The 49,234-nt window shown below is 62.9% G+C and carries 44 protein-coding genes and 1 tRNA gene; 34 read left to right on the top strand and 11 right to left on the bottom strand.

The window, feature by feature from the left end; genetic code table 11:
• Positions 1 to 220 precede the first annotated feature (220 nt).
• Entirely contained in the window at positions 221 to 1,096 is an 876-nt protein-coding gene (locus HMPREF3113_RS06185) for a DUF5677 domain-containing protein (RefSeq protein WP_139146303.1), read from the bottom strand.
• A 452-nt stretch (positions 1,097 to 1,548) separates the two neighbouring features.
• On the opposite strand from HMPREF3113_RS06185, the gene HMPREF3113_RS06180 reads away from it, so the two are divergent.
• The 28 genes from HMPREF3113_RS06180 (at position 1,549) to HMPREF3113_RS06050 (ending at position 31,077) form a co-directional block, all read left to right on the top strand.
• Positions 1,549 to 2,313, top strand: a complete 765-nt coding sequence (locus HMPREF3113_RS06180) for a DNA adenine methylase (RefSeq protein ID WP_070471469.1) — start codon at positions 1,549 to 1,551, stop codon at positions 2,311 to 2,313.
• Positions 2,314 to 2,422: 109 nt separating this feature from the next.
• Positions 2,423 to 2,851, top strand: a complete 429-nt coding sequence (locus tag HMPREF3113_RS06175) for a D-Ala-D-Ala carboxypeptidase family metallohydrolase (RefSeq protein WP_070471468.1) — start codon at positions 2,423 to 2,425, stop codon at positions 2,849 to 2,851.
• A gap of 8 nt (positions 2,852 to 2,859) precedes the next feature.
• Entirely contained in the window at positions 2,860 to 3,303 is a 444-nt protein-coding gene (locus HMPREF3113_RS06170; protein ID WP_254665248.1) for a hypothetical protein, read from the top strand.
• Entirely contained in the window at positions 3,300 to 3,782 is a 483-nt protein-coding gene (locus HMPREF3113_RS06165; protein WP_070471467.1) for a hypothetical protein, read from the top strand. Before HMPREF3113_RS06170 ends, HMPREF3113_RS06165 begins: the two co-directional genes overlap by 4 nt.
• 1 nt (position 3,783) lies before the next feature.
• Positions 3,784 to 4,065, top strand: a complete 282-nt coding sequence (locus tag HMPREF3113_RS06160) for a hypothetical protein (protein WP_070471466.1) — start codon at positions 3,784 to 3,786, stop codon at positions 4,063 to 4,065.
• A 312-nt stretch (positions 4,066 to 4,377) separates the two neighbouring features.
• On the top strand, positions 4,378 to 4,881 hold the full coding sequence (locus HMPREF3113_RS06155) for a DUF1441 family protein (protein WP_070471465.1): 504 nt from the start codon (positions 4,378 to 4,380) through the stop codon (positions 4,879 to 4,881).
• The gene (locus tag HMPREF3113_RS06150) at positions 4,856 to 6,943 is read left to right on the top strand and encodes a terminase gpA endonuclease subunit (RefSeq protein ID WP_254665247.1); all 2,088 of its coding nucleotides are present in this window, start codon (positions 4,856 to 4,858) and stop codon (positions 6,941 to 6,943) included. Before HMPREF3113_RS06155 ends, HMPREF3113_RS06150 begins: the two co-directional genes overlap by 26 nt.
• A gap of 1 nt (position 6,944) precedes the next feature.
• Positions 6,945 to 7,160, top strand: a complete 216-nt coding sequence (locus HMPREF3113_RS06145) for a phage head-tail joining protein (RefSeq protein ID WP_070471463.1) — start codon at positions 6,945 to 6,947, stop codon at positions 7,158 to 7,160.
• Complete coding sequence (locus tag HMPREF3113_RS06140) at positions 7,153 to 8,634, top strand: phage portal protein (RefSeq protein ID WP_070471462.1); 1,482 nt, start codon at positions 7,153 to 7,155, stop codon at positions 8,632 to 8,634. The genes HMPREF3113_RS06145 and HMPREF3113_RS06140 overlap by 8 nt, the downstream gene beginning before the upstream one ends.
• On the top strand, positions 8,609 to 9,985 hold the full coding sequence (locus HMPREF3113_RS06135) for a S49 family peptidase (RefSeq protein ID WP_254665246.1): 1,377 nt from the start codon (positions 8,609 to 8,611) through the stop codon (positions 9,983 to 9,985). Before HMPREF3113_RS06140 ends, HMPREF3113_RS06135 begins: the two co-directional genes overlap by 26 nt.
• Before the next feature lie 2 nt (positions 9,986 to 9,987).
• Positions 9,988 to 10,680, top strand: coding sequence for a head decoration protein (locus tag HMPREF3113_RS06130; protein ID WP_070471460.1), 693 nt, complete (start codon positions 9,988 to 9,990; stop codon positions 10,678 to 10,680).
• An 87-nt stretch (positions 10,681 to 10,767) separates the two neighbouring features.
• Positions 10,768 to 11,769: a major capsid protein gene (locus tag HMPREF3113_RS06125; protein ID WP_070471459.1), complete on the top strand. Its 1,002-nt coding sequence runs from the start codon at positions 10,768 to 10,770 to the stop codon at positions 11,767 to 11,769.
• Between the two features lie 45 nt (positions 11,770 to 11,814).
• The gene (locus HMPREF3113_RS06120; RefSeq protein WP_070471458.1) at positions 11,815 to 12,573 is read left to right on the top strand and encodes a hypothetical protein; all 759 of its coding nucleotides are present in this window, start codon (positions 11,815 to 11,817) and stop codon (positions 12,571 to 12,573) included.
• Between the two features lie 14 nt (positions 12,574 to 12,587).
• Complete coding sequence (locus HMPREF3113_RS06115) at positions 12,588 to 12,902, top strand: head-tail joining protein (protein WP_083298730.1); 315 nt, start codon at positions 12,588 to 12,590, stop codon at positions 12,900 to 12,902.
• On the top strand, positions 12,895 to 13,350 hold the full coding sequence (locus tag HMPREF3113_RS06110; protein ID WP_254665245.1) for a hypothetical protein: 456 nt from the start codon (positions 12,895 to 12,897) through the stop codon (positions 13,348 to 13,350). Before HMPREF3113_RS06115 ends, HMPREF3113_RS06110 begins: the two co-directional genes overlap by 8 nt.
• Positions 13,351 to 13,386: 36 nt before the next feature.
• Entirely contained in the window at positions 13,387 to 14,142 is a 756-nt protein-coding gene (locus tag HMPREF3113_RS06105) for a phage tail tube protein (protein WP_070471456.1), read from the top strand.
• A gap of 3 nt (positions 14,143 to 14,145) precedes the next feature.
• A complete protein-coding gene (locus HMPREF3113_RS06100; protein WP_070471455.1) occupies positions 14,146 to 14,568 on the top strand; it encodes a hypothetical protein in 423 nt (140 codons plus the stop codon).
• Positions 14,569 to 14,585: 17 nt separating this feature from the next.
• Positions 14,586 to 14,792, top strand: coding sequence for a hypothetical protein (locus HMPREF3113_RS06095; RefSeq protein WP_070471454.1), 207 nt, complete (start codon positions 14,586 to 14,588; stop codon positions 14,790 to 14,792).
• The gene (locus tag HMPREF3113_RS06090) at positions 14,785 to 17,553 is read left to right on the top strand and encodes a phage tail tape measure protein (protein WP_070471453.1); all 2,769 of its coding nucleotides are present in this window, start codon (positions 14,785 to 14,787) and stop codon (positions 17,551 to 17,553) included. The genes HMPREF3113_RS06095 and HMPREF3113_RS06090 overlap by 8 nt, the downstream gene beginning before the upstream one ends.
• Positions 17,553 to 17,909 (top strand): hypothetical protein, encoded by a 357-nt coding sequence (locus HMPREF3113_RS06085; RefSeq protein WP_070471452.1) that lies wholly within the window; start codon positions 17,553 to 17,555, stop codon positions 17,907 to 17,909. Before HMPREF3113_RS06090 ends, HMPREF3113_RS06085 begins: the two co-directional genes overlap by 1 nt.
• A complete protein-coding gene (locus tag HMPREF3113_RS06080) occupies positions 17,906 to 18,370 on the top strand; it encodes a DUF1833 family protein (RefSeq protein WP_070471451.1) in 465 nt (154 codons plus the stop codon). The genes HMPREF3113_RS06085 and HMPREF3113_RS06080 overlap by 4 nt, the downstream gene beginning before the upstream one ends.
• Positions 18,367 to 18,765 carry a hypothetical protein gene (locus tag HMPREF3113_RS06075; protein ID WP_070471449.1) on the top strand — a complete coding sequence of 133 codons (399 nt, stop codon included), beginning with the start codon at positions 18,367 to 18,369 and terminating at the stop codon, positions 18,763 to 18,765. Before HMPREF3113_RS06080 ends, HMPREF3113_RS06075 begins: the two co-directional genes overlap by 4 nt.
• Positions 18,753 to 26,516 (top strand): host specificity factor TipJ family phage tail protein, encoded by a 7,764-nt coding sequence (locus tag HMPREF3113_RS06070; protein WP_070471448.1) that lies wholly within the window; start codon positions 18,753 to 18,755, stop codon positions 26,514 to 26,516. Before HMPREF3113_RS06075 ends, HMPREF3113_RS06070 begins: the two co-directional genes overlap by 13 nt.
• A 75-nt stretch (positions 26,517 to 26,591) precedes the next feature.
• The gene (locus HMPREF3113_RS06065; protein ID WP_070471446.1) at positions 26,592 to 26,789 is read left to right on the top strand and encodes a hypothetical protein; all 198 of its coding nucleotides are present in this window, start codon (positions 26,592 to 26,594) and stop codon (positions 26,787 to 26,789) included.
• Between the two features lie 632 nt (positions 26,790 to 27,421).
• Positions 27,422 to 27,586 (top strand): hypothetical protein, encoded by a 165-nt coding sequence (locus HMPREF3113_RS18760; protein ID WP_157267183.1) that lies wholly within the window; start codon positions 27,422 to 27,424, stop codon positions 27,584 to 27,586.
• Between the two features lie 778 nt (positions 27,587 to 28,364).
• Entirely contained in the window at positions 28,365 to 29,297 is a 933-nt protein-coding gene (locus HMPREF3113_RS06060) for an SOS response-associated peptidase family protein (RefSeq protein ID WP_070471444.1), read from the top strand.
• A gap of 213 nt (positions 29,298 to 29,510) precedes the next feature.
• Positions 29,511 to 30,419 (top strand): DNA-processing protein DprA, encoded by a 909-nt coding sequence (locus HMPREF3113_RS06055; protein ID WP_070471473.1) that lies wholly within the window; start codon positions 29,511 to 29,513, stop codon positions 30,417 to 30,419.
• Complete coding sequence (locus tag HMPREF3113_RS06050; RefSeq protein WP_070471442.1) at positions 30,400 to 31,077, top strand: phosphoribosyltransferase; 678 nt, start codon at positions 30,400 to 30,402, stop codon at positions 31,075 to 31,077. Before HMPREF3113_RS06055 ends, HMPREF3113_RS06050 begins: the two co-directional genes overlap by 20 nt.
• A gap of 78 nt (positions 31,078 to 31,155) precedes the next feature.
• Here the strand turns inward: HMPREF3113_RS06050 and HMPREF3113_RS06045 are convergent, their stop codons facing one another.
• From HMPREF3113_RS06045 to HMPREF3113_RS06035, 3 genes are all read right to left on the bottom strand, one after another.
• Entirely contained in the window at positions 31,156 to 32,406 is a 1,251-nt protein-coding gene (locus HMPREF3113_RS06045; RefSeq protein WP_070471440.1) for a Y-family DNA polymerase, read from the bottom strand.
• On the bottom strand, positions 32,390 to 32,872 hold the full coding sequence (gene umuD, locus HMPREF3113_RS06040) for a LexA family protein (protein ID WP_070471438.1): 483 nt from the start codon (positions 32,870 to 32,872) through the stop codon (positions 32,390 to 32,392). The genes HMPREF3113_RS06045 and umuD overlap by 17 nt, the downstream gene beginning before the upstream one ends.
• A gap of 386 nt (positions 32,873 to 33,258) precedes the next feature.
• Positions 33,259 to 34,581, bottom strand: coding sequence for a site-specific integrase (locus HMPREF3113_RS06035; RefSeq protein WP_139146302.1), 1,323 nt, complete (start codon positions 34,579 to 34,581; stop codon positions 33,259 to 33,261).
• A 109-nt stretch (positions 34,582 to 34,690) separates the two neighbouring features.
• Here HMPREF3113_RS06035 and HMPREF3113_RS06030 point away from each other — a divergent pair.
• Together HMPREF3113_RS06030 and HMPREF3113_RS06025 are read left to right on the top strand one after the other, a co-directional pair.
• Positions 34,691 to 34,773 (top strand) — tRNA-Ile (locus tag HMPREF3113_RS06030).
• A 177-nt stretch (positions 34,774 to 34,950) separates the two neighbouring features.
• The gene (locus HMPREF3113_RS06025; protein WP_070471435.1) at positions 34,951 to 36,162 is read left to right on the top strand and encodes a tyrosine-type recombinase/integrase; all 1,212 of its coding nucleotides are present in this window, start codon (positions 34,951 to 34,953) and stop codon (positions 36,160 to 36,162) included.
• Between the two features lie 93 nt (positions 36,163 to 36,255).
• On the opposite strand, the gene HMPREF3113_RS06020 is transcribed toward HMPREF3113_RS06025, so the two are convergent.
• The 5 genes from HMPREF3113_RS06020 to HMPREF3113_RS18570 all read right to left on the bottom strand — a co-directional run bounded on the left by HMPREF3113_RS06020 (position 36,256) and on the right by HMPREF3113_RS18570 (position 44,139).
• On the bottom strand, positions 36,256 to 39,516 hold the full coding sequence (locus tag HMPREF3113_RS06020; RefSeq protein ID WP_070471432.1) for a type I restriction endonuclease subunit R: 3,261 nt from the start codon (positions 39,514 to 39,516) through the stop codon (positions 36,256 to 36,258).
• A gap of 8 nt (positions 39,517 to 39,524) precedes the next feature.
• Complete coding sequence (locus HMPREF3113_RS06015) at positions 39,525 to 39,938, bottom strand: hypothetical protein (protein WP_070471429.1); 414 nt, start codon at positions 39,936 to 39,938, stop codon at positions 39,525 to 39,527.
• Between the two features lie 213 nt (positions 39,939 to 40,151).
• Positions 40,152 to 41,426, bottom strand: a complete 1,275-nt coding sequence (locus tag HMPREF3113_RS06010; protein ID WP_139146301.1) for a restriction endonuclease subunit S — start codon at positions 41,424 to 41,426, stop codon at positions 40,152 to 40,154.
• Positions 41,423 to 43,480: a type I restriction-modification system subunit M gene (locus tag HMPREF3113_RS06005; RefSeq protein ID WP_083298727.1), complete on the bottom strand. Its 2,058-nt coding sequence runs from the start codon at positions 43,478 to 43,480 to the stop codon at positions 41,423 to 41,425. The genes HMPREF3113_RS06010 and HMPREF3113_RS06005 overlap by 4 nt, the downstream gene beginning before the upstream one ends.
• A gap of 179 nt (positions 43,481 to 43,659) precedes the next feature.
• Entirely contained in the window at positions 43,660 to 44,139 is a 480-nt protein-coding gene (locus HMPREF3113_RS18570; RefSeq protein ID WP_139146300.1) for a hypothetical protein, read from the bottom strand.
• Between the two features lie 178 nt (positions 44,140 to 44,317).
• On the opposite strand from HMPREF3113_RS18570, the gene HMPREF3113_RS19095 reads away from it, so the two are divergent.
• Together HMPREF3113_RS19095 and HMPREF3113_RS05995 are read left to right on the top strand one after the other, a co-directional pair.
• Positions 44,318 to 44,449 (top strand): hypothetical protein, encoded by a 132-nt coding sequence (locus tag HMPREF3113_RS19095; protein ID WP_261798215.1) that lies wholly within the window; start codon positions 44,318 to 44,320, stop codon positions 44,447 to 44,449.
• 85 nt (positions 44,450 to 44,534) lie between these two features.
• Complete coding sequence (locus HMPREF3113_RS05995) at positions 44,535 to 45,491, top strand: DUF932 domain-containing protein (protein ID WP_070471425.1); 957 nt, start codon at positions 44,535 to 44,537, stop codon at positions 45,489 to 45,491.
• A gap of 273 nt (positions 45,492 to 45,764) precedes the next feature.
• Here the strand turns inward: HMPREF3113_RS05995 and HMPREF3113_RS05990 are convergent, their stop codons facing one another.
• Positions 45,765 to 46,175, bottom strand: coding sequence for a helix-turn-helix domain-containing protein (locus tag HMPREF3113_RS05990; protein ID WP_070471424.1), 411 nt, complete (start codon positions 46,173 to 46,175; stop codon positions 45,765 to 45,767).
• Between the two features lie 158 nt (positions 46,176 to 46,333).
• On the opposite strand from HMPREF3113_RS05990, the gene HMPREF3113_RS05985 reads away from it, so the two are divergent.
• Both HMPREF3113_RS05985 and HMPREF3113_RS05980 read left to right on the top strand, forming a co-directional pair.
• Positions 46,334 to 47,290: a toxin-antitoxin system YwqK family antitoxin gene (locus HMPREF3113_RS05985; RefSeq protein ID WP_139146299.1), complete on the top strand. Its 957-nt coding sequence runs from the start codon at positions 46,334 to 46,336 to the stop codon at positions 47,288 to 47,290.
• A gap of 48 nt (positions 47,291 to 47,338) precedes the next feature.
• Positions 47,339 to 48,028, top strand: coding sequence for a hypothetical protein (locus tag HMPREF3113_RS05980; protein WP_070471421.1), 690 nt, complete (start codon positions 47,339 to 47,341; stop codon positions 48,026 to 48,028).
• Positions 48,029 to 48,422: 394 nt separating this feature from the next.
• Here the strand turns inward: HMPREF3113_RS05980 and HMPREF3113_RS18755 are convergent, their stop codons facing one another.
• Positions 48,423 to 48,731, bottom strand: a complete 309-nt coding sequence (locus HMPREF3113_RS18755) for a hypothetical protein (protein WP_175440332.1) — start codon at positions 48,729 to 48,731, stop codon at positions 48,423 to 48,425.
• Positions 48,732 to 49,234 lie beyond the last annotated feature (503 nt).

Here is a 49,234-nt window from a genome sequence, read left to right as displayed (position 1 = left end):
TATGGCTGCGGCTAACCTGCGGGGGGATTACCGAACGATCTGGTCTGGCCGGAAGGGAAGGTCGCTGCACAGGTTGCGGCCAAGGCCGCGAAGATGCGGAAGGGCGAGTACTTGCGCGTATATGGGATCGCTGCCGCGACGCTGCGCCAGGCGCTGGAAGATGGGCGGAAAGAGTTCAGCGGTAGAGTGTTCAATTGAGGCGCGGTGCTAGAACTAGTTGTTAAACCTCTGCTGTGTATTCAAAGTCATTTCCCACAACCTCCGTATTGATAATTTTGATCTCTTTTTCGATAGCATCGAACAGCCCGATCATCTCTTCGCTGTCTGCGGGATCGCTTAAAACAAATCTAACGAACGAGCGGAGCGCGTCCAATACAATCAGTGGGACGAACACGTACTGATTGACGTGAGTGCTGCAGTTATGGTCTCGTGGTGCCAAAACGCCATCGGCCTCTTCTAAGTAGTGAAGCCTGAGGCTTGGCCAAGTGCCATGGACATGATGAGAGCCTATCTTCTGACCAATAAGATAAAGCAACTTATGTCTTCTGATTGCATCGATCATTGACGCAAGGTCAGGCAACTTCGGGCTATCGTTAATTTTGGCGGCATCCAAGTCTGACGAATGAATGTGCTGCTCAATCGAGTGGAGCATTCGCGTTTCAATCGTGAGAGCATCGCCGCGTTCCGCTATGTTGCTTTCGATCTGAGCTTTGAATTTCAGCTCCGTCTTAAGGCCGTCAGCAATAAAGCGATCAAATCGACCAAGATTTTCTGTCTCGCATAGCCAGATGAGCTTGATCGACGATTCAAAAATACACCTGTCAATAATCGCTGTTGTTTCTCCAAACAAGCCCTCATGAGACAAGGCTACGTTGGAGAACATGAGCCTAGACATACGATTCAGCAATCCAATGAGGACGGCGTAATCACGAGGCGGTAGGGCTGTAACTGCGGGTGAATCACTCCGCAGGCATGCGTAGAAGTTGCATAATGAGCTTGTGAATTTGTACCACTCGAAAAGAACCGGGCGGAAGTCTCCATTTTCTCTGCAATGAGCCATTTGCTCATCAGTAATCTTTGGGGCGTTGGGGAGCATGGGTCTTCGAGCTCTATGGGTCCAATTAGGGATTAAGCGGATCCGTTGCCCGGATGGCTGCTGCAAGCAGTGAGTGATGCGATCCATCAAGGCCAACCGTTAAGCAACCTTACCGCAGTCGCGGCGAAACTTACCGCATTCAACCGACTGCGGTAAGGAACCTTACCGCAGTTGCAGTGGGAACCAGACTTAGGCCACAGTAGCTACCGTGGGCGATGTTCCAAATAACCCCACTCAACGGCCGCAGGCCTGGACTCGGGAGGTCCAGTGACCTGCGGTTCGTCGTTTCTGGGGTGCGAAGCCCAACATCAAACAGAGCGACGCCCCGATGCCTGCCAGCACCGGGGCGCCGCCGCAGTACACGCGTTTCAGCCGCGTGCCATTGGCCTGAGCCCTGCCGCTCTCCGGAGAGCGCGTGCAGTTTGCTTAACGAATGTCGCAATAGCTGAGACATGAACACAAGAACACTTTTCCCTTGGCCGGGCGGTAAAACGCGCTTGGTCAAACACCTGCTGCCGTTGATCAACGAGCGGTCACACTCCTGCTACGTTGAAGCCTTCGCCGGCAGCGCTGCAATGCTGTTCGAACGTTCGCCGGCGAAGATCGAGGTGCTCAACGACACCCATGGCGAACTGGTACGGCTGTACCGCGTCGTGGCGAACCACCTGGACGAGTTCGTTCGGCACTTCCGTTGGTCCCTGACCAGTCGTGAGATGTATCGATGGGCACAGCTGCAGCACGTCGATAGCCTCACCGACATCCAGCGTGCTGCCCGGTTCTACTACCTGCAGAAGCTCAGCTTTGGCGGGAAGGTGGAAGACCAGACACTCGGGGTGGGCCCGACTGGGGCGAAGCGTATCAATCTGCTCCGGTTGGAACAGGATCTCAGCGATGCCCACATGCGGTTGCATGGCGTGGTGATCGAGCAGTTGCCCTGGCAGCGATGCATTGAGAAGTACGATCGGCCCGAGACGCTGTTCTTCCTCGACCCTCCGTACTGGCAGACCACTGGCTACGGCCAAGATTTCCCGCTGGAAGAGTACGAGCAGCTCGCTGCGGTGATGAGCAAGTTGAAGGGTAAGGCGATCCTGACCATCAACGACCACCCGGCGATGCGCGGGCTGTTCGACCGATTCAGCCGCATCAGCGTCCCCATTCGGTACACGGTAGGCGGTGGTGCTGGCGTGGCACGCACTGAGTTGATCTACACCACCTAACCGGGCTGCCGCCCGGCATGTCTTTCGCCCGCCTCCAGACCGGATCAACGATCGCGCCTAGCCGGCAGCGGGGCGGGCACCTATCAGCGTCAATACCGTCGAGGTCACCATGCAACTCACTGCCAACTTCAGCCTGGCCGAGCTGACGGTCACCGACCGGAACATGCCGAACGTCCCGAACGAAGCGGAGGTCGCCAGCCTCCGTTCGTTGGCAGAGATGATCCTGCAGCCGCTCCGCGATACGCTCGGCAAGCCTGTGCGCGTCAACTCGGCGTTTCGTTCCGAAGCCGTGAACCGAGCGGTCGGCGGCACGGCCACGAGCCAGCACCGGCTGGGGCAGGCCGCTGACATTCACGTGCCGGGTATGACCTCGGTGGAAGTGGCTAAGAAGATCGTTGCGCTGGGACTGCCATTTGACCAGGTGATCGAGGAATTCGGCAGCTGGGTGCACGTTTCCTACGGGCCGCGGCGCCGCCGGCAGCAGCTCACGGCGGTCAAGCGCTCCGGCAAGACTGTTTACGTGCAGGGGATCCAGTGAGCGAGCCCGTGAGCACCTTCAAGACAATCGTCGGCACCTTCACCGCCGCTGTGGTGGCACCGGCGACGGCTGATGCGCTGCGCGCTGCCGAACGGATGATCCTGGGCGTACCCCAGTCCGTACTGCTTGTGGCGATCGCTGGCGCGCTGATCGGTGTGCTTCTGCTGCCGGAGAAGGACGCTGATCGGGTGGCCGCTGACGCCAGCCGTACCCGGGGACACCGTTGGTTCCAAACGGCTACGCGCCTGCTGGCGCTGGGTCTGGCCGTCATCTCCTACGCCATCGTGGCCGCCTGGCTCATTGCCGTGGCGGCGACCTGGTTCCCGTCGCTTGCCGGTGCGCCGCAGTTGCCGCTGGCAGGGCTGTCCGGCGTGGTCATCCGCCGAATGCTGCCGGGCTACCTGAAGGTGGTCGAGCGCATCACCGGCAACATCGGAGGCGAGAAGCCATGAGCGTACTGATTCGGTTGGCCACATCTCTGTGGGGCCTCATCGTCGGCGCTGTCGCCGATGCGGTGGAATGGCTGCGTAAGCCTGGCAGTAAGATCAAGGTGATCTCCGCGGTGCTGGCCTTTGGCTTCATGGTCGCCGGTCTTTCCGCGTACGAGAAGGAACAGCGGATCCAGGACCTGAGCGCACAGGTGGTCAAGGTACGCGAGGACTGGAAGGCCGATGCCGCTCGTCTGCAGTCGGATGTGGATCAGCGCGATGCCCGTCTGGCCGAGGTGGCGGAGACGCTCCGGGCTGAGGCGCAGAAGCTGGAAGTCATGAAGGCCGAGAGCGCCGCCGCGCTGAACGGTTTGGCCGGCAAGATTGAGGCGGCCGAGAAAGACGCCACCACGTGGCGCGAGCGATACCAGCAGCGGCCTGACACCTGCAAGGCCGCGCTCGAGCTGCTCGATTCGGCCTGCCCGGCTCTGAAGGGGTACTGACATGCGACTCATCGTGATCGCCGCATCCGCTCTCTTGACCGCCTGCCAATCGGCGGTGCCCAAACAAAACCCTCCGGCACCGGCCGTCTTGCAGGTGCCGGTAGCTACCTATGTCCCCATCGACGCCGCGCTGACCAAACGCTGCAGCTGGGTGCGCGACGACAGGCCTTCGGCCGTGTTCGACGTGAGCAACGGCCGCAAGCGATGCCTGGAACGCTACGAGGCACAGTTCGATGCCGTTGAGCAGGTGCAGGGCAAGCCCGTGCCCGACAAGGGCCCATGAGTGACTGTGCCACGCCTGGCGGCTTGACACTGCCTTTGCCCCTGCTCAGCACCTATGTTTCACGAAATAGTTTCACGACGGTCGCTGTGAAGATGAAACTGAACGGAAATCTTAGATATCCACAAGATATCCACAGAAAACTGAACGGGGCGGGGCCCCCGTGGTTATCCACAGCCACCGGGGGGAATTCGGACCCCGGTAAAAGACAGTATTTCGGCCTCTAGGGTGCTCCACCACAGGTCTCCTTTTTGGCGGATTTTCTCGGGAGAAACCGCATTTTCACGCCTGAATAGGCTGTGCATCGGGTAGGACATGGCTGACATCCACGAATTCACCAAAGGCTGGTCCGTGGCCCGGCTGGCTGATGAGTTCGGAATGGACCGCCGCACTGCCAGCAAGCGCCTGAAGGAGGCCGGCGTTCCCCCGCTGACCAAGCGGGCGGGGCACGACGTCTATCGCCTGGCCGATGCTGCCTCCGCGCTGGTGAATCCTGGCGCTGCGGCCTTCGGCGCTGAAGGTGTGGTGGATCCACGCGACCTGCCGCCGATGGAGCGGCGCGCCTTCTACCAGTCAGAGAACGAGCGCCTGAAGGTCGAATCGACCATCGGGCAATTGGTCCCGGCCGCAGAGGTCGAGGCCGACTACGCCGAGCTGGTGAAGAAGGTCGTGCAGTTCTTCGACACGCTCCCTGATGTTCTCGAGCGAAAGGCCGGGCTCACACCAGAGCAGGTAGTCAAGGTTCAGGACGAGTGCGATCGCGTCCGCCAATCCATGTACGAGGGCATCACCGATGACGACGTACGCGACAGCGCGTAGCGTGCGCCAAGGCGTTGCCGAGATGATCCGGCCGCCGCGCCGGATCAGGGTGAGCGAAGGTGCACGGGTGCTGCAGGTGGCCAATGCCGCCGGGGCCGCCGGTTCCTGGGATCCGGACACCACGCCCTACATGGTCGAGCCGCTGGATACGACCGGCAGCCGCCATTACGAAGCAGTGGTGTTCATAGGGCCGGCACGTTCGGGCAAGACCATCTCGCTGATCGATGCGCGTCTTGCCTACCTGATCACCTGCAACCCGGCTGACGCCATGGTTGTGCAGATGTCCAAGGATGCGGCCGAGGACTACAGCAAGACCCGAATCGCCCGCAGCATCGCCGCCAGTCCGGAACTACGCTCCCGGCTGAGCCCGCGCGCCCACGACGACAACATCCTGCTGAAGTTCTTTCGGTCGGGAATGTCGCTGCGCATGGGTTGGCCTTCGGTGTCGGTCCTGTCGGGCAAGGACATCCACGACGTCCTGATGACGGACGTGGATAACTACACCGGCGACCTGTCGATCGATGAGTGCTTCGGCCTGGGCCTGAAGCGCACGCAGACCTACATGTCGGCCGGCATGGTGGTGGCCGAGTCGAGCCCGGCAACGGACTACGCCGACGGGGCCTGGAAGCCACTGCACCCGCATCAAGGCCCACCGGCCGCCGGCATCGCCGCGCTGTATGCGCGCGGTGACCGGCGGCGCTGGTACTGGCCCTGCCCTGAGTGCGGAGAGCGGTTTCAGGCAGCGCCAGGCTATGACGGATTCGCCTTGCCACCGATGGAGGAACTGCTGGAGCGGGTCGTGCTGGATGACGTGCAGAAGATGGCGCGGCACTACTCGCTGTTGCACTGTCCGCACTGCGGCGTCGGCCTGCAGCACCGGTGGAAGGATGGGATGAACCGCAGCGGTGTGTGGGCTGCGGAGGGCCAGGTCGTGCACGCCGACGGAACGGTCACCGGTGACCGGCCGGAGGCGCGCATCGCCAGCTACTGGCTCGGCGGTGTCGCCGCGTCGTACCAGTCCTGGGAATCGCTGATAGAGCGCTACCTCCATGCGCTGCGTACCTTCGCCACCACCGGTGAAGAGCGCTCGCTGAAGACAACGCACAACGTGGACGGGGCGATCAACTACGTCCCGATGGCAGCGCGGTCCGCCAGTGATCCTAACGAGATGCAGGAGCGCGCCGAGGTATGGGCGGCTGGTGCTGTGCCCGCTGGGGTGCGCTTCCTGTTGGGAGAGGTCGACGTCCAGGCCAACCGATTCGTCGTGCTGGTGCTGGGCTTCGGCATCGGCGAATCCGGGCAGCTGGAGCGCTGGGTGGTGGATTCCTTCACCCTGCGCACGTCCAAGCGCGAGGACGGCTCGGGCGGCTTCCTGCCGCTGGATCCGCCTAAGTACCTGGAAGACTGGGAGCGGCTGGTCGAGAAGGTCATCAGCCGCCGCTACCCGCTGGACGATGGCACCGGCCGCAGCATGCCGGTCCACGCAGTGGGCGTCGACTGGGGTGGCAAATCCGGCACATCGGTGAGGGCGCTGGAGTTCTGGCGTTCGCTCAAGGCCCGGAAGCTGCACGCCCGGGTCAGGTTGATCAAGGGTGATGCGCGCCGCGAAGGCGGGCTGTTCCGAGAGACCTTCCCCGACAGCAGTAAGCGCCGGGACCGCAAATCAGGGTCGAAGGGCGATGTGCCGCAGCTGCTGCTCAACGTCGACCGCCTGAAGGACACCGTCGACGCCAACGTGAAGCGGGCCGAGCCGGGCCCGGGCTACTACCACTTCCCCGACTGGCTGCCAGAAGCGTTCTACGCCGAGCTGACGGCCGAGTCGCGGACGGCCAAGGGCTGGGAGAACCTGGCGAAACGACGCAATGAGGCGTTCGATCTGTGCGGCTATGCCGAGGGCATGGCGCTGTGGCTGAAGGTTCCAGCCATCAACTGGACTGCGCCGCCGGCATGGGCCGCGCCGTGGGACGACAACCCAGACGTGAGGGCAGACGACGTCGCGCCGGCGCCAATGCCGCGTGCGCGCACCCGCCGCGTCATCCGAAGCAAATACCTGGGACGCTGAAATGGCATTCACCAACAAGCAAGTCGAGCAACTGGAGGCCGCGATCGCGGCCGGCGTGCTGAGCGTCCGATATGCCGACCGCACCGTGACCTACCAGAGCCTGGTGGAAATGCGCCGCCTGCTGAAGCAGATGCGCGATGAGCTGGGCCAGGCCGCAGGTGCACCGCGGCGGCGCCGCATCGTGCGCCTCTACCAATCGGGGACCGGCAATGTCTGATACCGCCGAGAGCAGCTACCGCGCTGCGGGCAATGGCCGCCGCCTCCGCACTTTCCGGCCATCCTCGCTGGGGCCCAATGCTGCACTGCTGGGCCTGCCTACGCTGCTCGCCAGGGCACGTCACCTTGCCCGCAATGACCCGTGGATGGTCAGTGCGCTCAACAAGAGCGTGTCGAACGGCATCGCCACCGGCATCCAGGCCAAACCGATCTGGGGCACGAAGGAGCACAAGAAGAAGCTCACCAAGCTGTGGGAGCGCTGGGGAAAGTACGCCGATGCCGACGGCGTGCTCGGCTGGGGCGGGCTGCAGGCGCTGGCTTGGCGCGAGTGGAAGGAGGCTGGCGAGGTGTTCGCCCGCGTCCGGTACCGACGTCCAGAGGACGGCTTGCCTGTGCCGCTGCAGGTGCAGCTGATCGAATCGGAGCAGTGCCCGCAGCACTACAACGGCGTGGCCAGCAACGGCAACGTGATCAGGCAGGGCATTGAGGTCGATAGCATCGGCCGCCGCGTGGCCTACTGGATGTACCGGGAGCACCCCGGCGACCTGCAGCTGACGGTCAACGGCAACGAGCTGGTGCGCGTGCCGGCGGAGCAGGTGCTGCACCTGTACCGGCCGAACCGTGCGGGTGCGATGCGGGGCGTACCGGGCTCGGCGCCGGCTCTGCTGCGCATGTTCAATCTGGACCGCCTCGATGATGCGGTGCTGGAAAGGCAGGCGCTGGCCAACCTGTTCGCAGGCTTCATCACCACCGACGCCAATGCAGATGGTGAAGAGGGCGATGCCATCGGCGATCTGGTCACCGGCGAGGATGCTGACGGCACGGCCATCGGCGGGCTGGAGCCGGGCACGATGCAGGAGCTGCCACCCGGCCGAAAGATCACGTTCGCAGAGCCTCCCAGCGCTGGTTCGGACTACGCCGAGTTCCTGCGTGGGCACCTGCTGGCGATCTGCGCCAGCCAGGACGTGCCCTACGAGGTGCTTACCGGCGACCTGCGCAACGTCTCCGACCGCGCGCTGCGCCTGATCCTCAACGAGTTCCGCCGGGTGATTGAGCAGGACCAGTGGCTCTTCATGATCCCAATGTTCTGCCAGCGGGTGCGAGACGCCTTCATCGACCAGGCGGTGCTGTCGGGTCTGCTGAAGGTGCCGCGCTATGCCGCACTGCGCGACGACGTGACCGAAACCCTGTGGGTGCCGGAGGGCTGGCCCTGGAGCCATCCGGTGCAGGACGTCACCTCCGAACTCAAGGCGGTACGGGCAGGCTTCAAATCGCGCAGCAAGGTGGTACTGAGCGCCGGCGAGGATCCCGAACAGGTCGATGCCGAGCAGGCGCTGGACAACCAGCGTGCAGACGAGGCCGGGCTTCGCTACGACAGTGACCCAAGGCGAACCAATGCCTCCGGTGCCCGGCAGGACGACGAACCCGGCGCCCCTGGCGCCAACGACGATGAAAGGAAAGACGATGACGAGTAAGCCTGGCCTGTTGGCCCGAATGCTGGGGCGCGGCAGCCGTGCGCCCGTGGTGGCCTCGCTCGCTGCTGCGGTCCTCAATCAGCCCCTGCTGGTGCAGCCGGCCATCGGCGAAGCGCTGGTGGGCGGCTATCTGGAAGGGAAGGTCACCAGCGACGACAGCGTGCTGAAGGCCGACCGCTTCGAAGTGTCTGGACCCGATGGCCAGCCGGTAGGTGTTGCCCAGAGCCTGATCGGTGTGATCAATCTGTCCGGGGCAATGGTGAACCGGCCGATGCCCGGCGCCAGCGGCCCGGGGCCGGTGAGCTATGCCGCGGTGCGCGACACCTTCGACGAACTGCTGAACGACGATGCGGTGACGTCCATCATCCTGCGGCTGGATACGCCGGGCGGTATGGCGTCGGGCTGCTTCGACCTGGTCGACCACATCTTCGAAGCGCGTGGCCGAAAGCCGGTATATGCCTTAGTCGATGACAAGGCTTACTCCGCCGGCTTCGCCCTCGCTTCGGCGTGCGACGAGATCTGGGTTAGCCGTACCAGCGGCGTGGGATCGGTCGGCGTGGTCTGCTATCACCAGGACTGGAGCGGCAACAACGCCCAGATCGGTCTGAAGGTGACTCCGCTGTTCGCAGGTGCCCGCAAGGTCGACTTCGACCCCAACTTCCCGCTTAGCGAGGAAGCACACGCTGAGGCCATGGCCGATCTAGAGGACATGCGCACGATGTTCGTGGACACCGTGGCGCGGAATCTCGGCATGGAGGCTGAGGCTGTGCGCGCCACCGAGGCGGCCTGCTACCGCGGCCAGGCCGCCGTCGCGGTGGGATTTGCTACCCGTCTCGGCACCTGGCACGACCTGGTCGCGCACCTCGGTGCCGCCGAAGCTGCACGGCCGCCCGCGCCGGGCAATCCCGAGCCGGACGAAGAGCCGGAAGCAGCGGCAGCGCCTCCGGTGCCCGTGGCCGCCCCCGCACCGCCTGCAGCCGTGGTGGAGAACCCGGCTGCAGCGTTGGCAGCAGCAATCGCATCCAGTGAGCTTCCGCCGGCACTCGGGGTGGCCCTCCTGCGGCGCCCACTGCAGGAGGCCGAGCCGGCTGCCAGCGCCCTCGAATATGCGACCGCCGTGCAGGACGCCTGCGCTGCGGCGCTGCGTGGCGATGACACCCTCGCAGCCAGCTTCATCGAGAAGAACACCGACCTCGACACGGTGCGTGCACAGCTGCTGTCGATGAAGGCGGAGGAAGGCCGCAGCACCCAGGTCGTCACCGCACACCCGGCTTCCATGGCCGATCAACGCGCCGCCGACACCAAGGCGAAGCTGAATCCCAATCACATCTACAAGCAACGAGGTAACTGACGATGGAAATCTCCCTGGCCGGCACCCGTACCGGCGAATTCCTGCTGTCCGAAGCGGGCGGCGAGCGCAGCCGCGAACTGATCCGTCTGCCGGCCGGGCAGGGCATGCTGTCCGCTGGCACCCTGCTCAAGGCAGACAACACCGTCGCTGCCAACGGCACCGACGCAGTGAAGGTGCTGTACGGTCCGATCGACACCGGCACCGATTCCGCGGCGCTGGCCGTCAAGGGTGCGGCGATCGCGCGCGACGCCGAAGTGTTCGGCGAAAAGCTGGTGTGGGCAAGCGGTGTCACCGCTGACCAGAAGCTGCTGGCCGCGTTGAGCCTGGCCGAATCCGGCATCATCACCCGCTGGACCCAGCAGCCGATCGCGTCGAACGCCGCCGATCACCTGGTGTTCGTGTCCGCACCGCTGACCGGCACCGCCGGTGTTGCGCTGGGCCCGATCGTGGCGCACGTGAAGGACGTCTTCGGCGCCCTGGTCACCGGCAGCACCGTCAGCGCCACCCTGGCCAAGGCCACCGGCACCGGCAACCTGGCCGGCGGCGGCGCGAAGGCAGCCGTGGGCGGCGTCATCACCTGGGATGCCGCGACGCTGAGCGCCGCCGGTGACTACACCCTCAAGGTGACGGCCACCGACCTGGACGAAGCCGTCAGCGACACCATCACCATCGCCGCCGCCGCCGCCGGCGGCTGACCACAGAGCAGCGCCCCTTTCACCCGTTGACCCTTGGCCCCGCTTCGGCGGGGCCTTTTCGTATCCCCATTCGAGAGAGAAATCACCATGGATCTGCAGATTCTTCTGGCGCTGGGCGTGCTGAGCTTCGATGCCCTGAACGCCCACATCAACAACCTGCCGCGCATCTCCACCCGGCTGGCCGACATGGGCCTGTTCCAGGAACAGGGCCTTGTCGGCACCACCATCGTCAAGGTGGGTATCAACGGCACCAAGCTGGTGCTGGTCCCGAACGTCCCGCGCGGTGCTCCCGGCCAGCCCAAGGGCCTTGAGCGTGGCAAGGTGAAGCTGCTGGAAACCACCCACCTGCCGCAGAACTCGACGGTCATGGCTGACCAGCTGCTAGGTGTCTATGACCCGGCCGACCCGGAAGGCAACAACGTTGCCGCCGTGGTAAATGCGCTTCAGGTGGTGCACAAGCGCGACCTTGACTTCACCATCGAGTACCACCGCATGGGCGCGCTGCAGGGCAAGCTGCTCGACGCCGACGGCTCGATCATCATCGATTTCTACGATGAATTCGGTGTCGAGCAGACCGTTATCGCGATGGAGCTGAACAAGGACACCAGCAAGGTCCGCGCGAAATGCATGGCCGTAAAGCGCTCCATCGAGGAAAAGCTGGGCGGCATCCCGTACACCGGCATCCATGTGTTCTGCAGCGCTGGCTTCTTCGACGCACTGACCGACCACCCGGACGTGCAAAAGGCTTACGAGCGCTGGCAGGACGGTGCCGCGCTGCGCGATGACGTTCGGAAGGGCTTTGTCTTCGGCGATATCACCTTCGAAGAGCTGCAGGGCAACACCGGTGGTGAACTCGCCCTGGCGGAAGGCGAAGCAATCGCGTTCCCGCTGGGTGTGCCGGACATGTTCCTGACCCGCTTCGCCCCGGCGGACTACCTGGAAACGGTGCGCGGCATCGGCCTGCCGTACTACACCAAGACCGCCCCGATGCGCATGAACAAAGGCATCCAGCTGGAAAGCCAGTCCAACCCGCTGAACATCAACACCCGACCTGATGCGGTGATCCGCCTGAAGGCCGGCTCGAAGTAAACCAGTGGTGCCTGGCCCGCTTCGGCGGGCCGGGCAGGAGGTTGTATGGCCCAGATCAGGATCGGGGTCGATCCCGACAATGCCTTCGGGCGACAGCTGACCGAGCTGGAACAGTCCCAACTGCCCTACGCCGCATCGCAGGCCGCCAACAAGGTGGCTTACGAGATCCGCGAGCGCTGGAAGCGCCAGGCGCCGCGGGTATTCGACCGGCCGACGCCGCTAACGGTCAATGCGGCGATGTACCGCAAGGCAACCAGGGCGCAGCCTTACGCAGAAATCTTCATTCGGGACGAGGCATTCAAGGGCACGCCACCGGCGAAGTACCTTCTGGCCGAGGTGGATGGCGGCCAAAGGCGCCGGAAGGGCTTCGAGCGGCTGCTGCAAAGCCGAGGCCTGTTGTCGCCGACGCAGTTTGCGGTAATGGGGCGCGGCGCCCAGGAGAACCAGTTCGGCAACGTGCCGGCCGGCCAGGTCACCAAGATTCTGTCGCAGCTTGGCGCCCAGCGAGACCGATACCAGAACCAGACCACTGTCAGCCGGAAGCGGCGACGGGGCAGGGGCAACAACCGTGATGGCGAGTACTTCGTGATCACCAAGCGCCGCGGTTCATTGCGCCCGGGCATCTATGAGCGGATCGGGCGCGGATCCGGCGTCCGATCCATCTTCATCTTCACCAACACAGCCGCCTACACCCCGCGATACGACATCTTCGGCATGGCCGAGGACACCTGGAGGCGGTTGATGCCGTTCTTCCTGAAGCGCGAGCTGGAGAAGGCCATGGAAACCGCGAGGCCCTTGCCTTGAACCAGAGAGCTTTCATGCAGGCCCTCGACGCAATTGCGTTCGGAGCCTTCCGCGCAGCCGGCGTTGCCGATGCTGCCCACTACCACGAGCCCGGCACCTCCGCAGGGGTGCCGTGCACGGTGCTGCTGGACGAGGGCGTCGAGCAGTTCACAGCGGATGATGTGGCGCCGATCGCGACCACCATCGACCGGGTCACGCTGCAGCTGGCCGAGATCACTCCGCGCACCGGTGGCGTGGTACGAATCGACGGCACCGGCCGCCGGCTCAAGCTGGTGCAGAAGATCCGTGCCGACGAGTCGACGGCGGTGTGGGAGGTGGCCAGTGTCTGAGCCTATCCCCAGCCCTCGGCGCCAGCTGCTGGTCGCCATGGGCACAACGCTGCAGCTGATCAGCACCAAGAACGGCTACCTGACCGATGCCGGTGTCGGGTGGACGCTGGAACCGACACCGGGCGACCAGGACACCCAGGCAGTGCTGACGGCCGTGATCGAGAAGCAGCAGCGCCCGGAGGCCCCCTCCAAGGCCACCACACACCGTCTGACGACCGTGAGCGTCATCGCCAAGGTGCCAGCCAACACGGAGGGCTACCAACAGGCGCTGGACGACTTGGTGACCGATATCGAGGCGGCCATGGACAGCCGCGAAGTGGCCCGGAACTTCCCCGATGGCATCCAGGTGCCGGTGTACGTCGGCATGGAGCCGCTGATGCCGGAGAAGGCCAGCGCCGGCTGGGTGGGCGCACTGCTCACCTACCAATCCCACATCCCCAAGAAATAACCCGCCGCACAGCGGCAACCCATCTGGAGAGCCACCATGACCGAAGATTACAGCTACCTGGGCAGCGGCATCGTCCTGATCCGCGAGTGGAACAGCAAAGAGCCGTTCGTGGAAGTCGGGAATGTCTCTGCGTTCGCCATCGCGCCGCAGACCAACACCATCGAACTGGCTGACAACCAGAATCCAGGCGGCGGCACGGCCAATAGCGTCGACCGCGTGACCGGCTACAACCTCAACTACACCTTCCACGACTTCAACCCGGCAAACTTCGCCCGGGCAACTCGCGGCAAGGCGACCAGCATTGCTGCTGGCACCGTTACCGATGAGCTGGTGCTGGCCGTGCCGGGCAGCTTTGTGCCCCTGTCGCGTCTGGCGAGCGAGGTGACCACGGTTAAGGCCGCGACCGGCACCGCGACCTATGAGGCCGGCAAGGACTACCGCTTCGAGCGAGGCATGCTGTACATCCCGGCAGGCTCAACGATCGCAGCACCTTCCGCGGCCGGTACGCCGAACATCAAGGTCACCTTCAAGAACGCGGACCTGGGTCACGTTGAAGCGGCGGTCACCTCGCAGAAGTTCTACGAGATTCAGTTCTACGGCGCCAATGAAGCTCGTGGCGGAAAGATGGTCCGCGTGGCCGCGCACAAGGTCTCCGGCGGCGTCATCGAGAGCATGGGCCTGATTGGCAACGAGTTCGGTGCCGGTAGCGTGCCCGGCAAGCTGCTGAAGGACAACGCCAAGGCCACCGGCCAGGACATCTCGGCATACTTCTACTGGCAGCAGGAGAAGTAAGCCGTGTCGGAACTGGACGTGATCATCCCGCCGACTCGTACCGTGCGCTTTCGCGGCGAACTAGTGCAGGTAACCCCTCTTCGCCTGCTGCAGATCGGGCCCTTCATCACGGCCAGCCGCACCATCATCGCCCGGGTGGCGATGATGGCCGGCGCGGTCGATACGGCACCGGCCGCCGCCACCGGTGCCATCTTGCTGGACCTGCTCGAGCAGGACAGCGCAGAGCTTGCTGCTGCACTGGCCGTTGCTGTTGGCCGTGACGCGGAATGGATCGCCGGAGGCACCCTGGACGAAGTCGCCGACTTGCTCGAGGCAGTCGTCGGGCTCAATCGCGATTTTTTCGCCCATCGCCTGCGTCGTCTTCTGATGCAGGCCAAGCCGCAGGCGGAAGACAGTACGGACTCGGCGACGTCGTCCAGTACCTGATCGCCCGCGGTCACCGTTTGCCAGACGTAATCACATACACCCTGGCGCAGCTGCGCGGCTTCATGGAGGCCGCCGCTCGGGATGACCTCGATCGAGTCACCCAATTCGCCGTGGCCACTCGCATGGCGATGGGTGCGGAGCCGGCGGACTGGCAGAAGTACCTGGCCGCATTGAGCGGCCAGGCCACGGCGCAGCAGAAACAAGGAACCACCACTCATGGCTGACCCTTCAGCGAATCTGCGCGTCCGTATCAGTGCGGACCTGGCTGACATCAGGCAGGGGCTGGGTGTGCTCACCCGGCAGCTGCGCGAGGTGCGTACCGAGGCGGCCCGGCCGCTGCCGGCAAAGAACAACATCACCGACCTGGGCGTCTCCGCCGGCCAGACCGCGCAGGCGATGCGTCAGCTGCCTGCGCAGTTCACCGACATCTTCACCAGTTTGCAGGGCGGCATGCCGTTCTTCACGGTGCTGGTGCAGCAGGGTGGCCAGATCAAGGACAGCTTCGGCGGCGTCGAGCCGGCACTGAAGGGCGTGTCGTCCGCGCTGCTGGGCTTGGTCACTCCCTACACCGTGGCCGCCGCTGCCGTTGGCTTGGTGGTGGTGGCTTGGTACAGCGCAGAGAAGCAGACTGAGGCGTACACCAAAGCGCTGGTGCTGTCGCGCAACGAGGCGGCTGCAACGACGCTGACGTTGGTGAACATGGCGCAGAAGACCAGCGATGCGCTGAAGGTGTCTGCGGGCGCCGGTGCGGAGGCGGCGCAGGCCGTCGGATCGAACGGAAAGATCGCCACGCAGAACCTTCAGGCCGTTGCGAACGCCGCGGTGGCCATGAAGGAGATCACCGGACAGGCGCTGGAAGACACCGTCGCGCTGTATGCGAAGCTGGCCGAAGACCCGGTTAAGAATTCCCAGAAGCTTAACGATCAGGTCAACTTCATGACCGTGGCGCTCTATGAGCAGGTCAAGGCGCTGCAGGAGCAGGGGCGAAACCAGGATGCGGTGACCGTAATCACTCGCGCAGCCGCAGACGAAACCGTCACGGCGCTGGCAAAGGTTCGCGCCAGCCAAAACCCCGTGATCCGTGGCTTCAAGGACTTGTGGACGGAAGCCACAAAGGCCTGGAATGCGATGCAGGTGAATGCCGGCTTTGGTCCGCAGGCGGACCAAATGCAGAAGATGCTTGCCGACAACCGTCGTGACCTTGCCCGGCTGAATGCACTGGAAATATCTAAAGATCCCCTGGCCCGCAACCCGATGGTGATTTCGGCACTCGAAAAGGACGTGAAGGAACGGTCCGCCAAGATCAAGGCGCTGGCGACCGACCTCATTAAAGAGCGCAAGGATGCCGAGGTAGAGGCGGCAGAAGATGCGAGCGTTGATTATCTGCAACGTACCGACGCGATTATCGATTCGCAGGCCAGTAAAGAACAAAAGAAAAAAGACGAAATCGCTCGAATCAACGGTGAAGCGGAAAAGGTTAGACGCCAAGCTGAAGCTGCTGGACTGATCGAACAAGTGAAGGTGATCGAGGAACGGCGAGCGGCAGCCGTCGTTGCGATCGAGAAGAAGTACAAGGAGAAGCCGAAAGGCGGAAACGGCTCGGCGACGCGCGCTGCCAGCTTGCAAGGCTACAAGGATGACTTGGTCGCCGAGCAGGCCCAGATCACTGCTGGCACACAACTGCTGCGCGCGCAGTTCTCAGCGCGTGAGATAACTGCGGCTCAGTACTACGCCCGCATGCGTGAGTTGGTGCAGAGGAGCACAGACGTTCAGGCTAAGTCCCTGGAGCAGCAAGTCGCATACCTCCAGAGGCAGGTGGTGGCCGGAAAGGAAGCGATTGGCGTCAACCGCCAGATCGGTGAGCTGGAAGCACGTCTGACAAAGGTTCGAACGGATGGCGCCGGGGCGCTGCAGGTGCTTTCGACCGAAGAAGCTGCGGCGGTGCGGGCTAGAACTAACGTCATCGCCGCGTATGCCAATGCCCTTGATGCGAGCAACCAAGCTTTGGAGCGTCAGCTCTCCACCCAGGCCCAAAGAGTCGGCATGGGAGATCGCGAGTACGAGATTCAGCAGCGCATCAACGATGCGTATGCAGATCAAGCAGACAAGTTGCGTGAGCTCCAGCTTCAGCTCAACGCGGGGCAGGTTGACCAAGAGACGTTCGAGCAAGAGCGGGCGACTCTGGCGGCTAAGACCCTTGATCGTCTGCAGCTGATCAAAGATGGATACGCGGAACTGGAGCGTGCCGAGGGCAACTGGCTTGCCGGCGCCAGTGCGGCGTGGGCCAACTACCAGCAGGAAGCGAGCAACTACGCGCAGCAGATGGGCAGCGTGGTGGGGAACGTGGTCGGTGGATTCGAAGATGCTTGGGTGAAGTTCACGACCACTGGCAAGCTGAGTTTCTCCGACCTCACCAGATCGGTACTGGCCGACCTGGCTCGAATTGCCGCCCGGCAAGCCACTATGGGCATTGCCAATGCCTTCGCCAGCATGTGGGGCGGTGGTGTCACTGCCGCCGGAAATCAGGCCGTCACTTCCGGCACGAGCAGCATCAACAACGAGCTGTTCCAGAAGATGCGTCTGAGTGGCGGGTACTCCTCCGGCGGATACACCGGAAATGGTGGCGTGAACGAGCCTGCGGGCGTCGTGCACAAGGGCGAAGTGGTCTGGTCCCAGGCCGACGTCGCCCGCGCCGGCGGCGTTGGCATCGTTGAGGCCATGCGGCAGGGCCTGCGCGGCTATGCAGACGGCGGCCCTGTCGGCGGAGGTGCACCCTCCGGTTTCTCCGGCGGATCCATCAACGTTCGTGTGTTGAACGCGCCGGAGGGCACCACGGCATCGGCCAGCCGCAACGAGCAGGGTGGATTCGACATCGACGTTCTGCTTGGCCAGGTCGACAGCTTCATTGGTGGCCGCATCGCAGGTGGATCCGGTGCCACGTATTCGGGAATGAAAGGCCGATTCGGCCTGAAGGACAGTGTCTGATGGCTTCCCTTCCTGCAGTAGTCCGCGTGATGTTCGACGGACAAAAGCGCTCCTTCGACCCGTCCGTGCTGAGGACAGAGATGGAGCGGGGTGTGCCAAAGCAGCGCCTGCTGAACACGCAGGTGCTCGTAAAACAGGCCATGGTGCTGTACTTCAGCAGCATCGCGGATTGGGAGACGTTCGACACCTGGTACATGGGAGACATCAAGCGCATTGGCTGGTTCACGCTGATTCACCCGTTTACGGGCAAGCAGATCACGGCCCGGTTCGAGAACGGTGCACTGGGCGATCTGGTGCCGGATGAAAAGCTGCCCGGTGACTATCGGATGGACGCGGTTGTGGAGTACTTGCGATGACGACCTTTACCGAGCGCCGGCAGCGCGTGACCGATACATCCGGAATCCTGTTGTTCCTCGAGATCTCCGCGCCGTCTCTCCCGAACCCTCTCCGCATCGTCAACGACACCCAGGACTGGACCAGCAAGGGCGTTGTCTATCTCGGCGCCCCGTTCGACTTCAAATTGCCGAACGACACCAAGGGCCAGACCCCGCGCGCGCAGCTGGTGGTGGACAACGTCGGCCGCGGCATCTCCGAAGACCTCGAGTCCATCGGTCCCAACGAGGTGCTGATGGCCAGGCTGATGGTCTCTGATCGGGCAGACCCCAACACGATCGAGCGCGACTACTTCCTGCCGGTGAGCAGCGTGACCATCACCGGAGCGACGGCATCGGCGCAGTGCGGTGTCGACTACATCATGCGCCAGCAGGCGGTGAAACTCAGGGCAAACCAGTTCACGCTCCCGGGAATATTCACGTGAAGTTGGTAGATGTGGAGCGCTACGTCGGCCTGCCCTATAGCGCCGACGACTTCGACTGCGCCGACCTGGTGATGCTCATCCAGCGGGAGCTCTTCGGTCGTGAGGTGGTTGTGCCTGGCAGGCGCCCTCGGGGCGTGCAGGGCGCCGCCGAGCTGGGTGAGTTGTCCAAGCCCTTCGCCAAACCCCGGGAGGGTCCGCCGGTCGATGGCGACCTTGTGCTGATGATCGAAGTGCTGCAGAAACGCCCCGGCCATGCCGGGGTTTTCTTTTTCCTTGCCCATGAGGCGTGGGTGCTCCACGCCAACGAAAAGAACGGATGTGCCGTCCTGCACCGCGTCCGTGATCTGCCCGACTTTGGGCTGAGAATCGAGGGATTTTACGAATGGCTGAATTGAACGCGCTCTCTGCGTGCCCGCCGTCCCTGGTCGTCACGCCCCACCCGGTGACGCTGGAGGGCCAGCAGCGGATCGCCGCAGAGATGCTGCCGCGGGAGACGCTGGGGCATTTCCTGGCCAGGACGGTGCCCGATTACGGGAGCGATGCGTGGGAGGTACGGATCAACGGCGTCCGGGTGCCACACCAGATCATCGACAAGGTCAGGCCCAAGGGCGGCACCGTCATCGAAGTTCGAGGAACCGTCGGGCGTACGGCGCTGCTGATCGTCGCCATGGTCGCCCTGACCATCTTTACTGCAGGTGTAGGCACGGCCATGGTCGCTGCCGGTTACAGCGCTATGGCGGCCGGGATGGCGCAGGCCGCGATCTATGCGGTCGGGTCGCTGCTGATCAACAAGGTCTTGGGGCCGAAAAAGCCCAAGCAGTACGAAAGCGATGCAGCTACCGTTTACACGATCGGCTCGGCTCGCAACCAGGCGCGTCCGTATGAACCGCTGCCGCTGGTGCTAGGGAACATTCGCATTGCGCCGGACATCGCCAGCCAGCCTTATTCGTTCTACGAGGCCAACGACCAGTTCATGGCCATGGTGCTGACGCCTGGCATCAACGTGGCGCGCGTGGAGGCGATGTTCAATGGCGAGGCCCTTCTTTCGATCTTTGAAGGAGTGCAGGTCTGGCATAGCGGCTTCCCTCGCATGCCGGAAGAGAAGATCCCGCTCTACAGCAACGTCGATACCCTCGCGGGCGGAGCGCTGACGGCGGAAAAGGGCACGCCCAGCGCATGGGTTCAGCGCACCAGCTCGCCCAGCACCATCCGGTTGCAGCTCGACTTCGACTACATGCTGTTCGACACCACCAGCAAGGGAAAGCCGAAGGACAACCAGGAAACAATCCAAGTCCAGTACCGATCGGTTGGGGCTACCGACTGGCGTGTGTTCGGCAACTTCCCCCTGATCAGCCAGAGCCAGAAGCAGCAGCGGCGCACGTACGCCTTGGACGTTGAGCCCGGACAGTACGAGGTGCGGGCGCGCATTGCGGGTCGGAACACGGACGGCTCAGGAGCCACCAGCGACTTCACGTGGTCGACCCTGAAGAGCATCCAGACCGACACGGCGAGCTACGCGGGTATTCCCCGCATCGGCATCCGGATCAAGGCCACTGGCCAGCTAAACGGGGCTCCTGATGAGCTTCGCTGTGTGGCCTATGCCGCGCCGATCCCAGTGTGGAAGGGCAACCAGTGGATCACCGAAGAATCCAGCAACCCTGGCGCCCAGATCCTTGCGTACGCGCGCGGCATTCGCGATCCAGCCGGGAACCTGATCGCGGGGTTGGGCTTGCTGGACGCCCAGATCGATATCGCTGCGCTGCAGGCGTTCATGCTGCACTGCGCGGCCTCGAAGTACACCTACGACAATGTGATTCGTGACACGCGTAGCCATGACGACGTGCTGCAGGCGATTGCGCTCGCAGGCTTTGGCAACGTGACCTGGGCGGCCGGTCGACTGTCGGTCGTATGGGCGGCGGATGAGCAGCCGCTGTCGGGCGTGGTCAATATGGCCACGATCAAAAAGGGGCAGTTCCAGATCGATTACACGCTGGCCAATGCGGCCGATGGCATCGAGTTCACCTACGTGGACCGCTCGGACTGGTCGAGCAAGACGCTCAGAGTGACTGCGCCAGGCGTCCAGACCATGCTGAACCCGGCCCAGGTATCGGGCGAGGGCATCACCACCGAGGAACACGCGGCCAAGATGGCGCGGTATCACTTGGCGCAGTCCCTGTACCAGTACAAGGACATCTCCTTCAGCACCGATATCGAGCACCTGAGTTACCGGCGCATGTCGGTGCTGGCGCTGCAGCACGACCTCACGCAGTGGGGCTTCGGCGGCAGGCTTTTGTCGGCCACCCGGGATGGATCCACCGTGGTGTTGACGCTGGACGATCAGGTGCGCGCGCCAGCCACAGGCAACAGCTTTATCGGGCTGCGCATTCCTGGCGAGCTGGTTTATCGCGTTTTCAGGGTGGCCGCCTTCGCCGGAGAGACGGACCAGATCCGGCTGGCTGATACCTGGCCGGCTGACGCACCGCTGCCGGGCAACACTGCCGAGAACCCCGCCCACGACACCATCTGGATCTTCGATTTTAAGCAGACGCCGGGCTACCGCGTCCGTGTGGTGGGCATCGAGCCAGAGTCCGACCTCAAGGGCGCATCGGTTTCGGTTGTACCGGAAGGCCCGGAATTCTGGCGGTACGTCGAGTCAGGCCAGTACATCCCGGCACCCAATGGCTCTCTGCTGCAGACCCGGCCGGTGGCGAGCAATCTGCGCATCACCGAACAGCAGGTCGTGCAGGGCGACACCGTCTTCACTGAGCTCTCCGCGAGCTTCGATGTATCCGGCCCGGTGGGCGAGACTATCGTGCTGTCCGATTTGGATCGGAACAGCGAGCTTGAGCAGGTGGCCACCACCCGCACGCGCACCGCGACCTGGCGTATCCCTCAGGCAGGTGTCTACCCAATCACCGTTCGACCGTACAGCCCCGAAGGCAATGCCGGTGTCGCTGTTACCGCGATGTACGCAACGCGCGGTGCAGATGTGCCGCCGGTCCTGGTTGACGTCTTCGACGTGGCCGAAATCAGCGGCGGCGTTCGGCGGTACACCTGGGGCTTCCTGAACGAAACCGTGCAGTCGGCGGACTTCGCAGGTGTCGAGATCCGCTACAGCCCGGGCAAAGTGGCCGCTCCCGCTTGGGATCAGATGACGCCGCTGGGGGACGATGGCTACCACGTCGCAGCCTTCGAGGCGGTCCTTCCGCCGGCGGGCGAGTGGACCTTTGCGTGCCGGTCGCGGAACACCTCCGGCGCGCTCTCCGAGACGAGTCGTGTCGTCCAGAAGACACTGCGCGCCAACCTCGGCGAGGTGATCGGTGATCTCGTGGAGGATCTGGATGACCAGACCCGCAAGCTGGTGGAGCAGCAGCGCCAGCTGGACAAAGAGACTGTCGACCGAATCTTGGCCGACGCCAGCGAGGCAGCGGCGCGGGCGCGCGAGCTTGGCGTGGTCAATGCCAAGCTGGTATCGGAGGCCCAGACCCGTGCCAATCAGATTGGCCAGGCCATGGACGCGGTTGCTGCCGAGGGTCAGGCACGAGCGACTGGGCTGCTGAACGAGAAGCTGGAGCGTCAAGCCGCCGTCACCGCGGAATCCGATGCACGCCAAAGCGACGTTGAATCGCTCTCTCGTGCACTGTCCGAGGTCGCCGCCGGCAGCGGCACGCAGTTCGACAGCAAGACGATCTGGCACTTCACGACCACGGTGGAAGGGTGGGGCAGCAACGGCGGAGCTCCGGCGCTCAATGATGGCTGGCTCCGCCCGACCAACAACAGCGCATCCTACGCACAATCGCCTGCAGCCCTGGGAATCGACGGCAACGCCTATCGCTTCATCAAGCTGCGTATGCGCAGGACCGGCAATCCGGTCTGGCTTGGCTTGGTCCGCTGGACGACTGAGGCTGATCAGGCTTGGAACGACGGGAAGTCGACAACGATCGCGCCGCCGGCGTTCGACGCCGCTGGCGTAGCCACCGTGGACATCAGCGATATTCCATGGTCTGGCCCGTCGCCGATACGGCAGGTGCGTATTGCGCTCACCCGCGGTCAGACCATCAACGACTATGTCGAGTACGACTACATCGCCATCGGCCGGCCGGCCCCAGGCGCCAGCGTGGCGCTGGTTCAGGAGGAACGCCAAGCCCGAGTGACGGCGCTTGCAGCTGAAGCCAGCGAGCGCAACACGCTCGCCGTGCAGATGCGCGGCAGCTACACAGGCAGCGAGCTCAGCCAAGCGCAAGGCTTCGTGGGTGACGAGCGCACCGCGCGAGTGGCGGCCGACAGTGCACAGGTTCAGCGCATCAGCACGATGGAGGCGCGGTTGCCTGCAGGAACAGGCCAGCTCGCAACCACCGCGGCGGTCACCCAGCTGCAAGAGGCGATGGTTGCCGCAGACCAGGCCAACTCCCAGGCAACAACGACCGTCAACAGCAAGCTGACCGGGCTGCGTATGACTGGGGACAACATTGTCCCCAACAGCAACTTCGCCACCGGTATGGAGTGGTGGACCCGGACCGTTGGACCTGCCGGCAACAGTATCGAGTGGGGCGCGGCCAGCGGTGACGGTGGGCCAGGCGTGGTGATTGGTCGGGGATCGACCGCATCCTCTCCCTGGATTGCAGCCAATGAGGCTGCCTGGCAGCCTGTGAAGGCACCTCGCCGGTTCAGGGCCATCTTCAAGGCTCGGGCGGTGGGCACGGGCGGCAATGTGCTGATGCGCCAGCATGTGCGGGACGCTGCGCTGGTGGAAGGCGTATCGGACGTGACTGTGGCGGTGACCAATACGGCATGGCAGCGCTACACCGTTGACTGGTCTGAGGTCGGGCCCACCCGCATTGAGGCGCGCTTCACCGCCTACGTGACCACGGTTGGCGCCACGGTTGCTTTCGACCGAATCGAGATCTACGACGTCACCGACCTGGTGGCAAACGAGCTGACGGCATCTGGTCTTCAGGCGCTGACGACGCGAACCAGCAGCATCGAAGGGATCCAGACTGCGCAAGCAACGTTGATCGGCCAAGTCCAGTCCGGCCTTGCTCAGACCAACGGCAACGTCACCGCCGCCCACCAGGCCGCGCAGGCTGCAGCCGATGCCGCCGGAGCTAAAGGGAGGGTCATCTATGGAGCGGCGGCGCCGGCGGTCGCCGATCGCTTGCCGCAGAACCTGTGGATCGATTCCACTGGCAATGCCAATACGCCCAAGCGGTGGAACGGGACGGCGTGGGCTGCCGTCAGCGACAAGGTGGCTACGGATGCTGCCGCGGCTGCAGCGGCAGCGCAGCAGACCGCCAATGCGGCGCAGAGCCAGGCAACCGCCAATGCTGGTGCGCTCAGCACGCTCGACACAAAGGTCACACAGCAGGGTGCTGCACTGACGGCGCAGGGCGAAGCTATTACTGCCGTGAACATTCGTGCAGACGGGCTGGCAGCGGGTTTGGCCAACATCGGCGGAGACAACCTGCTGATCGACAGCAGTTTCGAGACCAGCACGAACGCGAACACGCCTGCGCCCAACTGGGCATCGTCATCATCCGGCAGCGCGGTAGCAAGGTATGGGGTCAGCGACCTTCCGGGGTCTTCGCGCTTCCTCAGCATCAGCAGCACGCTAACCGGGGCGAGCTCCTACGTGGGTATCGAACCTGCGGTGGCAATGCGGCCCAAGGTAAAGGTGGGTGAATCCTATGTGTGGTCGATCTGGGCAAAGGGTACGCCTGGTGCCCTGTTCCGCATGTACACCCAGTATGTGAACGCAGCAGGCAGCCCGGTCAATACGGTCCAACAGGACTTCGTGCTGACCGACGCTTTTACGCGCTTCGTTATCAATCCCAGCCTCGCCGGAGAGAGCGCCGTCGCCGCCAGGGCCATCTGCAGGGTCTTCGGCTCAGCTGCAGGGAGCGCCCTTTACCAGTTGGACGTGGACAACGCCCAGTTCCAACAGGGCAGCGTCGCCACGCAGTGGCAGCCCAGTGCTGCGGAGGCTGCCGCAGCGCTCGCCGCCAACGTGGGGTTGGCCACGACGCTCAGCGGCAAGGTGACAACGCTGGAGGGCACGACGACTGCTCAGGGCCAAGCGATTACCACGGTTAGCGCAGGGCTCGCACAGGCGAACAGGTCAGGCAGCAACATGGTGGTCGACGGCAGCTTTGAGGGCCGCGCCTCCGGCACTGCGCTGGCTGCCTGGGCGGTAGTCGGCCCAGGTGGGCGCACAGGCACCAACGCTCTGGCGGTGAGCGGTGATGGCGTGGCGCGCGGCACCGTTATTCAAACCTTCGACGTGACACCTGGCCGTACGTACTACGCGGAGGCTTGGGTCAAGCGCGTGGGTAGCGCAACGGGCGGCACCATCCAGCTGCGTGGCAACTTGTCCCTCAATGGGGCTTCGGCCACCTACCCGTACTTCCAGCAGCTCAACGTTTCGCAGTTGAACACTGAGGACTGGGTAAAGATCAGCGGCAAGCTGACCATTCCGGAAGGGAAGAACCAGCTGCACTTCCAGGAATATCACACTGGCAATCTGGTTTCTGGTCAGCAAATCCTATGGGATGACTTTGTGCTGCTGGATGTGACCGAGGCCGCGGCGGCCCAAGGCGTCGCTGACGCGGCGGCCACCGGGCTCAGCGCGCTGACCACGACCGTAACCCAGCAGGGTGGGCAGATCACTGCGCTTGGGCAGCAGGTCAACCAAGTCGGTGCCAGCGTTGCGGGCAAGGCCGACACCCAGGTGGTGCAGACACTCACGGCCATGGTGAAAGACACCATGAGCGGTGGCGGCAACCTGCTCTCCAATACGCTGTTCAAGGACGGGAGCCGCGGTTGGGGATGGTGGAACTCTGGTAACGGCGTTTGGAACGGACTGGGCCTGGTCGCAGGGCCAGAGTGGGCTCCGCCTGGCTTGGCCCATTTTGGTGGGTTTGCGCCCTCGAATCTTGCCTTGAACACTCAGTTCTGGGCCGGTGACGAACAGCCTGTGCCCGTTGTAGCAGGTAAGCGCTACTGCTTTTCCGCCTACATCAACTGCCACCGGGTGGGCTTGGCTCTCCTGATTTCCTTCAGGGATGCCAACGGCAACACGGTTGGTGAGCAGTATTCCGGCCCAGCGGACGTCACGAACGTACGCCCGCCCATCACGCTGGAAAGGCTGAAGCGCTTGAGCGCGTCCATGGTTGCGCCGGCCAGCGCCGTCTATGCGCGGGTCGGGTACTACCTCAGGGGCCTGGGCCTCAGCAACAACGAGGGCAACTACTTCTGGATCTTCCAGCCGATGCTGGAAGAGATGCGTGAGGGGCAGACTGGCCCGTCCCCGTACTCAGCGGGCGGCGGCGAGACTCTGGCAGGCTACAGCCTCTACGTCACCGCCGATGGGTTGACCGGCGGGATGGTCACGAAGAACGACGGCAAAGTCGTCGACATGAAGATCTTGGCCAACGTCCTCCAGATCCTCAGCCCGAACCAGCCGGAAGGCATCGAGATGCGCGATGGCTACATCCGCGTGTGGAAGGGGAACTCGCAGCGGATCATCGGCACCGGCTTTGGCGGCGGTGACCTGATGGACTACTTCGGGCCGAACGTGGGTGCCGGCGCCGCCAACAAGCTGAATGCCACGATGTGGATGGATGTAAACGGCAACGCCTACTGGGGCGGCTCGCTGTCGGCAGGCATCTGGAAGAACGCCAATCGCACCAGCAGCACCGCCGCCAATCCGTACGTCGAGGTCGGTCCTTTCGCAGCGCACGGTAAACAGCGGGTGGTGGTGGCATCGTTCAGCACGTTCTCTCCGACCTACACCACCTGGTATGACGGAAGATCCTCGAGCAACGAGCCGCCGCCGCCAGCAATCGCTTCCAGCACCGTTTTACGTCTGCGTCGAAACGTGGGTGCTGGTCTGGAGTTGGTTTCCCAGCAAGCTTTCCCCGCGTCCGCCGTATTGGTCAACCTCACCTATCACGATCGTGACGCTGGTATCCGGGAATTGCCCAACGGTGGGTGGCAGCAGGAGTACTACTTCGCCTGCAGCGGTTCCTTCACCGCTACCGAGCCGGGATCTACCTTCCAGAACTTCATCTACGAGGGCGCGATCACCACGCAGGCGATCCCGCAGATCGTGAGCCAGACCATCGCAGTGGTCAGTACCGAAGAGCCATAGACGGCACCGCTGCCTCGTACCAATCGCTGACGCGGCGGCCAGCGTTCCTAGCCGCCGCACTACCAGGAGAGAACTATGAAATTTCGTGCAAAGCTGCAGATGGAAATGAAGACGGCAGACCAGCGCGGCGTCGTTACGCTGAGCTTCGTTCCGCTCGATGCGGGTGTGCCGCAGATGACGCTATCGGTGTCGCCAGCGGCTGCGGCCGGCATGGAGGTCGGTCGGATCTACAGCTTCACCGCGGAGGTCGAGCCCGAAGACGAGGTCGCCTGACGCGTCAGGCAACCTGGTCCAACAGGGCCGGTTGGTTGTTGCGCGGCATGTTCACAACCCGCCTGACGCCTTATGCCTCCATGGAAGGAGGCTAGCTGGCCAGCAGCATCGCTATCGCACGGCTTTCGCCACCTGTTGCCAAGACCGGCAGGAGGATCGGATGCCGCGTCAAATTGTTGACGGAAGTTAGCTCCGATACATCAATATGCGTCGAAGCTCGCCTATTCTCGACCGGTGCTTAACGAAAGAATGGACGAGATGCGGATGCATGTTGCGCGTTACAAATATGCCTACGACAAGATTCGGACTTGGCACGTCGGTAAGGGGAAAGCCGCATTTCTTGCTGTGAGGTACGCAGTCACCGGAGACAGCGGTCGTTTTAGGTCGCATGGAGGATGGCGTGTTTCACACCTCCGAATCGCGGCACCCGGCGAAAGCCTTGGAAGTTCATCCTGTTATGAGACCAACGACGATCCCTGAGTCGAAACTTTGACGTCCAGTCGTATTGCAGGTGAGAAATGGTGATGTAGGTCTCGGTTTTCCAATTGACCCGGGACTTACATTTTCACTCGTGTGCAGGGGGCACAGCCATTTCGTTTTTTGAAGCGTAGTTGCCGCCACGAGGCGCCCCCATGAACTTGCTGATCAATTTGCTGGAACTTGCATTGCTGTTTGCTTGCTTTTTGGGTCTTGCCGGCTTGGCCGAGCGCGCTTGGAGGCGACACAGGAAAAGGACGACGACACGCCTTTCGGATCGCGACATCGCGAAGGAGACCGATGGCAACTCGATCAAATGATGCATGCTTCACGGTAGAGCTCGCCGTTGATGGATATAGCTATTCCGCAGAGCTCTGGCGCAGCAGCCAAGCTGATTGGACGCTGCTTTCACTCAAGGTCGGGGACGTTGTGGCTGAGCAAGTCAATTGGCGGGCGTCGTCATGCCTAGATGCATTGACCGCCGCAGAAGCTCTGGCCAAGCAGATCGTCGCCACCAATAGGGCGACGTCGAAAGCTCCCGCGTAGCCCGCTCTGTGAACAGCTCGTCTCGTTGCTCGGCGTCACACGCTGCTCTGGACACTTTTGGCCCAAGTAGCCGGGGTGGCAATTCCGGGAGGATGGAGACCACAGCTCGCTGGCCAGCAGCATTGCCACGGTATCAGCGCCCTAGTGGCTCAGGTGGTCGGCGTCCGTGGGTGCCGGACGAGACCCGCTGCCAACGCGGTCAATGAACTCAGAAAATCTAGCCAGGCTGACGGCCTGACGATTCTCACAATGCGGGCAGGCGAGAACGGCTCCTCCCGCAATGGCAATCAGGCCCTGGCCAGGCAAGGCATCAAACGACCAGCCGCACGGCAGGCATCGGCACTGAACGCTCGTTACTTCAAGGAGCCGCCCAGCCTCGTCTGCCTGGCCAGCGACGTCAACGAGATAGAACTGTCCGGTGTTGGGCATGGGCCTCTGTGGTTGGCGACGGGGCCGGGATGCCTCGAACGTGAATCATAGCCGTCCGCTTGTTAAGGTTCGGCAGATTTCGTCGCTCACGGATCCTTGAGCGGGCCGTGGTGTAATCCGGCCATGTGCTATTCCGCTCAGATCAAGGCCGATTACCACAAGCTCGTGCGCGAGTTCGGCGCAGTCGTGTCTATGGACGAGTTCGCGGCGCTGTATGCCCACGATCCCGGCAAGAAGCGGCCAAAGACGCCGAAGGCCATGGATGATGCGTTTGCCGTGGGCAAGACCCCTGCCGAGCGTTCGGTGTGGGCGGCGATCCAGGGCTGGTACTCCCGGGATGCCACTGCCTTCGAGCAGGAGCTGTTCACCCAGAAGACCCGCTTGGTCAACGCCGAGCGCGCGCTACAGACCAAGGTCACGAAGAAGGCCGAGAACGACGTGCGGGTGGCTACCAACAAGATCGCCCGGGCCCAGGGCAAGCTGGCCGACCTTCGGCGCACCGACCACGTGGCAAGAGACTCGCGGATTTTTCCCGGCGTGTACGGCACCGTGATCGTGTCGGAAGGCGGCAAGCGAGTGGTGAAGCCCATGCGCTACCAGTGCCGGCTGGCCGGCAAGCCAGCGAGCTACGACCAGCGCTACCCCGGCACCTACAACGCCAGGCGCGACAGCCTGGAGGGCTTCTGGCGGCCGGCCTTCGGGTACACGCACGCGCTCATGGTGGTGGACACCTTCTACGAGAACGTGGAGGGGCCGGACGGCGGCAATCAGGTAGTGCAGTTCACGCCCAGCACGGGTGAACCGATGCTGGTCGCCTGCCTGTGGTCGCACTGGGTGGACCCGGCCGGTAAGGAGCCCGATCTGCTGTCCTTCGCGGCCATCACCGATGACCCCGAGCCCGAGGTTGCCGAGGCTGGCCATGACCGGACGATCATCAACATCAAGCCTGAGCACGCGGACGCCTGGCTAAATCCGGACCCGGCCAACCTTGCCGCGCTCTACGCGATCTTCGACGACAAGCGGCACCCGTTCTACGAGCATCGGATCGCCGCGTGACCGGCCGCCAGCCCTTGATCGATTGGCTCTTGCCATGGCTCATTGATCCGTGGCATACCATCCATTACTTGCCGGCAGTTGCCGGCTGCCTTCAGGTCGGGGGCGACTGAACCGGGTATCATAGTAGGTCGGCCGGGTAGGCCCCTGTTCCCCCTGCACAACGGACGTTTGGGTGAGGAATCTATGTTTGTAGAGTGCTCACAGCAGCCCGAGATGAATCAAGTCTCCGACTATTCCATGTTTTCGGCACCACCGATTGAGCTCCGTCGAGAGATGGCAGCTTATGAGTCGCTGTGGCTGGGGCAAGGCGCTTGGTTCAAGAATATTGCTCAACTCTTTGCCGAGAATCCTGGCCGTGTCCCGTCTGAGCTCGTGTCGAAGCTCGAGGTGCGGGACACGTGGAAGCGCCTGCTTGAAGAGGTGGGCGCCGACCGTCTCAAGGAGGTCGGAGTCCGCATCCATGGCGCGGGGGAGTATCCCGCGAAGTTGCGAGAGGCAGACCATCCCATCGAGCTCCTGTATTACAGAGGGGATTGGGAGCTTGTTGATACGCGCGGCGTTGCAGTAGTAGGTACGCGAAACCCGTCACCCGAAGGCGCCGCCAATGCGCGCCGAATCGCGCAGGCGCTGGTGAAGCACGGATTCACGGTGGTGTCCGGTTTGGCGCGTGGAATTGACTCGTCCGCGCACGCGGGCGCGTTGGAAGCTGGTGGCCGAACGATCGCTGTGATTGGGACGCCGCTGTTTGACTATTACCCCCGCGAAAACGCCGCTCTGCAGGAGAGCCTGGCTAAGGATCACCTGGTTGTTTCGCAGGTGCCTTTCTTGCGGTACAAGCAGCAGCACTACAAGGCAAACAGCCTCTTCTTCCCTGCCAGGAACGTAACAATGTCTGCCCTGACAGAGGCGACCATCATCGTGGAAGCTGGCAACACTTCCGGGACGTTGGTCCAAGCGAGAGCTGCATTGGCGCAGGGAAGAAAGCTGTTCATCTTGGACAACTGCTTCCGCCGAGACGACTTGAGTTGGCCGAAGAAGTATCAGGCGCAAGGCGCCATTCGCGTTCGCAACGTCACCGAGATCATGGAAGCTCTGGGTAGTTATGCGCCTGCAGATTCTTGAGACCAGGTACTACACGCACCTCGCCACAGGGGACAAGTGCTGGCACTACGGTGAATACACCAGCGAGGGTGGCTATCAGGCGAGCGACACCAATCAGAAGATCCTGAACCTGAAGAAGAAGCCGACGGTCAGCGAGGGTCAGCTTTACTACAAGAATCAGGCCATCGACTATTGGGGCCGCACGCTGGCTAGCGTAATCAACCTAGATCAAACCGTTGGGCTACGCACATTCGTGCCAATGCCGGGATCTAAGCCGGCGGGTCACGCTGACTACGATGATCGTATGCTCAGGGTCTTGAAGCGTATGGCCTTGGGTGCCCCTAACGTCGATATCAGGCCGTTGCTTGTCCAGACTGCGGAGCGTGACGCACAACATCATGGTCACCGGCTGACGCCGGATGAACTGCGCGAGACATTGGCCGTAGACAACAGTCTTTTGCAGCCACCATTGGCCCGATCCGTGGTGGTGGTTGATGATGTGATCACCATGGGTGCTTCATTTGCCGCCGCTAAGCAATTGTTGATCGGGCTGCCCAATGTCAGCGAAGTCGTGGGTATTTTCCTGGCAAAGACGGTGTGGCCTGCTCCTTCGTTCCCCGTTTTGACGGCGGAGCAGATCCAGCAGCTTCTATCGTCAGGCGGAACTTCAGCCGTCTGATTGACTGCGCAAGGGTGGAGTGCGGACACTGCGAAACACTCGCGGGTTCCAACACGTATTGCATCGGAAAGTTGTCGATCAGCACCGAGCCGGGGGGATCTCGCCGACGGAGGTCGTGTAGTTTGGCGAGAGCAGATGCTGCCGCATGCCCCACGCTGGCCGCGCCTGCCAACCCGATGCGCCAAGGCCGGTGGTGCCGCGCCCAAACTTCTGGTTGATCCGGTCCATGGTGGCCATCAGCCTCTCGTTGCCGACCACCGTCGGCCCGAACAGATCCGCCTGCAGCTCGTCAGGTCGGGCCAGGTCGAGCAGCGCCACCCCGGCCTTCTTGTAGCCGATTCCTTCGCGGAGCAGGCCGCGCAGCAGCTTGCGGACAAAACCCAGCACCACCGTGGTGTCTGCGGTCGAAGCGGGCAGGCCCATGGTCCTACTGGCGCTGTGCTGCCGCAGCTCCGGCCGAAACACATCCGAATGGGCGAACACCCACACGCCGGCGGTGACCAGGCCCCGAGCTCGCAGCTTCTCGCAGGCGCGCACAGCGAAGGTGGCCAACGCCTGGGCAACGGCTTCGTGGTCCTCGACACGGTCAGCGAACGATCGGCTGACCATGATCTGCTGGCGGTCCGGCTCCACTTCTTCCAGCTCCATGCAGGGGTGCCCCTGCAGCTCGCGCTGGGTGCGCGCCAGCGTCACCCCGAAGGCAGCCAAGATGTCGTCCGCCGGCGCGTCGCGCAGAGCAGCCGCGGTGCTGATGCCCATGGCTTCCAGCCGCGGCGCAAGCCGGCGGCCAACGCCCCACAGGTCCCCCACGGGGAAGGTCCGTAGCACCGAGTCCCGGTAGGCCGCCTCCCCGAGGTCGATCACGCCGTCGGCGCTCTTTGCCACCTTATTGGCCAGCTTGGCCAGCGTCTTCGTGGGCCCGATGCCGATGCAGTTGGGAATGCCGGTCCATCGGTGCACACGCTGCCGCAGATCCCGGGCGAACCGCTCGCGGTCCCGAACGCCGTCCAGATCGATGAAGCTCTCATCGATGCTGTAGACCTCCATCCGCGGCGCGGCTTCTCGCAAGATGGTCACGACTCGAGCGCTCATGTCGCCGTACAGGCCGAAGTTGGCTGAGCGCATCTGCAAACCGTGGCGACGCATCAGGTGTTTCAGCTCGTGGGCCGGCTGGCCCATCTTGATGCCCAGGGCCTTGGCCTCTGCCGAGCGCGCGATCGCGCAGCCATCGTTGTTGCTCAGCACCACCAGCGGCACGCCACGCAGCGCGGGCTGGAACACGCGCTCGCAGCTGGCGTAGAAGTTGTTGCCGTCAACGAGGCCGAACATGGCTGCTCCGACGCTTGATCTGGCGGACGACCCCCACGACGGCGAACACCTCAACCTCAGTGGGTTGCTCGAGCACGATCGGAGGAAAATCGGGGTTGGCAGAATGCAGCTCCATGTGTTCCTCGAAGAGCTGCAGCACCTTGCATGCGGGCTGGTTCCCGTCCCAGATGGCAATGACCAGATCACCGGCCTGCGGCGTCACCGACCGGTCCACCACCAGGATATCCCCGTCGCTGACGCCGGCGCCGCTCATGGACCAGCCGTCGGCTCGGTAGAGAAAGGTGGCGGCCGGGTTGCGCACCAGCAGGCGGTGGAGGTCGATGGCCTCGTCCATGAAGTCGTCGGCCGGCGACGGGAAGCCCAATCGGACGCGCGCTGCTGCCAGAGGCACGAACTGGGCCGGGCCATCTATCAGGGCCGGGCCGACGGGCAGGGCCAGGGTATGGGGGTAGGGGAGGGACTGCATGGGCGTACTCTGCGACCGGCATGTCTCACAATTCGAGACGGCCCGCATGTTAGTACAATTACTAACTGTCCATCGTGAATCGTAGCGGCCCTGTTCCTGAACGCATTGCGCTGTGGGTCCACCCCCGCGAGGCCAGTCGCGGGTTGCGCGACGGCGGTTCTTCATCCTGTTGCCATGGCGAACTGGATGAAGGATCGAGCCCTACTGGAGGCTAAGGCTGCGGCTCAGTTGCAGCAGGCGACAGACCTCGAACGAGACACGACAGGCAGCTGGCGTGCCCGTGCTCGCCGCCGGCAGAGCGCGCAACGTCTCCGGGCGACGGCCAGTGGGCATCAGCGTGCTGCGCACCGGCTGGCGGGACTGGATCTGCCGGATGACCTGCCGTTCTAACGGCCCAGTCCGTTTCGCATCGGCACCACCGTTGCACCTGCACCGGTGAGCAGTTCGAACAACGCCTCCACAGCAGCGCGCTTCTCTGCGGCGTACTCGAAGAAGTTGTAATGCCTCTTCTGGACGCCGCTCAGGCCGTGGGATTGGAGGTGGCCGCGGACTTCTTCGGACATTCCCAGCGCGGCGAGCCGCGTCTCTACCGTGCGGCGCAGGTCGCCCGGCGTGCACGGCGATGCCAGCTCACCTGCGGTCACCATGCTTGCCACGACCGGGTCCATGATTCCTCGCAACTCGTCATAGGTGGCGGGCGTCTTCCCCGCTGTGAGCGAGAAGAGGTGTGGCCCGTCACCATCGCCGCGCAAGGTTGCGAGATCGATTGCCATCCTTGGGAGCAAGGGCACCAGGTGCACTCGGGGGAGCCGGCGCCGACCTTTGATGTCGAGCAGGCGTACGGAGCCGGTACCGGTATCGGCGTCGTGAGCGTGATCTGACCACTGCAACCGGATCAGCTGTGCGATGCGCTGGCCACCGGTCAGCAGGTGAAAGCGCAGGAGCGCGCCCTGCCGTCCGTGTATGGACTCGATCCTGCGCCAGTACGCGCGAAGCTCCGCCACCGAAAGCACCCGGTCGCGCGGCTGCCCGCTGTCCAGGGTCGCAAGGTCGCGCGCAGGATTCCTGGACACGTTGAGCGCGCGCAGTGCGTCAGGGGCGGCGGCATCCTGCTTTGCCGCGATCGCGGCCGCATAGGCCGCTCGTAGGTACGAACGGATCTTGCCGCCCTCGCGCATCTTCTTGCCGCGCACCATGCGGGACAGGATGGGGAGCAGATCATCCAACTCGAGCTCAGACGCGGGACGCGCCCACAGAGCCGGCCACGGTTCTTCGATGTGGCGCCTGATGGCTGCGCGGGTTGCTGCGGCGGAGACCTTGCCGGCATCCTCCAAGCTCTGGGCGTAGGCCATCATCAGCGCGCCCAGGGTTGCTCCGGAGCGGCGCGTCGACTCGGCCAAGGCGTCGGCCTTCGCGCGTTCTGTTGCAGCTGCCTCGGCCTCGATCGCGTCGCGCAGATTGCGTTCGCCGGCTTGATAACGGCGGGACAACGCCGCCGCTGACTCGCGTGCCGCGGTCAGTGCCAGACCGGTGCCGATCAGCAGGCGGTCCCGCTGGCCGTTGGCCTTGGTGTATCGGTAGTAGAACCGCAGCTGGCCACCTGCCAGCTTGCGTACGTCCAGGCAGCCCGCTCCGCGCGGCGCCGGATCGGAGGCCCATTCGCCCGCCGGCAGAGCGGCGAGCCCCTTCGCTGTAAGCATTCCCTTCATTGCGCCCATTGGTGACCGCTCGGTGACCGTTTGTCCGTGGAAAGAGGTGGACGATGATGGGCGCAGGTGGTCGCATAGCCTGAGAAAATCAACCACTTAGCTTAAAGCGGGGCCATTCATGGAAGGTCGTGGAAGCCCTTTAGAGGCCTCATAATCCTTTGGTTCCAGGTTCGAATCCTGGTGGGCCCACCACCGAGTAGTCCAAGGCAGTCCGGATTGGTCCGGTGATTCCCCGAAAACCCCGCTAGATGCGGGGTTCTTTGTGCGCCATAGTCCAGGTTGATCAGCTTGAATCCGGGGCGGAAGTGAGTCAGGATGTGAGTCAGAGGGCATGGCTCATGCCCGCTGACTCACAACCGTCTGACTCATATGCTGACCGACACGAAGCTGCGCTCCCTGAAACCACGCGAAGACGCCTACCGTGTGGCCGATACGAATGGCCTGTGCATTGAAGTGCGGCCGTCCGGGGCGAAGGTATGGCGCTATCGCTATCGCCACTCGGGCAAGGCCAGCATGATCACGCTGGCCAACTATCCGATCATGTCGCTCGGCGAGGCGCGGGCCGAGCGGGATCGGTTGCGGGCGTTGGTTAAGAGGGGAGCCAACCCCGCCCAGGTGGCCCGCATCGAGCGAGCTGTGCAGACCGAGCGCGCCGAATCCACCTTCAGCGCGATCGCCATCGAACTCCTGGAGAAGCGAACCAAGGAGGGGCTGACTCCCGGGTCGGTAAAGCGTGAGCGTCGCCTGATCGAAAAGGACCTGGCGAGCATCGGCGATATCCCGGTCACGGACGTGACGGCGCCGGTCCTGCTGGCAGCGTTGCGCAAGTTAGAGAAGCGCGGCGTTGCCGAGACCGCGCACCGGACGCGCTCGCTTGCCAGTCGTGTATTTCGCTATGCGATTGCCACTGGACGCGCGACATCGAACCCTGCTGAAAGCTTGATCGGAGCACTGGAGCAACCCCAGACCAAGCACTTCGCTAGCGTGACCGATCCTGCCCAGATCAGCGATCTGTTGCGGGCAATGTATTCCTATCGAGGGTCGCCGGTGACCTTGGCGGCATTGAAGCTGGGGCCGATGCTCTTCGTGCGACCTGGTGAGTTGCGAACGGCTCGATGGGAGGATGTCGATCTTAAAAATGCAGAGTGGCGTTTTGTTGCCAGCAAGACCGGAACCCCCCACATCGTGCCCTTATCGTCCCAGGCGAAAGAGGTCTTTGAGGACCTGAAGCCTCTCACCCGTCGGAGCGAATTTGTCTTTCCTGGGGTTAGAAGTTCGAAGCGACCGATGAGTGAGAACACGATCAATGCGGCGTTGCGGAATCTTGGCTTCGATGGCGACACCATTACCGGCCACGGCTTTAGGGCCATGGCGAGAACAGTCCTGGACGAGGTCTTGGGGTTCCGACCGGATTACATCGAACATCAATTGGCGCATGCGGTCAGGGACCCGCTTGGGCGTGCCTACAACCGCACGGCGCACCTTGCTGAGCGGAAGAAGATGATGCAGGCGTGGGCCGACTACCTGGACGGACTGCGGCTCAATTCCAGGGTTGTTCCGCTACATCGCCTTGCTGGGTGACAGCTATCACCCAGCCTTCGGTGGGCAGGCTATTCCACGCACGATGCCAAAGTGATTCGCTTTCCCATCACTGATCACAGTTGCTGGTTCAGGTCAGGCCCCGAACTCCGAACGGTCGATATTCTGACCCGCCTTGACCATCTCGTAGAGCAAGCCAACGAGCGGGTTTAGTGCTTGCTTGTCGTTCTTCAGCACCTGGGTCACCAGGTCGGTGTGTGATCCCAGAGCTCGGACCAGTGCCGACTGGACAGTGCCCTTGATGTTGCCGTTCATCGCCACGTCTCGGGGATTGTTCTTGATCTGGGCCACCGTGTTGGCGTCCTCGCGCACGATGTCGGCCAAGTGGTTCACCAGAGCCACCTTGTCGGTCAGCGGGGTGGCCTCACCGAAGATCGAGTTCAGGCGCGCGATCACCTGTCGCAGATAGACCGGGAGCCCAGCCTGGCCACCGCCACCGGGGCCAACGGGTTTCAGGATGACGGCCTCTTCCTTGGGCGGTTCCTCGCCACCGGGCATGTCCTCGGGCTTGATGTCGAAGCCCGTCAGTACCAGAGCCGACACGTCCACTTGCTCGGGAGGCACGCCGTTGAGACGCTTGAACAACAGGCGGGCGAAGCTGGCAAACGCTTCAAGTCCTGGGTCGCCAAGATCGATGGTCTGGGCGATGTAGGTGTACAGCGATCCGAACCGGGTCAGACCGGACTTGAAGTCCAGCAACCGCTGCAAAGCTTCAGCGTGGGCCGTCCGGGTGGCGTCCGCTTGCTTCATGCCGGCTTCGTTACCTTGTGACTTGGCCGCCTCGTAGGCGGCCTCAGCCGCCTGGATGGCGGCGCGCCGCTGCTGGACCTGGTCGTTGAAGCGTTCTGTGGGCTCGCTGGTAGCGTCGTACAGCTCCTTGTGCTGAGCCTGCTCGCCGGCAGCAAAGGCGGCAGCGGACTTGAAGCGCACGGCTGCGTAGGCGGCTACCTCGCCTTGCTTGTAGATCCCGGCCTTGTCCAGTTCGGCCTGCAGGTCGTAGATCACGTTGGGGTTCTGGACATCGACAATACGAGCGCCCTTGTCGTACTTGGCGAACGCACCCAGGATGACTTGCGGCTCGTTGACGAAGTCCACCACGAAAGTGGTGTCCTTGCCTGGCGCAGTACGGTTGAGGCGGGACAGCGTCTGAACGATCTCCACGGGGTTGGCGATCTTCTTGTCCAGGTACATCGCGCACAGCTTGGGCTGGTCGAAGCCGGTCTGGAACTTGTTGGCCACGATCATGACCCGGAATTCAGGACGGTCGAACACCTTGCGCAGATCCGAACCGTACTGCTTGGGGTTCATGTTGCTTTCGGTGAACTGCTCGTCGTCTGCTGCTGCGAACGGATCGTCCTTCAACTGCTCGTCGGAGCTATGGACAACTTCCTTGCCGGTCAGTGTGCCGGAGAACGCCACCAGGGCCTGGAAAGCCTTGTGCTGCGGGTGAGTCTCGATGTACACGTCGAAGGCGCGCTTGTAGCGAACGGCTGAGGCGCGCGAGGAGGTCACGATCATCGCCTTGGCCGTACCACCCAGGAGCGGGGCGACGTTGGCAGCGAAGTGCTCGACGATGAACTCGACCTTCTGGGTAACGTTGGTCGCGTGCAGGTTGAGCCATTTGGCCAAGGCACGCTTGGCCGCCTTCTGGGAGACCCGCTTGCCGTCCTTGACGGGCTCGGCCAGGTTGAAGGCCGTCTTGTAGGGCAGGTAGCCCTTCATGACATCGAGGATGAATCCCTCGTCGATGGCCTGGCGCATGGGGTACTTGTGGAAGGACTGCGGCTTGTTTTCCTTGCAGGGCGGCTTGCTCGGATCGGTAAGGCGCCCGAACAGGGTCAGGGTGGCGTGCTTGGGCGTGGCAGTGAAGGCGAAGTAGGAGACGTTCTTCGGGCGCACGCGCGAGGACTGGATCTTCTCCAGCAGCTCCTCGACCGTCAGGCCTTCCATCTCCTTGGCATCGCGCAGGGCCAGGGTGGCCTGCAGCTTGGAGGCGGCCGAGCCGGTCTGGCTGGTATGGGCTTCGTCGATGATGACGGCGAAGCTGCGGTCTTTCAGCTTGCCGTTGGTCAGCACCTGCTCCATGGCATAGGGGAAGGTCTGGAGCGTGACCACGATGATGGGCGTGCCTCGCTCCATGGCCCTGGCCAGTTCTTTGGACTTGCTCTCGCCCGTGTCCCGGTCACCGATGGCGGCGATCAGCTCATCCTGATGGTCGATCTGCTGGACGGCGTCCTGGAGCTGCTTGTCGAGCACCGTGCGATCGGTGACCACGATTACCGAGTGGAAGTAGGGCACGCCTGCATCGGTGCGCAGGCGGATCAGGTCATGCGCCGTCCAGGCGATGGTGCTGGTCTTGCCGGAGCCCGCCGAGTGCTCGCACAGGTAGGTCATACCAGGGCCGTTGGTCTTGGCATCGGCGATCATCTTGGTGACGGCATCCCACTGGTGGAAGCGCGGGAAGATCTGTGTTTCCTTGCGGGAGTGGTTGCCGGCCAGGTCGACCACATCTTTCCTTTCGGTGTACACGAAGCTGTGGAAAATCCGCAGCCAATTGTCGCGCTGGCAGACCTGCTCCCAGAAGAACGCCACCGGGTACTCGCCATCCGCTCGGATGGGGTTGCCTGTCCAGACGCCATTGCTGCCGTCCCGGCCCTGGTTGAAGGGCAGGAAGTAGCTGTTCTTGCCGTCCAGCTTCGTGCACATCTGGATGTCGCTGTCAGACATGGCGAAGTGAACAACCGCGCCACGCTGGAATGTCAGCAAGGGCTCCACACGCCCTGTTGCCTTGTCCTTTGGCTGGCGGTCGTTCTTGAACTGCTCGACGGCGGCTTCCGCAGACTGCGTGAAGTCAGTCTTGATCTCCACGGTGGCCACGGCCAATCCGTTGATGAAGAACACCAGGTCGATGGCCAACGTGCTGCCTGTGCGATACTTGAGCTGGGGCACGACGCGCAGGATGTTGGCGTTGTAGCGCTCCCAAGCGGAAGGGTCGCGCTCGTCCTCCGGCAAGCCCTCGCTAAGCGCAATCTCGCCTGCGCCGGCCACCTTGATCCCCTTACGCAGCACGTTGACCGTGCCCTCGCGTTCCAGGGCCTGGCTCAAGCGATCCATGAGGGTGGCGGATGCCTTGTCGCCATTGCCCGCCTCCAACTTCTCCCACTTCTTGGGCTGGGTCGCTTTCACCCACTCGACCAGATCTTCTGGGTACAGGGCATGGTTCTGGTCGTAGCCGGAAGTGGCGCCCACTTTCCAGCCGCGTGCTTCCAATTGCTTGACGACGTACTGCTCGAAGTACTTCTCGCGGTGGGCGGTGTCGGTGAAGACGGGATGCATGGCTGTCCTTAGGCGGTGGCGCTCAGATGACTGAAGAGGAAGGCGGCAATACAGGCATAGGCAGAGATGATCAGCGCCAGTTTCGACCAGTAGAAGACGATACCGGGCCAGTTGAACCATCGGCTGGCGGCGACATTCGCGTCAGCTGTGATCGACCTGGCAGCCAGCTCCTTCTCCTTGATACGGTGAAAGTAGCCCCAGATTGCGGACGAGGACGCATACTGAAGGAGATCACAGGCCAAGGAAAAGCAGAGCAGGATCATCGCCCAGGTCAGGACCTGTGGAAGTGCTATCCCGGGCTGATCCTGAGGCTGGTTGAAGACCCACACGGCCGCAATGCCAGCGAACGCCAGTTGCCTCGCCGCGGCGCTTGCCGCAGCAGAGTGGCAGTAGTAGTTCTCCCTCGCCACAGACAGCTTCATTTGGACTTCTGGCCGCCCGACGGGTTACGTGGGCCACCGCTGTTCGTGTTGCTGCTGCGATTCCCGCCACCGGTAGGCGTACTAGTGCCAGGGCCAGTTCCCTTGTTGCCCGAACCACCGGTACCCGGGGAAGAGGGCTTGTTGTTGCCGCTAGATGATCCACTGCGGTTAGGTGAGGTCATTGTCGTTAGGAGGTTCGGGTTGAGGGATTGGTTAGATGCTCAGGTCGACCTTGCCGGTGACGGCAGCGGTAATCAGGGCGGTGCGGTGTTCGCGCAGCAGTTCGATGGAGCGCTCAGTTTTGGCGATCAAGGTGTCGATACGGGTGGTGGCGCTGTCGAGGTCGGCGACGATTGCCTTCGCCTCACGTTCCGTCGGGCGCGGCACTTGGATTGAGAGGAATGGGCCAGGACGAATGGTCTTGCGCAGGCCCTTGTAGAAGGGCCTGAGGCGCTTGTATTCGTCTACATGCAGGAAGAAGTAGTAGAGATATCGCGCCCACAATTCGCCCTGCGGCCGGAACACCGTGTAGGCGCCGGTCAACATTCCGTCCTGAGGTGCTACGCCTACCGTCCTTGGGGTCTCGTCCATATCGAAGAGGCAGAAGACCATTTCACCAGCGGATATCCGCTGATAGCCATCGAATGAGGCGGGCATCTTGCCCCTGGGATTTTCCAGGTCGCGCTCAATCACGCCTTGCAGGGTGAGCGACAGCAACTTGGTGTTGCTACTTTCGCTGCCAACGATGTCTCGGCGTAGCTGCAAGAACGACTTCAGTGGAGCGGTATCCCAGGTTTCCGGCACTTCCCCAAGCCACTCCACGCCGCTGTCCTTCATCTGCACATTCGGATCGAGCCCCTTGGTCACGGCATGTGTGATCAGGGCTTGGCGCTTCTCGCGCAGCAGTTCGATGAAGCGGGTCTTCTTGGCGACCATGGCGTCGATACGAGAGGTGGCGCGGTCGAGGTGGGCTACGATGGCGTCTTGCTCGGCTTTAGGCGGGTGGGGCAGCAGCTGTTCCGCAAAAGTTGCCCACCTGAAATCCGTTGAGCGCTCACGGATGCCTTTTGCCAAGCTCTCAACATAACCTGTTGTAGCCATGGTTCGCACACATCTGGCATAAAATTCTGCCGATGCGTCGTGGCTTGGTACGCAACATGAATAAACAGGGGTGCACTTCCCGTCCGAGTCGCTCACTCCGATTGCACCGGCAAAGGCATCCATGGCGTGAATGACCAGATCGCCCTTTTCTACACGCTGGTAGCCAGCTTCCTTCAGCGCGTTCGTGAAGCCGTCTGTCCTGCGATTTGATCGCAGCGTGACCTGGCCGTCTCTGAACGCCGTTACGATGCCGTCTTCGGGATGGGGTGGACGTTGGGCCAAGGAAAAAAGAAACTTGGTTCGCCTCATGTCCCACGTCTTGGGAATGGGTCCCACCCAAGAAACTCCGGAATCTTTCATCTCGACTTTCGCCACGGATGGAGTCATCCCGCCACCTCATTCAACAGCGCAGCAATATCCGCTTCCACGGCTTTCAGCTCGGCATCGATCTCATGCAGGTCACGCGGCGGGACGTACTTGTAGAAGTAGCGGTTGAAGTTGATCTCATAGCCAACCTTGCCGATTTGGCCGTCGCGGTCATCGGTGTAGCTGGCGTCCACCCAGGCACCGGGTACATGGGGCAGGACTTCGGTGTCCATGTAGTCGCCGATGTTCTGGTCGAGCGGAACGCTCTCGAAATCTTCCAGTTCCTTGTCGGGTACCGGATTGCGTTCCTCATCGAGGACTTCGGGTGCGTCGGGATCGCGCACTCCCAGGGCGCCTTCCAAGGCGTTGGCCAGCGGCTTGCTGATCTTCGGGAGGCCCGCTTTCTTGGCGGCCGTTGCCAGCGTGGTGAACCACTCGTAAGGATGGGTCTGGCCTAGGTGCTTGCGCAGCAGAGTCAGCCATTTCTCCTGGTCGGCTTCGGCCAGCTTGGCGAAGGCCTTGCTGGTTGCCATATCAGACAGGCCATGCTCGGTGATCTTGGCCACCAGTCGCAGGGGGCGCTGGACCTTGATCCGGCGGTAGCCGAAGTCGCGGTAGTCCACGATCCGCACCTTCTCGCTGGGCGCGAAATCGGCATAGAGACGCGCGATGTCTTGGGCCTGCTCACCGCTGACATAGCGGCGCTTGTTACCTTCAGACTTACGCATGGGGCTGTGCATGCCCGTGGCGTCGATCAGTTGGACCTTGCCCTTCCGCTCTTCGGGCTTGTTGTTGTCCAGCAGCCAGATGTACGTGCCGATGCCCGTGCGGAAGAAGATGTCGGTGGGCAGGGCCACGATCGCGTCAATCAGGTCGTTTTCCAGCAGCCAGCGCCGGATCTCGGTTTCGCCCTGGCCGGCGTTGCCGGTGAACAGAGGCGAGCCGGACAGGATGATGGCCGCACGGCCTCCGCCGTTCTCCGGGCGTTCCAGCTTGGAGACGAGATGCTGGATGAAGAGCATGGAGCCGTCGGATACTCGGGGTGTGCCCGCACCGAAGCGTCCAGCGAACCCCATTTCCTTGGCCTCGCGTTCGACGAAGGCCTGGTCCTTCTCCCACTTCTTACCGAAGGGCGGGTTGGACAGGCAGTAGTGGAAGCGCTGGCCGGCGAAGGCGTCCTGGGAGAGCGTGGACTTGGGGCCAGCGATGTTGGCCGACAGGTCTCGGGCGGGCTCGGTTTCCAGGCGGCGCAGCAGCATGTTGGCCAAGGCCACCGCGTGGGTTTCTGGTTCCAGCTCCTGACCGAAGGGGATCAGCACGGGCGGGGCCTTACCTTGCGCTGCGAAGCCATCGACGTGTTTCATGGCGTCGGTGAGAAAGCCGCCGGTGCCACAGGTGGGGTCGTAGAGCGTGCGGATCAGGCCGGGGTTGTCACGGAACAGGGCGTCATCCGGATCGAGCAACAGCGTCGTGGCCAGGTGGACCACGTCACGCGGCGTCATGAAGTCCTCTGCCGCTTCGTTGACCTCCGAGCCGAAGCGGCGGATCAGGTGCTCGTAGATGTTGGACATGACCCGGTCGGGCACGACATCCGGGTGCAGGTCGGTGTTGGCGAAGTTCTGGCAGATCTTGAACAGGATGTCCGCACGAGCCAGACGGGCGATCGTGTCGGTGAAGTTGAACTGATCGAAGATGACGCGGGCGTTGTCCGAGAAGCCGGCGACGTACGCTTCCAGGTTGGATTTGGTCTTGGTCGCGCCCAGGGTGGCAAGCGAGTACTGCGAGGTGTTGTAGAAGGGCAGGGCGGCGGTCTGGCGCAGGATCAGCGCCGTATCCAGCCCCTTGTCCTTAAATTTGGTGTGCGCCTCACGGACTTTGTCGCGCGTGGGTTCCAGTACGCATTCCAGACGGCGAAGCAGAGTGAACGGCAGGATGATCTTGCCGAAGTCGGTGTGCCTGAAGTCGCCCCAAAGGTCCTCGGCGTTCTTCCAGATGAAACTGGCCAGGACGGTGTCGGAAACCTTGGGGGCCTCAACGGCAGTGGCACGATTGGCGGGTTTTGCGTTCTTGGTCATGGTGCTTTGTTGGTAACGAGATCACGGGATGCCATCAGTGCGGGCACTGACAGCCGAATGGCGGGTTGATCGTGGCTCCCCAGCGCAATCAGAGCACAGAATCCTCTCCTGGACTAAGACGCCATGGAATAATTGGAAGCGCATGAGCAGGTAGGCGTTAAAGGCACTGCAGCCCCCTCCTATTCCAGAGCTTGATCGAATGCGTCGCGTATTTGTTGGCAAGTTCTGCCGATTTGCACCAGTACTGCGGAGTCGCCGGCATCGGCCAGTCGATCTGGAAGATGGCGAAGGTCTTCTTGCCTGAAGATGATGAAATCGAAATAGGGTGGCCATGCGAGGAGTACTGCATCTCCCTCGCTTTTCCGTGCATTGAAAATACGGCGGACGTCCTCGTTCGATGCAATTCCGTTGGCTTGATCGAATGAAAGTCCAAGATCGATCAACTGCTTGGCTAGGCGCATCAGACACAAATCCGTGTAGCCAAAGCGCTTCCATTTAGATCGGGCGTTGCTTAGATCCGGAGCCGGCGCGTCGGATGCGACCAGCGGCAGCGAGATGCCGCTTCGCCCTAGAAGACCCCGCTTTAGATAGGAGCGCAGGCCTTCGTAGCCGATGCCGACAATTTCCGCCGCCTTAGCGGTCGTGACAGTAGGCTCCATGCTAGCCCTCGAAATGGTTCTATTGGGACCAAATTATCAGCACTTAAAATCGGTGTCAATAGGACCGAATTAATGGGATTCAACGAAATCTCAAACCCATACCACCCCTCTGAAGCGCGTCAGATCCGCCTTCGCGCATGACGCAGCGCTGGTTGCGTTTTTACAGGAGGCAAGCAGGATGATGAAGAGCAAGGTCGAGCTGATCTATTGCGTGATGGTTGTGGCCACGGCCGTTCTGGCCGGTGTCGTGAAATGCACCACAAGCGCGGGCTGCAGCAGATGCGGCGGCATGGTCGATCCGTTCGACTGATCTCCCCAAACCCGTTGGTACTTCGCACAAGGCCCGGCATGTCCGGGCCTTGTGCGTTTGTGCCGCCAACAACAAGGAAACGAAGATGCATTTGGTCGAAACGATGGCCTATGCCGGCGAGAGGCCGTGGCATGGCCTGGGCAACCGGCTGGCGCCGCAACAGCCTATCGAGGTGTGGAAGCGGCAGGCTGGCATGGACTGGAAGATCGAGGAAGCGGAGGTGCGCTATGTCGCCGGCAACCACAACCTCGGCGTCATCCATGCCTTTCCGGAGCAGAAGGTGCTGTACCGCTCGGACAACCGTACCCCGCTGTCCGTGGTGTCCAGGCGCTTCAAGGTCGTGCAGCCGGGCCAGATCCTGGAGTTCTACCGGGACCTGACCGCCAGCAGCGGCTTCGAGCTGGAAACCGCCGGTGTTCTGCGCGAAGGACGCAAGTTCTGGGCGCTGGCCCGCACCGGGCAGAGTACGACGCTGAAGGGCCGTGACAAGGTCGATGGCTATCTGCTGCTGGCAACCGCCTGCGATGGAACCCTGGCGACCACGGCGCAATTCACCTCGGTCCGGGTGGTCTGCAACAACACCTTGTCGATCGCACTGGGCAATGCCACCGGGGCGATCAAGGTGCCGCATCGCAGCCAGTTCGACCCGGAGGTGGTCAAGCGCCAGTTGGGCATCACCGTCGCGTCGTGGGATGGCTTCGTGGCGCGGATGAAGGCGCTGGTGGAACGGCCGGTGGATACGGACTCGGTGGAGGGACTGTTGCGCCGGGTGCTGACCTATACCGGGCCGGACGGCAAGGCCACGGTGGTCAACGAGCATGCGATGGCCAACGTGCGCTCGCTGTACGAGGGTGGTGGTCGTGGCGCGCTGATGGCCTCCAGCCGCGGTACGGCCTGGGGCTTGCTCAACAGCGTGACCGAGTTCGTCGACCACCATCGGCGCGCACGCAGCGACGACCACCGCCGGGATGCGGCCTGGTTCGGGCCGGGTGCCCAGCTCAAGCAGCGGGCCTGGGACGAGGTGATGAGGCTGGTGGCGTGAGGTCTGGCTCACGCTTGCGAGGGGTGGCCGAGGTCCGGGCAGCGCCAGCGTAAGGCGCTGCCCGGGTGCGGGAGGATCGGGCGATCGCCCGCGCGTTGCGGATCCTGGAGCAACGCATAAGCGAGACCGGGGAACGGCTGGGCGATCCCACCACCTGTGGTGCGTTCTTCCGGCTGCGGCTAACACCGTGTCTGTTAGGCGAGCGACGGTATAGCATCCGGCCCACGCGGCCGGGCGCTGTGGGATGAGAATCCTTTGTCCAGGTGTGCGGCGTCAGTCTTTCTCGACCAGCGCGTTCAACGTTTTGGATTGTTCCCGCTTGGGCATTTGCAGCAGCGTCACCAGCTTGGACAGCAAGGTCGGGTTCTGAACCAGCGCGGGGATCAGCGTGGCCAGCGCATCTCGTTGGGCGTCGTCGGCCTGGGATAGGGCCAGGATGGCGTCGGCCATCGCTACATCGTCGGCCAGCAAGTAGGCGACGGGCACGTCCAACAGCTGCGCAAGCAGGCCCAGATTGTCAAAGCCTATCGCGGTGACCTGATGCTCGTAGCGGTTGATCCGCGACGAGCCCTTTTCCTTACCCAGGCCCATGCGGTCCCCCAGTGCACGCTGGCTCAGGCCGCGCAGTTGCCGCGCCTGGATCAGGCGGGCGGCAAACAAGGCACGTGGCGAGGAATCGGGCACCGGGCAACAGGAAGGCAGGGATGGCCGGAATCATGACGAAACCTCTATCGTTGTGGCAGACTCTATTTAGCAAATAGGGGTGTGTACAAATCAAGCGCTGGTGCCTCGCTTGTGTGGGCGCATCGGTATCAACGAAACCTGTGAACGTAGGGGGATTTATGAAAGGAATCAGTCGATGGGCTGCCCTCGGGGCGGCGTTGTTTTTGTCCGCGTGCAGCAAGCCGGTCCTGGATTGGCGTAACGCCGAGCTGAGCAATGGAACGATTTACGAATCAGGTTCCAACGAGCCGTTCGATGGCCTGGTGACCAATGTCCCTCACGGCAAGTTGGAGCCCCATCTGGGAGCGCTCAGGACGGTACTCAGCAGTCTCAATACGTTTCAGTCCGCAAGCATGCCGGCGCTATTGGGCGGCATGCAGTACCTGTGCGACGTGGACGTCAAGGACGGGCTGGTCGCGGCCCATTTTGTGTGCCGATACCGCGATTCCCAGGTCGTGGCCTACGAGGGGCAGCTCACCGAGGAAGGACTGGAAGGAGAGACCGCTCTCCACAACGCAGCCGGTGTCAAGGTGGTTGTCCTGCCCATGGTGAACGGCAAGGTGAATGGTCGGGTCAGGATCTACTTCGCGGAGAACCCGGAGCAACTGTCCTTGGAAGCGGATGTCGTCGACAACGGCTTCAATGGCGAGCTAATCGGCTACCACTTAAATGGACAGGTCAGGTCAAAGGGGCAATACGCCAACAGCGTGCCAATCGGCGTCTGGGAGGGACACCGGAAGGAAGACGGCACGCTCTCCGAACGCATCACGTACGAGGGTGGGAAGGTTGTTTCGCACCACTTCTACGAACCGGATGGCAAGGAGTACATGAGTGAACAGCAGATGTGGGACCTTCACCGCTCCATTGCCTCGAGCGACAACTTTGGGCTGACGCCGGAACAGGACGCGCTGCTATCTGAGGCCGAAGCACGGTATGGCGCGGTCCGCCTGCTTTCGCCTTCGCAGCGAGAGGCCAAGAGTCAGGCGGAGGAAGTCCAAAGGCGTGCCGACAAGATCGCCCGGGGCCTCGATCCGGATTGTTTTGTTTGCGACGGATCGGACAAGCAGCAACAGTAACGGTGCCTACTCCGTGCTGTCGTGGAGGGGACATTGAAAGGAGGATGCATGAGGCGGTTGAACGCCATGGGAGTACTTCTGCTGGTTGGTCTGGCGATGCCAGGCTGCAAGCAGAAGGAGGTGCTCACCCAAGTCGGGGATATCAATCTGGCTGGGTGCGAAGTGCCTGCGGGCATGACGCGGGAAGCGGCGGAGAAGGTCGAGTGCGCCGATAGCGAGCCGGCTGCCGCTCCCGAGGCGTCTGCGATTGTTGCCAGGGTGGAGGCGACGCCGGTAGCTGCAGCGGCCAATGCTTCGGCATTGGCTGCCGTTGCGACGAACCTGGAGGCTGGGCAGGCTGTGGCGTTGGATGCCGAAGTCATCAAGGTGGCCATATTGGCGCGCGCTGCGCAGGACGGAGGTAGCGAGTACACCGATGCGCGCAAGTCGGTCGGCGGTGATCTGGACGGAGATGGAACGGTGGATGTGGCGGTTCTGTATTCGCTGGAAGGTGCTGCCGGCGGCAATGGTTCGGTCGGCTATCTAGCCGCGTTCGTGCGTGCAAGCGGGCAGTTGAAGCTGGTGGATACCGCCACGCTTTCCGGCAGCGCCCAAGCCCTCAAGCTGAAGGATGGCGCGGTGCATCTCAAATTGCTTTCGCTGGGTATGGACGATTCGGCCTGCTGTCCGTCGGTAGAGGAGGACGCCATTTACGTCCTTCATGGGAATAAATGGCTACAGGTCCAGGTGCAGCCCTGACCTGCCGCTTGCGTTGGATGCTAGGGCCGCCGTGTGCGGCCCTTTTTTTTGCCTGATTAGCGTCGAATCTCAGCTGTTGATTCGGGGCAGGTGCAGCCTTGCTGCCGGTTCTCTGGCAAACGCCGCTATGGCGATGAATCGGGTCTAGTTCGATCGGGGGCTTTCCTTGCCACAGTTCCTGCAGCATTGCGGCACTGAGGAGCAGTGCGTAACCGAGTACGTGCAGCTGCAGGTCCGGCACCAGTTGGCGGTCACCGGCAAGCAGTCGGCGGACGTGGCGGTGCTGCTGTGCGGGCAGCAGTTGAGGTCCCTTGCATCGAACGTGACGAGGACGTAATCGCCCGCCTGATCGTGCTGGAGGCCCGGTTCTGGGAGCACGTCGAAACCTACACCGTCACCGGCCGATGGCAGCGAATCGGCGGAGCGCGCCTTGCGCCAGCTGTATCCGGGCGGTGGCGGCCCGTTGGACTTCAGCGGGGACCGGAAGCTGTCCGGGGTGTTCGCAGAGCTGGTGACGTTGCGCCGCGAGCTGGAGGCGAAGGAAAGCCAGGCTGACCCGCTCAGGCAGACGCTGCAGTAGGCCATGGGCGACGCAGCGCGTGCCGTATTCGCCAACGGCGAAGTAACCTACAGGCGAGCCAAAGACGGCATCCCGATAGAGCAGGCCATCGAAGAAGTGCGTGAACTGCATCAGTGGCGACATACCAGCGGGTTCGATCAGGCGGCGCTGGATGAGGCCGCACGGAAGGGGTTCGCCAACGACAGGCTCGAGGAGTCGGAGGAAGACTCGCCGGCGGTGGTCGAGGAGTTCTACCCGGAAGCCGCAGGAGAAGAAGGGGGTAGTTCGCTGGCGGCTAGCCTGGGTAGCAAGCTAGTAGCAGGGCGGCGCGGTGGCGGGAGGTTGAGGGCAGGTGGCGATGCATCGGCTAGGCCAAGCCGGGGCAGGCGAACGTACTAGGAGGGGAGCTGCAGCTCCCCTCCCCAACAGGCCTGCTCGTTTTTTTGTGCTCCCGGTCGTGGGACGGTGGGTCCGGGAGAGATAGGGCCGGGGGTACAGACAGGGAAAAAGCCCTGCGCTAGGTAAGCAACGACAGGGATGCACCCGGAGTAACGAAGGGAACAGCCACGGTGACGCAGCGATGACGGCAGTGAAATCCCGGCGCCTAGAAGGAGCGGTAGCGGCCCGCTGAAGGGCGGGCCGCTACC

This window comes from Stenotrophomonas sp. HMSC10F06 (assembly GCF_001807865.1).
Lineage (GTDB): Bacteria > Pseudomonadota > Gammaproteobacteria > Xanthomonadales > Xanthomonadaceae > Stenotrophomonas > Stenotrophomonas bentonitica_A.
Note: the sequence above shows the minus strand (reverse complement) of the source record. Positions and strands in the feature narration are given on the sequence as shown.

What these genes read in the sequence shown, in the direction of transcription:
- HMPREF3113_RS06185 (WP_139146303.1), bottom strand. Translation starts at nt 1,096, where the DNA reads ATGCTCCCCAACGCCCCAAAGATTACTGATGAGCAAATGGCTCATTGC.
- HMPREF3113_RS06180 (WP_070471469.1), top strand. Translation starts at nt 1,549, where the DNA reads ATGAACACAAGAACACTTTTCCCTTGGCCGGGCGGTAAAACGCGCTTG.
- HMPREF3113_RS06175 (WP_070471468.1), top strand. Translation starts at nt 2,423, where the DNA reads ATGCAACTCACTGCCAACTTCAGCCTGGCCGAGCTGACGGTCACCGAC.
- HMPREF3113_RS06165 (WP_070471467.1), top strand. Translation starts at nt 3,300, where the DNA reads ATGAGCGTACTGATTCGGTTGGCCACATCTCTGTGGGGCCTCATCGTC.
- HMPREF3113_RS06160 (WP_070471466.1), top strand. Translation starts at nt 3,784, where the DNA reads ATGCGACTCATCGTGATCGCCGCATCCGCTCTCTTGACCGCCTGCCAA.
- HMPREF3113_RS06155 (WP_070471465.1), top strand. Translation starts at nt 4,378, where the DNA reads ATGGCTGACATCCACGAATTCACCAAAGGCTGGTCCGTGGCCCGGCTG.
- HMPREF3113_RS06150 (WP_254665247.1), top strand. Translation starts at nt 4,856, where the DNA reads ATGACGACGTACGCGACAGCGCGTAGCGTGCGCCAAGGCGTTGCCGAG.
- HMPREF3113_RS06145 (WP_070471463.1), top strand. Translation starts at nt 6,945, where the DNA reads ATGGCATTCACCAACAAGCAAGTCGAGCAACTGGAGGCCGCGATCGCG.
- HMPREF3113_RS06140 (WP_070471462.1), top strand. Translation starts at nt 7,153, where the DNA reads ATGTCTGATACCGCCGAGAGCAGCTACCGCGCTGCGGGCAATGGCCGC.
- HMPREF3113_RS06135 (WP_254665246.1), top strand. Translation starts at nt 8,609, where the DNA reads ATGAAAGGAAAGACGATGACGAGTAAGCCTGGCCTGTTGGCCCGAATG.
- HMPREF3113_RS06130 (WP_070471460.1), top strand. Translation starts at nt 9,988, where the DNA reads ATGGAAATCTCCCTGGCCGGCACCCGTACCGGCGAATTCCTGCTGTCC.
- HMPREF3113_RS06125 (WP_070471459.1), top strand. Translation starts at nt 10,768, where the DNA reads ATGGATCTGCAGATTCTTCTGGCGCTGGGCGTGCTGAGCTTCGATGCC.
- HMPREF3113_RS06120 (WP_070471458.1), top strand. Translation starts at nt 11,815, where the DNA reads ATGGCCCAGATCAGGATCGGGGTCGATCCCGACAATGCCTTCGGGCGA.
- HMPREF3113_RS06115 (WP_083298730.1), top strand. Translation starts at nt 12,588, where the DNA reads ATGCAGGCCCTCGACGCAATTGCGTTCGGAGCCTTCCGCGCAGCCGGC.
- HMPREF3113_RS06105 (WP_070471456.1), top strand. Translation starts at nt 13,387, where the DNA reads ATGACCGAAGATTACAGCTACCTGGGCAGCGGCATCGTCCTGATCCGC.
- HMPREF3113_RS06090 (WP_070471453.1), top strand. Translation starts at nt 14,785, where the DNA reads ATGGCTGACCCTTCAGCGAATCTGCGCGTCCGTATCAGTGCGGACCTG.
- HMPREF3113_RS06085 (WP_070471452.1), top strand. Translation starts at nt 17,553, where the DNA reads ATGGCTTCCCTTCCTGCAGTAGTCCGCGTGATGTTCGACGGACAAAAG.
- HMPREF3113_RS06080 (WP_070471451.1), top strand. Translation starts at nt 17,906, where the DNA reads ATGACGACCTTTACCGAGCGCCGGCAGCGCGTGACCGATACATCCGGA.
- HMPREF3113_RS06070 (WP_070471448.1), top strand. Translation starts at nt 18,753, where the DNA reads ATGGCTGAATTGAACGCGCTCTCTGCGTGCCCGCCGTCCCTGGTCGTC.
- HMPREF3113_RS06065 (WP_070471446.1), top strand. Translation starts at nt 26,592, where the DNA reads ATGAAATTTCGTGCAAAGCTGCAGATGGAAATGAAGACGGCAGACCAG.
- HMPREF3113_RS18760 (WP_157267183.1), top strand. Translation starts at nt 27,422, where the DNA reads ATGAACTTGCTGATCAATTTGCTGGAACTTGCATTGCTGTTTGCTTGC.
- HMPREF3113_RS06060 (WP_070471444.1), top strand. Translation starts at nt 28,365, where the DNA reads ATGTGCTATTCCGCTCAGATCAAGGCCGATTACCACAAGCTCGTGCGC.
- HMPREF3113_RS06055 (WP_070471473.1), top strand. Translation starts at nt 29,511, where the DNA reads ATGAATCAAGTCTCCGACTATTCCATGTTTTCGGCACCACCGATTGAG.
- HMPREF3113_RS06050 (WP_070471442.1), top strand. Translation starts at nt 30,400, where the DNA reads ATGCGCCTGCAGATTCTTGAGACCAGGTACTACACGCACCTCGCCACA.
- HMPREF3113_RS06045 (WP_070471440.1), bottom strand. Translation starts at nt 32,406, where the DNA reads ATGTTCGGCCTCGTTGACGGCAACAACTTCTACGCCAGCTGCGAGCGC.
- umuD (WP_070471438.1), bottom strand. Translation starts at nt 32,872, where the DNA reads ATGCAGTCCCTCCCCTACCCCCATACCCTGGCCCTGCCCGTCGGCCCG.
- HMPREF3113_RS06035 (WP_139146302.1), bottom strand. Translation starts at nt 34,581, where the DNA reads ATGAAGGGAATGCTTACAGCGAAGGGGCTCGCCGCTCTGCCGGCGGGC.
- HMPREF3113_RS06025 (WP_070471435.1), top strand. Translation starts at nt 34,951, where the DNA reads ATGCTGACCGACACGAAGCTGCGCTCCCTGAAACCACGCGAAGACGCC.
- HMPREF3113_RS06020 (WP_070471432.1), bottom strand. Translation starts at nt 39,516, where the DNA reads ATGCATCCCGTCTTCACCGACACCGCCCACCGCGAGAAGTACTTCGAG.
- HMPREF3113_RS06015 (WP_070471429.1), bottom strand. Translation starts at nt 39,938, where the DNA reads ATGAAGCTGTCTGTGGCGAGGGAGAACTACTACTGCCACTCTGCTGCG.
- HMPREF3113_RS06010 (WP_139146301.1), bottom strand. Translation starts at nt 41,426, where the DNA reads ATGACTCCATCCGTGGCGAAAGTCGAGATGAAAGATTCCGGAGTTTCT.
- HMPREF3113_RS06005 (WP_083298727.1), bottom strand. Translation starts at nt 43,480, where the DNA reads ATGACCAAGAACGCAAAACCCGCCAATCGTGCCACTGCCGTTGAGGCC.
- HMPREF3113_RS18570 (WP_139146300.1), bottom strand. Translation starts at nt 44,139, where the DNA reads ATGGAGCCTACTGTCACGACCGCTAAGGCGGCGGAAATTGTCGGCATC.
- HMPREF3113_RS19095 (WP_261798215.1), top strand. Translation starts at nt 44,318, where the DNA reads ATGATGAAGAGCAAGGTCGAGCTGATCTATTGCGTGATGGTTGTGGCC.
- HMPREF3113_RS05995 (WP_070471425.1), top strand. Translation starts at nt 44,535, where the DNA reads ATGCATTTGGTCGAAACGATGGCCTATGCCGGCGAGAGGCCGTGGCAT.
- HMPREF3113_RS05985 (WP_139146299.1), top strand. Translation starts at nt 46,334, where the DNA reads ATGAAAGGAATCAGTCGATGGGCTGCCCTCGGGGCGGCGTTGTTTTTG.
- HMPREF3113_RS05980 (WP_070471421.1), top strand. Translation starts at nt 47,339, where the DNA reads ATGAGGCGGTTGAACGCCATGGGAGTACTTCTGCTGGTTGGTCTGGCG.
- HMPREF3113_RS18755 (WP_175440332.1), bottom strand. Translation starts at nt 48,731, where the DNA reads ATGTCGCCACTGATGCAGTTCACGCACTTCTTCGATGGCCTGCTCTAT.